We start from the raw sequence: 57,206 nt of genomic DNA, 5'->3' as shown, positions 1-57,206 counted from the left end.
GGCAAACCCCCGAGTCCGGAAATACCAGACCGCCGAGGTGAACCAGAGTGCGACGAAACCGGTGAACAGGACTCCGCCCATTACCGGAATCACCCAGCGGGGCAACCCTTTTCGAGTCAGGAGCAGCATCTTGGCGACGAAGATGCCGTAGACGGCGCAGCCGAGCAGCGAATGCGCTAGCACGCGCCGGTCGGTGGCCTCGAAACCGAAGGCGTACAGGCAGTGCACGGCGACCGGAATACTCACCAGCACCGCGAGCCGACCCGACCAGACATGCCACTGTGCGGCCCATCGGCCGGGCCTGACCTTGGGCAGGACGCCGTACATGGCCATCGCGCTGATGTCCTGGCCGACCGCGAGCAGCACCACGACGGTCGCCAGCCACGCTTTGACCGCACCCGGGCTGGAGAATCCGGCCAGGCTCACGGCGTAGCCGCGCGCGGGGTGGGTGGAGCCGTAGACGCCGAGCAGCACCGAGACCGCGGCGCCCGCGAGCACGATCAGCGCGATGGTCAGCGCGGTGCGCTGGGGCGAGCCGGAGGCGGGCTGGACCGCACCCCGGATGACCGTCGGCACGGAGCCCTGCGGGTCCGAGGCATTGCGGGGGTCAGAAGTCGGTGTCATCGCCGTGCACCTTTCGTGCGTCGGGTGCGAGATCCGGTGCGGGAACGGTGGTTCCGTTCGGTTGGCGGCGCACGCCGGTGACGCTGCCGTCCGGGCGGACGATCCAGCTGTCGCGCCCCTTGGCCGATTGCGCCACGTACACTCCCGCCGGGGCCTGGACCCGTGGTGCGGTGAAATCCAGGGCGCGCTCGCCGAGGGTCAGGGTGCCGGTGAGCGCATCGCCTTTCAGGGTGGCCTGTAGTTCGGAGTCCTTGCCGGACAAGGCCACTCGCCCGGCATCGGCCGCGCCGCGCAGCCAGGTTTCGACCGAGGCGCCGTCGCAGGCGTAGGCGACGGCCTGTCTTCCGGTGACGGTGACCGAGAGGGTGATATTGCGGGGTTGGGCGGGGATCACCGCGACGTAATCGGCCTGGGCGGGAAAGGTTGCCGAACCCGTGGGGTTCGGCGCGGTGGCGCCGGGAGTCGCGGCACCGGATGGCGACCCGCCGGCGCTGGACGGCTGTGCCGCAACGGAACTGCTGATCGCGGTGCTCGCCGCGGCGGGTTCGTCGGTGGGGTCGGTGGCGATATCGGTGATCAGCAGGCCGACGCCGAGTGCGGCGGCGGCACCGAGGGTGAGGAGGGGGCCCGCCCGTTTCATAGCTGTTCTCCGGTCTCAGGCGCTGACGGGCAGTCGCCGCAGCGAGCGCAGGGCGTAGTGCACGCGGGTCTTCACGGTGCCGACCGGAATGCCCAGGTCGGCGGCGACATCCTGATAGGCGCGATCACGCAGGATGACCTGGACGACGGCATCGCGCTGCGGTCCGGGCAGCTGTGCCAGGAGTTCGGCGACCAGTAGGCCGTCCGCGAGTCCATCGGTGAAATCCGGTCCGGCGCAATGCCCCTCGGCGACCTCGCCGATTTCGTCCCAGTGCGCGTCACCGGGGCGGGCGGCGCGCACCCGGGCGATATCGGTGAGGATATTGCGTTCGATGGTGAGCAGCCAGGTGCGCACACTCCCCCGGCTCGGGTCGTAGCTGGCGCAGGCTTTCCAGGCGCGCAGCAGCGTCTCCTGGACGGCGTGTTCGGCGAGGCCGGTATCGCCGAGCCGGCGCATGGCCCGCCAGTGCAGCAGCGCCTTGTCGGCGGTGAGAACGGCGGAGAGGCCGGAGTCGGTGCAGAGCCGGGCGCAGTGGGTGGCACAGGTGGAGGGACCGGGAGGACGTCCGTCCGGGAGGGGGTGAAGTCGTCTCATGTCTTGAATATCGCGGGCGGCACCAAGAAGAGAATCGGTGATTACTGCCTATTTCGGTGTTAACGGTTTTCGGCTGTGAGTTTCGAATCGAAACCGGTTTGTACGCAATCAATTACACGGAACGCCCAAATTGGACACTTGATCTCTGATAAACCGTGCTCCGGGAGATTCGGGGATCCCCATACCGCGCCGGTTGCGAGGCCGCGCGGCTCAGTGAGCATTCAAGGGAGGAAAACTGTGCGTGCAGGCGCGCTATTGATCGCGGGAGCCCTCACTTCCGCACTGCTGACCACCACCGCGGGCATCGCCACCGCCGATCCGGCGAGCGAAATCCCCGGCGACGGCCTCTACCTGGTGAACGTCGATATCAAACCGGGCACCTACGTCTCCGACGGCACCACCGACGAAGCCACGGGTTGCTTCTGGCGTCGCCTCTGGCACGTCCAAACCCCCACCGATTACAACGATCCCAACTACTACGTGATCGCGAGCGACTTCACCAAGGTGCACCCGGTCCGCATCGTCATCAAATCCACCGACGTAGCCTTCCGCGCCGACAACTGCGGCGCCTGGCGCATGGTCCCGGACATCCCCACGGGTTCCTTCGGCGGCTGAGGATCCGGCGTTCACCGTCGATCGCGGCGGGTGCGGCGCGGCTAGGGTGTCCGACTATGACGCGGCAGAGGATTCTCATCACCGGTGCGAGCTCCGGATTGGGCGCGGGTATGGCCCGCGAATTCGCCCGGAAGGGGCGCGATCTGGCGCTCTGCGCCCGGCGCATCGAGAACCTGGAGGCATTGCGCTCCGAACTGCTCGCCGCCCACCCGGGTATCACGGTGGCGGTGCGCGGATTGGATGTGGACGACCACACCACCGTACCCGAGGTCTTCGAGGAGCTGCGCGCGGAGCTGGGCGGCCTGGATCGGGTCATCGTCAATGCCGGTATCGGCAAGGGCGCGCGCATCGGCACCGGCCGCGCGGATGCCAATCTGGCCACCGCCACCACCAATTTCGTGAGTGCGCTGGCGCAGGCCGAGGCCGCGATGGGCATCTTCCGGCAGCAGCAGACCGGACATCTGGTGCTCATCTCGTCGATGAGCGCGGTGCGCGGGCTCCCCGGTAAGAAGGCGGCGTACGCGGCCAGCAAGGCCGGGGTCACGGCGCTGGGCGAGGGCCTGGCCATCGAATTGCGGGGTACGCCGATCAAGGTCACCACGGTGCAGCCGGGCTATATCGCCACCGATATGTCCGGCCGCGCCGGGGACACCAAACTTCTCGCGCCCCTGGACAAGGGCGTCGCGTCCATGGTCGCGGCCATCGAGCGCGAGGGTGTGCGCGCCTCGGTGCCGGAGTGGCCGTGGCGGGTGCTGGGCGCGGTCATGCCGCTGCTGCCGCGCGGCATCATGGCGCGCATGTCCTGAGATCGCCCGGCCGGTCTGCCCGGTATGAATCCCGCGCGGCCGGGCGGTGGTCGGCACTAGCATCGGCCGAATGGCGAAGTTCAGCAGCTGGGATGGCTTGGAGCTCAACTACCGGGTGTGGGAGGGCGAGGGTGTGCCCGTGGTGCTGCAGCACGGGATTGTCGCCGATACCAATGCGAATTGGATGAGTGTGGGGGTGGTCGCGGCGCTGCAACAGGCTGGGCACCAGGTGATTTCGCTGGACGCTCGGGGGCATGGACGGTCGGAGAAGCCGCATGACGCGGAGCGGTATTCCTGGCGGGCCATGGCCGATGATGTGCGAGCGCTGTACGACCATCTGGGGCTGGATGAGGTTGTCCAGGTGGGGTATTCGATGGGCGGGGTGATCTCGATCCTCGTCGCGCAGTCCGATGAGCGGGTACGCCGACTCGTGGTGGGCGGGATCGGATCCGGGGTGGTGGATTGCGGGGGAATCGACTGGCGGGTGATCGACGCCGAGGACATCGTCACCGCGATGCGCGGTGACGGATCGGGAACCGCGGAGCAGGCCAAGATGTTTCGGATACTCGCCGATGTGCTCGGCGCCGATCGCGAGGCCATTGCCTCGGTCGCGGCCGGGCTGAGCGAAGCGCCGATCAAGACGGTCGCCGATATCGAGGTGCCGACGCTGGTGCTGGCGGGCGATGCCGACCCGTTCGCGGCCGAGCCCGAGCGGCTGGCGGCGGCCTTCCCGAACGGGAGCCTGGCCGTGGTGCCGGGTGATCACCTGGTGGCCACCACGCACCCGAAGTTCGCCGCCGCGCTGGTGGACTTCCTGGCCTGAGCCGAACTCAGTTCTCGTGGCGGTGCGGTACGAACTCCAAGGTCAGCAGCGCGACGGCGGCGATGAGTACCTCGCGCCAGCGGATCAAGACGTATCGCCTATCGGAGAACGAGTTGAACTTGCGCAGGAATCGGTACAGCGATTCCAACCGGATGAGCGGATCACCCAGTCGCACGGCCACGTACGCCAGCTGCCCCAGTCGACTGCGTTCGTGCTCACCGAAGAGCTCGGGAAATGCCGCGAACGCCAGCGAGATTCGGGTGACGCCGTGCGCTCGCGCGTACTCGACCAGATCGACGATCATGCGCTCGTCCAGTCCATTGGGTGCGTCGCGGCGCCGCCACGGTACATCCAGACTCAGCTCGCGACCATTGCCGGAGACGCCGTAGCGCTGGAATCCGGCGACCTGTCCGCTCTCGTCGCGGGCCAGCACCACCAGCATGCCCGGATGCCGTCCGTCGAGCAGGTGGTCCAGGATCATGGAGAATCCGCGAGTCTGCCGTCCGTGGCCCCAGTCGTCGACAATGCCGAGCAGATCCTCGCGCTGTGGTTCGGTGAGCGCGACCTCGGGCAGCACCTCGGTGGTGACGCCGAAGTTGCGGGTGCGGCTGACCGCCTGCCGCAGATTGCGGAAGCGCCGTCCGACCAGGTCGAAGTCGTTCACCTCGACCACCACGTCACGCCCGATGGGAATCGGGTGCAGGCCACGATGCTCGAAGGCCCGCAACTGCCAGAGCTGGGTGAGCTCCGGGCTCGCGCCCAGTACCGCGATCCGCCAGCCGTGCGCACTGGTGAATTCGGAGAATTCCGAGACCAGTTCACCGAAGCGTTGCTTATCGCCGATGGGATCGCCCGCGACCACCGCGATGCCCAGTCGGGCCCGATAGGCGATGGCGGCCGAGGAGTCGGCATTGAAAAAGTAGCTCTTGGACGAGTGCAGTGCGAACGGCGCGACCGGATCCAGGTGTGTACGGCGCACCAGCTCGGCCACCCGGGCCAGCTGTTCGGGCTGTGGCTTACTGCCCTGCGGCGCCATCAGCACCAGTCCGCTGGCGGCGAGGAAGACGAAGCCCGCGGTGGTGTGCTCGGCGCGGTAACTGAAGTTCGCCACCACCAGCACGATGGTGGCCGCGGTGAGGTGGGGCAGCGTGATGGGGCGGCGCAGGTGCAGGCCGCGGGCGACGAAGAGCCCGGCGACCGAGACCGCGATGAACCAGCCGTGGTCGGTGCCCTCGCGGGAGGACCGTTCGGCCGCCCAGACGAGCACCAGACTGCCCAGTACGAGCGCTCCGATAAGTGGTACCCGGGTACTCGGTCCGGCGGTGAAAACGGTCTCCCGGTACGCGGTCAGTCCGGTGGTCCGTACCGCCATGTTCTCGTCACGCATGCTGCTCCTTCTGTCGCAGATGCGGCCCGCTCACCAAGCGTCTTTCCATGGTGATCCTCCCTCGGTCCCTGTAAACACACTATGCGGGACATACGACAGGAGGCACTCGGTTATTCCGGCCAGCCTTTCCAGGGGCCGCCCAGCACCGGGTCGGTGACGCCTCCGGGGCAGGCCAGAGCGGGTGCGTCCCAGCCAGCGAGACGCGAGCCCGCGGCGTAGGCGGAGTGCAGGAAATCCAGCGCCGCGCCCACCGGATCGCCGCTGCGGCGGGCGGCGTCGTACGAGTAGTAGGCCGAGTGCGCGGAACCCGATGGCACCCAGCGGGCTTCGGCCGGGAGCAGCGGAAGTTCGGTCAGCCCTTCGGGTTCGGGGGCGGTGTAGGAGTAGAAGGTGGGTTCGGGCACATTGTCGTCGCCGAACCAGAAGCCGGCGCTGATCTCCTCGCGCGAATACGATTCGCGGGTCACGGCATTGACGCTGGTATCCATATCGATCTTGCGGTCGGAGAAGCGCTGTACCGCGAGATCGAAGGTGTGCCAGAAGAGTTGGACCGGGCTGATCTTGCCGGAGTAACTGGCACTGAACTCCTCGAGCACCCGCCCCACCTGACTGGTGACGCGGAATGCGCGCAGGGCGGCGGCCGGATCGTAGTGGTGGTGTTCCTCGTCCTCGTCGAACGGCCGGCCGTTGTCCGGTAGGTCGTACGGGGTCGGGAAGGGCAGGGTGACCTCGACGCCGACATCGCGCAGTGCGCGCATGGTCTCGGTGTAGAAACTGGCCACCGATTGCCTGCCGAGCGGGATCTCCTCCTGAATGCCGCGGTCGGTGCTGATCCGCAGGACATGGTCGAAGAAGTCGAAGGCACAGGTGAAGACCGGGCCGTCGGTGGCGGTGCCGAGGGCCACGGTGGTCCAGCCCCGGGCATTGAGGCGGTAGGTCATATGCCACCAGTGGTTGCGGCGGATGCCCTTGGCGAGCGCGACCTTGCCGACGATCTGGATATAGCGGTGCAGGGTTTCCTTGGTGGGTCGCCAGGCGTCCAGCGGCAGCGCGGGGAGCACCTCACCGAAGTCGGCGGTGAGGCTGCCGGTAACCGAGGAATCGCCCATGCTCCTGCCCACTTTCGTTCGAGACGGTCGCGTTTCAGATCGGCGCTGCCCGGTTATCCTACACACCCGCAACCCACCTGCGAGTACTGCGAAACACGCAGTAGTGCAAGATCTTTCAAAGTATCCTGAACACTCCCCGCGCAACGCGCGAGAAGCGCCGCAACCATGAACAGGGGTGAATCCGCATGACGGACATCAATACGGCCTACGCCGTCGTCGTCACCGCGGTCAGCGACCCGACGCAGGTGGAGGGTCTCGAATGGGAACGGGCGGTGGAGTATCTGCCCAGCCTGGCCTCGCATGCCATGCGGACCTGGGTCCGCGCGCAGGAGTCGGAAACCGAGCCGAAGGGGGCCGCGGGCAGGCACGGGGTGGTGATTCCGGGGCCGCAGCGGCGGGTGGAGCCGCGCCAGCCATATCGGGAGGTATGCGTTCCGCCCTCGGAGTATTTGCTGTTCAGTGCGGCGGTACGACAAAGTCCCCAGCGAGGTGTGGCCTCGCCGGGGACTCGCCCGGTAGGGACGGGACAGGCGTCCGGCGCGATGGCGGGTCGGCATTCCGCCAACTAGGCGGAGACTTCTTCATCTGGAATGAAGCTGATTCCCGCCGTGCCCGGATCAGTTCCCGTGATACCTATTCAACTCCGCATTCCGTTGTGTCGCAATCTATTTGAATCAGGCCGCGAACAGGAGGCGTACACCGAACGGCTCGCCGACCAGCTGGCCGGTGCGGCCGCCGCCGGTGACGGCGTGCAACCGCAGGTCGAGGTAGCGCCAACCCGTTTCGCAGGGGGAGCGGCCACGGGCACGCTCACGGGGTGACGATGGCGAAATTCGGGTCGGGCTTGTCGATGACGCCCTTGATCTGGAGCAGGACACCGGCATTGCCGTCGATTTTGATGTCGCCCTTGGCGATGGCGTCCTTCATACCGCCGCCGCCGATCATGTTCTGGATGAACCCGCCGCGGGTGAGGGTGATGGTCGCGTCGGGCGCGGCGAGGCCGTCATTCGGCCAGCGGTCGTAGTGCACGAGTACGCCATTGCGCAGTTCGGCCCGGTGCACCTTGTCCTGCTGATCACTGAACTTCCAGTCGGTGACCACGTGGGTGTCCCATGCCTTGGGGCCGTTGATGTACAGCGAGATCGCGTCGAACGCCTGGTCCACGGTGAGCGCGGCCAGCAGGCCCTTGGAGTTCGCGGCGCCGGGGGTGCCGAAGGAACCGTTACGCAGTTCGTACGCGCCCGAAAGGTAGAAGTTGCGCCAGGTGGCGTTCTCCGCGCCGTAGCCGAGCTGCTCGAAGGCGCTGGCCTCCAGGTCTTTCGCCTTCTTGTTGTCCGGGTCGGCGAAGATCACGTAGTTGGTGAGCTGCACGGCCCAGCGATAGTCGGCGTCGTCGTACGCCTTCTTGGCCGTCTTCAGCACCGAGTTCGCGCCGCCCATGGCGTCGACGTGCCGCTTGGCGCTCTCGACCGGCGGGTGCTCCCACAGGTGTGCCGGGTTACCGTCGAACCAGCCCATATAGCGCTGATAGATGGCCTTCACATTGTGGCTCACCGAACCGTAGTAACCGTGTGTGTACCAAGCCTTTTCGATGGCAGGTGGCACCTGCATCCGCTCGGCGATCTCACTGCCGACGAAGCCCTGGTTCAGCATGCGCAGCGTCTGGTCGTTCAGGTAGCCGTACAGATCCCGTTGGGTGGAAAGGTATTCGACGATCTTATCGGTGCCCCAGATCGGCCAGTGATGCGAGGAGAAGACGATATCCGACTGGCGCGCATAGATATTGATGGATTCGGTGAGGTACTTGGACCACACGTGCGGGTCGCGCACCAGCGCACCGCGCAGGGTCAGAATATTGTGCAGGGTGTGCGTGGCGTTCTCGGCCATGCACAGGATGCGGCGGTCGGGGAAGTAGAAGTTCATCTCCGATGGGGCCTCGGTGCCCGGGGTCATCTGGAAGACCATGCGAACGCCGTCGATCACATGCTCCTCCCCCGTCGTCATCACATTGACGGTCGGGTCGATGAGGCTGACGGTGCCGAGCGAATTCGTCTGGCCCAAGCCCGCGCCGATCTGCCCCTTCTCACCTCGAGGCAGGGCCGCGCCGTACATGTAGGAGGCGCGCCGCGCCATGGCGGTGCCCGCGTAGATGTTCTCGGCGACCGCGTGCTCGAGGAAACCGGAGGGTGCGACGACGGGACACTTGCCCGCGGCGACGTCTTCGCGAGTGGTGACACCCAGCGAGCCGCCGAAGTGGTCGACGTGCGCGTGCGAGTAGATCAGGCCCGTGACCGGCTTGTTGCCGCGATGCGCGCGGTACAGCGCCAGCCCCGCGGCGGCGGTCTCATTGGAGATGAGCGGATCGATGACGATGACGCCGGTATCGCCCTCGATGAGGGTCATATTCGACAGGTCGAGACCGCGGATCTGATAGAAGCCGGGCGCGATCTCGTACAGCCCCTGCTTGACCGTGAGCTGCGACTGCCGCCACAGGCTCGGGTTGGCCGAGGACGGGCAGGTGCCCTGCAGGAAGCCGTAGGAATCGGTGTCCCAGACCACCTTTCCCTTTTCGTCCTTGATGACACCCGGCTTCAGCGCCTCGATGAAACCGCGATCGGCATCGGCGAAGTCGGTGGTGTCCGAGAACGGCATGGTCTCGGTGACCTTTTTGTTCGCCTCGGCGATGGCATCGCCGGCATCGGTCTGACCGGTGGGAACGTCCACGTCATCGGCGGTACCGCAGGCGCTCAGCGCACCGCCTACACCGACGGCCGCGAGTGCCGCCGCACCGACACCGAGCATGCCGCGCCGGGAAACCCTGGGACCCCTGTTCTCCACACCATCTGTCCGATTGCCTTCGACCACGACGCTCTCCTGCTCCTGTCGATCGAGCGCACCGCAAGCCAGCCAAACAGCCGTTAGCTACAGGTTCGCCAATTTCCGAGTAACGATTCGTTCACGGCGCTGAGAAAGCTATCTCCGATAGCTTCAGCGTTGCCGCCTGAAATCAGAGTAGCCACTATTGCAGCTACACTGCAATAGTGCCCGAGAAAATCTCAGGCACCCCACATCAACGGCCGGGAGGCGCTGTGATCGGATGCAGCCATGAGTGACGGCACCGCGGTACCCGCAGAGCGCCCGAGCGGGGAGCGCCGCCGTCGGCGCAATCCCGAGCAGACCCGCAAGGCGATCGTCGACGCGCTGCTCGCAGCTATCAAGGACGGCAGCTTCATTCCCACCACGAGGGACATCGCCGACCGCGCGGGCACCTCCGAACGCAGCATCTTCGTACACTTCCCGGGGCGCGAGGATCTGGAGATAGCCGCAGTGGAGGCACAATCCGAACTGGTCGAATCACTTGTCGCGGAACCAGATCCGAACCTGCCGCTCGAGCAACGCATCGCCGCGGTGGTGAAGCAGAGCGAGACGGTCTTCGCGCACCAGCGCAATCCACGACTGCTCGGATTACTGGAGTCCCAGTCGATTCCCGCCATCGATGCGCGAATGCGGCTGACAGACAGCAGGATTCGCGCCGGATTGGCGCGCGTCTTCGCCACCGAGCTGAACCGCGACGGCACCGGGGACCGCGAACTGCTGGATCTGATCGAGGCCACCGTCGGATGGCCCTACCGGCACCAACTGGTGGATCGGCGCGGACTGTCCCAACGGGCGGCCTCCCACGCCATTACCCGGGCACTGCGCACACTGCTGTCCGGCGACAGCTGATACACGGGGGGATCAATGTCTCAAATGGTCCCGTAGACTCGGTGGCCACGAAAGGGGACCCATGCCCGAGCTGGACCACACCCTCGGCGTCGGTGAGCTCATCGCGCACCGGCACCGCGCCGACAGCACGCCCGGCGCACGCACCGACGGACACCGGCTCGCGCTGGTCATCGAGGGCGGCTCCTCGCGCGGCGCGTACTCGCACGGTATGGCCATGGCCATCGAGGAGCTCGGCGTCCTGCACTGCTTCGATGCCGTCTACGGCGCCTCGGCGGGCGCTTTGAACGGCGCGTGGCTGCTCTGCGGGCGCGCCGTGCACTCCGAACGCGCCTGGCATCCCGAGGTGATCAATCGGGTCATCTCACCGGTGCGGGCGCTGCGCGGCGGGCGCGTGGTGGACACCGAGTACCTGGTGCACACCGTGTACGAGCGCATCGTCCCGATGGATTTCCCCGCGATCCTTGCCAATCCGGTCACCTTCCATCCCATCGCCACCGATGCCGATACGGGTGCGGCGGTCGATCTGCACGACGAGTTGTCCGACAGCGCCTCGGTTCAGGCCGCACTGCGCGCCTCCACCTGCCTGCCGATCCTGGCCGGGCGGCCGGTGCGCATCGGCGCACGCCGCTTCGTCGATGCCGGGCTCTCCGAATCCGTCCCGATCCGAACCGCTTTGACGCAGGGCGCGACCCGCGTCCTGGTGCTGCGCACCCGCCGCGAGGACGAAATCATGCGCCCGCCATCGACCGTGGAGAGTCGCGTGGTGGCCCGGTATCTGGCTCGACACGCACCCGGCACCGTCGATCCGTGGCTCACGCGGGTGCGACAGCACCACCGTGACGAGGAGGATTTCGCGACCGATCCGGCGGTGCTGCAGATCCGCCCGCCCGGAAGCGCACCCGCTATCGGGCGGACGAATCGGGATCCGGCGCTGCTGCGCGAGGCGCTCACCCTCGGCCGCGCCGTCACCGCCCGCACGCTCGCGACCTACCTGACTCCTATGCTCTCCGCGTGACACGCGCGGAGGGGACCAGGGCGCCGGGCAGACCGGCATCGGCCAGTCGAGACGATGTGCTCCGGGCCGCCATCGATATGTTCCTGGCGGGCAAACGACTGGATGTGAATGCCATTGCCGCCCAACTAGGTGTGGGCCGGGCGAGCATCTATCGCTGGTTCGGCTCCCGGGACGGATTGCTGGGCGCGGCCATCGCTCGGCAGTTGGAGCGCATGATCGACCACGCCGACAGGCGCAGTCGGGCCCGAGGCGGTAGGCGACTGAGCGAGATTCTGGATCGGACCGTGCACGGTCTGGTCGAGAACGCTTCGCTGCGCACCTATTTCGACAATGAATCCACCGCCGCGCTACGCCTGATCACTCGCAGTGACGGGCTCGTGCATCCGGCGGCGGTGGAGATCGTCGAGCACCTCATCGAGAGAGCGCAGACCCAGGGCTACGAACCCCCGATCGACCCGAATACGTTGGCGTACGCGCTGGTTCGGCTCTGGGAGGCATTCCTCTACAACGATGCCGTGGCCGGATTCCGCGGCGATGTGGAGCGCCTGCGCCAGGTGCAGACCGCGCTACTGCGCCTGTGAGACCCGCACCGCCGCGGGCGCGACAAGCACAGATTGCCACCTCTTCGAGAGAAGCCGTTGAACTGGCGTTGAAGCGGCACACTCGCTCGACGGGACTTGGCAAATTCCCGCACTCACGGTCACGAGCGACTGCGACTTGGCTGTCGGCCTCCGCTACTTCTGCGCGGGCAGCCGCAATCGCTTGAGCGACAGGGCGTTCACCGCGACGATCACACTGGAGCCGGACATGGCGAGCGCCGCGATCTCCGGGCGAAGGGCGAAGCCGAAGGCGGGTTCGAAGGCACCCGCGGCGATCGGAAGGGCGATGGTGTTGTAACCGACTGCCCAGGCGAGGTTTTGGTGCATCTTGCGGAGGGTGCCGCGACCGATGCGCAGAGCGGTCGGGACATCGAGGGGGTCCGAACGCATCAGGACCAGGTCCGCGGTTTCGATGGCCACATCGGTGCCCGCGCCGATGGCGATGCCGAGATCGGCGCGGGCCAGGGCTGGGGCGTCATTGACACCGTCGCCGACCATGGCGACTTTCTTTCCGGCGGACTGCAATTCGGCGATCTGCTCAGCCTTGTCACCGGGTAGGACCTCGGCGATGACGGTGTCGATACCCAGTTCGGTGGCGATGCGCTGCGCGGTTGCGTGGTTGTCACCGGTGAGCATGACGACCTCGATACCCATATCGTGCAGGTCTCGCACTGCGCGAGCGGAGGTTTCGCGAGGCGCGTCCGCGATGCCGATCACCGCCGCCGCTTTACCGTCGACCGCGGCCAGCACCGCGGTCTGGCCGGCACCGGCCACTCGATCGCGGGCGGCGGCCAGCTCACCCAGGTCGATGCCTTCGCGTTCCAGGAGGCGGCGGTTGCCGACCACCACGCGGCGGCCGTTCACCGTGGCAATGGCTCCGTGGCCCGGCACGTTCTCGAAGTCCTGTGCCCGTTCACCATTCGCGCCGCGGCCCTGCGCGTAGTGCACGACCGCCTCCGCGAGGGGATGCTCGGATTCGCGTTCGACGGCGGCCAGCAGCGGGATGAGTTCTTCGGCGGTGATCACGCCGTCGGTCACGATCTCGGTGACCTCCGGCTCGCCCTTGGTCAGGGTGCCGGTCTTGTCCATGACAACGGTCTGGATGCGTGCCGCGCTCTCCAGTGCCATGGCGTTCTTGAACAGCACACCGCGTTTCGCGCCGAGGCCGGTACCGACCATGATGGCGGTCGGGGTGGCCAGGCCGAGCGCATCGGGGCAGGTGATGACCACGACGGTAATGGCGAAGAGCATGGCCTTGGCGAAGGTCGCTCCCGCGAGCAGCCACACCACCAAAGTCAGTGCGCCGCCGATCAATGCGACCAGCACCAGCCAGAAGGCCGCGCGGTCGGCCAGCCGCTGGCCGGGGGCCTTCGAATTCTGGGCCTCCTGAACGAGATTCACGATCTGCGCGAGGGCGGTATCCGCGCCGACCTTGGTGGCCCGCACGCGCAGCACACCGTTCTTGTTCAAGGTCGCGCCGATGACGGTCGCGCCCGGTTCCTTGTGCACCGGCAGACTTTCGCCGGTGACCATGGATTCGTCGACCTCGCTCTCCCCCTCGTCGACCTCGCCGTCGACGGCGATCTTCGCGCCGGGTCGCACCAGCAGCACATCGCCGACAATCACTTCGGCAGTGGGGATTTCGACTTCTTGTCCATCGCGGATGACCACGGCTCGCGGCGGTGCGAGGTCCAGTAGCGCGCGAATGGCGTCATTGGCCCCGCCGCGCGCCCGCATCTCGAACCAGTGCCCCAGTAGGACGAAGGCGGCGAGCATGGTCGACGCCTCGTAGAACACCTCGCCGCCACCGGTGAGGGTGATGGCCAGTGAGTACAGCCAGCCCGCGCCGATGCCGACGGCGACCAGCACCATCATGTCCAGGGTGCGCGCCTTCAGCGCGGCGACCGCTCCGGTGAAGAAGATGGTCGAGGAGTAGAAGATCACCGGCAGGCTCAGGATGAGCGCCCAGATGTCCTGACGCAGTCCGAACGGGGTCGGCAGATCCAGGCCGAACATATCCGTGGCCATCGGCGACCAGAACATCACCAGCAGCGCGAAGACCAGCGCCACCAGGAAGCGATTGCGCATGTCACGGGCCATGTCGTCCATGGACATGCCCGCGTGCCCGGCGTGCCCGCCATGACCCATGGCGGCATGGTCCATACCCGCGTGTTCGGTGTGATCCATACCTTCATGACCGGCGGTCATGGCCTCGTGCTCGGCATGATCCATGTCCCCGTGCGCGGCATGTCCCTGATGCTCCATACCCCGACCCTATACCCACAGGGGGTATATTAACCAGCCCGATGTGACCGGCGAGTCATCCCATCCGGTCCCTATCGAATGCCGGGAGTCCCCGGATCGGTCCCGAAACAGCCGACGATGTAGCAGCCCGGCGGCCAATCCGAGACCGGCGGCGCGAGGGGCCGGTCCAGACAGGTCAGCAGCCCGCAACCCGGGTACGCCATCGGCCCCAGGCCCAGAGCGGCGAGGGTGGCCGCGGGATTGGAGATCATCGGATCGGCCAGACTGATATCCGGGTGATCTTCATACGGTCCCGGATCGGCCAGGACCGGATCGCGGAAGGCGAAGGTCAAGGCGCGCAACACATCATGCGGGAAGCTCACCGAACCGCCGGGCACGGTCACCCCGGTCCAGCTGACCAGCAGGCCCAGACTCGGCACAATCGTATTGTCCTGCCGCATCATTCCCGACATCTGCACGGCATCGGCGGGCATACCCGGAAAGATGGAGCCGCAGTCCGGACCGTTCACCACGAACAGGAAGCCGTAGCAGTCGTTGGCGGCGGTCGAGGTGGTGGCCTGGGTCAGGTAGTCGGCCGAGATCACCCGCGTGCCATGCCAATCACCGTGATCGGCGATCAGCAGGCCGAGTTTGGCGAAGTCATCCGGCGGCAGTACCAGGTGCGCGTACCCGTAGGTGTTCCGACTGCGATCACGCGCCCAGTGATAGTCGGTGCGCTCGATCCCCAAGGGCGTGAAGAGTTTCCGCTGCGCGAAAGCCTGGAAGTCCTCCCCCACCGCCTGCTGCACCACATAGACGAGCAGGTCGACCGCGCGCTGGCTGTACTGCCACTGCGTCCCCTGCGGGTGCACGATGGGCATGGCCAGGGCCTGTGCCACCACATTGGGGTCGAGTTGCACCAATCCGGTGACGCCCTCGGAGGCGACGGCCACCTGCATTCCGGAGGTCTCGGTGAGCAGACTGCGCACGGTGATGGCCCGATGCGCCGAATCACCAAGTCCGGCAGGCAGATAGGCGTCGATCGGTGAGTCGATGCGCAGCAGTCCGGCGTCCACGGCGGCACCGGCCACCAGTGACACCACACTCTTGGTGCTGCTCCACAGATTCCACGGCATACCGCCCGCGCGCTGGTTGTTGGGCCCACCCGCCACCAGGCAGTTGTTCTTGAAGATCTGCACGGTGAATCGCGAGGGGTCGGCGGCGAAGTCGACCGCGCGTTGCAGGGCGGCCGAATCCAGGCCCACCTCTTCCGGATTCGCGGACTGCGGGGTGCGGCCGCTGCTCACCTCGCATTGTTTCTGCGTGGATGCCGCCTGCGCGCCCGGTGCGCCGACCAGCAGCGAACTCGCCGTAATCACCGCCGCCACACCGGCTGTCACCATTCGAAACACGCCATCCACCTCTCCCGAAGTCCCCTCCGACACATCGGCCGGACGACCGGACCGTTATCGATTCGTGACCCCCGACTTCCTGGGGCGCAGCTTCTCGGGGCGGGTGTGATGTCCGCATTCGCCCCTGCTGTTGCGGAGCTCGCGCGTCATACGATAAGAACCTGACGACACGTGGTCCGGGGGCTCCGGTCGCGTACGTTCGTACTTCGCTGAGCTGCAAAGGAATCACTCGCGCCATGACCGCACCGGTCGTCTTCACCAGCTCCTACTCCGACAATTCCAATGACAATGGCTTCCAGTGGGAGTTCCATTGCGGCCGCTGTAGCACCGCGTACCGGTCGCCGTTCGAGCAGAACTATCTCTCGCGCGGGCGTGGGGTGCTGCGGGTGCTGCGCGATCTGTTCGGCGACTACTCCAAGACGATCCACAAGGTCTCCAATGCCGCCGACGATTTCTCCAATACCTGGAGTGGCGGTTCGGCTTCGGCGACCAAGGACAAGGCGTTCGCCAAGGCCGTGGATCTGGTCAAGGACGACTTCCGGCTCTGCGCGGGCTGCGGCTCCTGGGTCTGCGCCCGGATCTGCTGGAACGATCATGTCGGGCAGTGCACGCGCTGCTCCCCCATGGCCGCGCATCAGATGGCGCAGGCACAGGCCGAGGCGCGCGGATCGCAGTATCGTGATGCGGCCAACCAGCAGAACTGGACTCAGAATCAGGACATGTCGGTGCCCGCGCGGGTGACCTGCCCGACGTGCGCGGCCAATACCACCGGCGGGCGATTCTGCGGGTCCTGCGGTACCGCGCTGGATCTACGCACCAACTGCACCGGGTGTGGGCATCAGATTCAGGCGGGTACCGCCTTCTGCTCGAACTGCGGCCGCCCGCAGTAGTCACCTGGCAAGCGGCTGGGCGTCCCGGCCCGGCGCGAAGGCCGCGATGAGGACCGCCGACACCAGGGCCGCGCAGCCGAGCGCGATGCCCGCCTGCTGGAATCCATGCAGGAAGGCCCGTTCGGCGAAGTCTGCCAGGGGTTTCCCGGCGGGGCCAGCGCGCTCGGCGACTTGCAGGGCGGCGGCGAGGGAATCTCCGACCGGACCGCGCGCCGATTCAGGCAATTTCGGCAGGGCGGGGGCGATGCGATTGGCGTACCCGGCGGCGAGCACACTGCCCGCTACCGCAATGCCGAGGGCCGCGCCGATCTCGCGGGCGGCATCGTTCACCGCCGCCGCCACACCGTGTTTCGCCACCGGTGTGCCCGCGACAATGGCGGCGGTCGCGGGCGCGGTGCACAGACCCATGCCGGTGCTCATGATGAGCAGTGACCAGAGCACACCCCAGTAACCGCTGTCGAGATCCAGCCGGGCGGTGACGAGCAGGCCGATTCCGACCATGGTCAGACCCACCAGACTCACCCAGCGCAGCCCGAATCGTTCGGCCAGACGGGGCGCGATGAGCGAAATCAGAACCAGCGGAACGACCATCGGGCCCAGCGCCAGGGAGGAACCCAGCGGCGAATAGCCGAGGATGAGTTGCAAGTACTGCACGATCAGCATGAACAGGCCGAAAGACACCAGGAACTGCACGGTGAGTGAGAGTGTGCCGCTGGCGAATCCACGATCGGCGAAGAGCCGGACGTCGAGAAGCGGGTGCGGGACGCGCAATTCGACCAGGGCGAAGACGACGGTGGCGAGCAGGCCGCCCGCGAGCAGACCGAGGACGAGGGGATCCAGCCAGCCGCGGCTCGGAACCTCCATGGCGGCAACGACAATCGCGGCGACGGCGATGATCACGCTGAGCGAACCCCACGGGTCCAGGGGTGGGCGATCGGCATCGATCGACTCCGAGACGGTGAATCCGGCGATGAGCAGGACCGCGCCCACGACGGTCATGGCCACGAAGACCGACTGCCACGACAGCCACTGCAGCAGTATGCCGGAGCCGATGATCCCCAGTGCCCCACCGGATCCCGCCACCCCGGCCCAGATGCCGACCGCCCGGCCACGCTGCTCCTCCGGAAATCCCGCGGTGAGCAGCGACAGGGTCGAGGGCATGACGAAGGCCGCACCCGCTCCGGCCGCCGCGCGCGCACCGATCAGCCACAGTGGGCCCTCGAAGAGCAGCGGTAGCGCCGAAGCCACTGTGAATACGGCCATTCCGATGATCATCACCACGCGGCGGCCGAGCCGGTCCCCGAGCGCACCGGCGGGTAGCCAGGGCGAGGGTGTAGCCGTCGACCACCCAGGTCAGCTGCTGCTGGGTGACGCCGGTATCCGCGGCGATACCGGGCAGCGCCGAGTACAGCGCGGCCATGGCGGCGACCACGAGTGCGACACACAGACAGGAGACGGTGAGCATCCAGCGCTGGGCACGTGACAATCTGGTGCCGACGGCTGTGCCCTGATCGGTGGATACCATGGGAACTCCCGAGAAACGATACTGACGGTAGCGCTACGGTACTACCGGTAGCACAAGAAGGGAACAGCGGTGGTGCCAGCAGCGAATTCGGGCGAGGACGATACCGATCCCCGCAAACTGCGCTCCCGCGCCCGACTCCTGGACGCCGCCACCACCCTGCTGAAATCGGGTGGGGTGCAGGCGGTCACCATCGACGCGGTGACCAAACTGTCCAAGGTCGCCCGGACGACGCTGTACCGCCACTTCGACAGCTCCGCCGACCTGCTTGCGGCGACCTTCGAGCGACTCGTACCCCAGGTGTCACCACCACCGGAGACCGGCACGTTGCGGGACCGGCTGGTGGAGTTGCTGGTCCGTCAATCCGCGCTCATCGACGAAGCACCGGTACAGCTGACCACCCTGGCCTGGATAGCGATGGGCAATCCGGAGTCGAAAGACACGACCTCGCACACCTTCACCAGCCTTCAAGCCCGGGTGATCGAGCAGTACCGACAACCCTTCGACCGCCTCCTGGACACCCCCGAGGCACGAGCGGAATTGGGCGACTTCGACCTGACCTTCGCCCTGGCCCAACTGATCGGCCCCATCGTCTTCACCAAGCTCACCGGCCTGCGCACCTTCACCCGTGCCGACATCACCCGACTTGTGGACGACTTCATCCTGGCCCGAACCAGTCGACCTCGCGGCTGAACTCGGTCTGTTCCAGGCGGATTCCCGCGCGATCCCGACGAATCCCCTTCCGTCATCCCGGCGCGTTTTCGGCCGGGATCCACGGATAGTCATCGCATCCCACCCGGTGGATCCCGGCCGAGAACATGCCGGGATGACGGGAACGGTGCGCCGGATGACGGGGCGGGAATTCGCGCAGCGGTTGGTGCGGGCGGGCCTAGACCTGTGCGTCGACCGTGGCGAAGGCGGCCCAGACCAGCGGGGAGTGTTCGATGCTGCCGGTCTCTCGCCAGGTCGTCAGGCGGGCGCGCTGCCAATCATTCAGTGCGGCAACCGGATCGGGTTGTTCGTGGGCGGCGTCGATGGCGCAGACCGCCTCTTGGAGGGGACGGCTGGTCGGCGGCGCCCCGCCGAGGCGCTGGAAAGCGAGGTCGGTGGGGAGGGCCCAGCGGCCCGCGGTGACCAGTTCCGCTCCACCGGTGAGCATTGCGGCCACCAGGCCGAGGGCCTCGCCGAAGCGGAGGTCGCCGCCGCTCTCGCAGGCGATGAGGGCTACCCGGCTGGGGATGGGCCAGATTTGCGGGCCGGTGCGGGGGTCCTCGGCGAGGGTGTAGGTACCCAGGAGCAGGTCGCGGGCGGAGAGTGGGCGGTGGTCTCGCTGGGCCGGAGCGAAGCCCAGGGTCTCGGCGGTGCAGGCCAAATGCATTGTGGCCGACTCACTCTGGCCGGATTCGGGGGCGGCGGCCGTCACGTGGCCGATGTAGAGCAACCTGGCCGCACCCGCGCGCAGCACCTCGCCCAGCCAGGCTCGATCGATATCGGTGCGGCGAAAAGCCGTGAGCGGGTCGCTCACCCCGGGCACCAGGCGATCCCGCGCCGCGTACTCGGCGACCAGCATGGCCAGCGGGGCGTTCGCCTCCATGCGGCCGAGCACCGAGCCGAGTGCGGAGTCGGCCCGGAATCCCGGGACGCGCGGGTCCAATACCGCCACCACCGGCAAATCCCTTGTGTCCGTCCAGGATCGGCCGATGCGCGCGGGAGCGTGCACGATTCCCGGTGGCGCGAGCAGGCTCACCTCGGCGATATCCACCAGCCGCACACCGGTATCCGGGGCGATCAACTCCCAGGGGATCTGTGCCACCCGGGGCGAGGGCTGGATCCGTATGCGCGGGCGCACACCTTGGGTGTGGAGCTCGTACAGCCGGACGGCCAGCTGATAGGGCAGGAAGGTCGCCGACAGGTACTGCGCGAGCTTCTCTTCCGATTCGAGCGATGCCAATTCCCCGGTGGTGAGCGCTGATTCGAGCCCACCGACCGCACCGGCGGCCGGCAGCGCGGTCGCGAATCGACGCACCGCCGCCGTGACCCGCTCTTCCGGAATGGCACTGATTCCCGGCGGCCCGCCGTCGTTCTCCCACCGCCACGAGACATACAGATCTCCCGCATCGGCCATTCGCACGTATGCGGTGGGCTGTGCGCCGCTCACCATGACGCCTCCCGGTCATGCCCCGGACCTTGCGCGAGCGCGATCATGAGCGCACCACGCGGGTATCGCGGAGCGGGCGGCCGTAGCGCTGTTCGGCGGCGGCGATACCGGCGGCCAGGGCGATATGGCCATCCGGAGCGACGGCGACCCGGGGTGGCAGGGCGACCGGCAGACCCGCGCGGGCGGCTACCGCGGCCAATGCGTTGCCCAGTTGCAGGGCGTCGTTCAAGGGGCCGGGGTTCGAGGGCAACGGTTCGAGTGGGTCCAGGGTGTCCAGGGGCAGCCGGGTGGGATGCCCTGCCAACCGGTCGATATCGAGCGTGGTTCCGGCACAGGCGGTTTCGATGAGATCAGCCAGCAGACCGGCGGCACCCGCGAGGTAGGCGTATCGAAAGGCCAGGCGCATGGCCGGGTCCGCCATCCGGCGGTTCCAGGTTTCGCGTTGTGCGCCGTCGGGGAGTTCGTAGCGTACGGCGTCCAGGGCCAGTGCCGCCGGGACGGCCAGATCCACCGCCTGCGCGAGCAGGCCCGGGTTCGCCTCCAGCAGCGGCTCCACCAGACCGGCATGCCAGTAGTCGACCTGGGCGCAGAGCAGTCCCAGCCCGCGCTCGGCGTAAATGGTTCTGGCGGTGGCCAATTCGGCTTCGCCCTGATCGTATCGACCGGCATTGAACGCCACCGTGGCCAGGCGCGTGCGCACATCGGCGGCGTCCACGACGGCACCCGACTCCTCGAATCGCTGTAGGGCGCGGCGGTAATTCACCTCCGCGGTATCGGGTTGATCGCGGTGTTCGGCGATCAAACCCATGACCTTCCAGCCGATTCCGGCGCGGTGCGAGTGTCCGGAGGTCTCGAAATAGTCCTGGGAGGTGGTGAGCAGCGGCTCCGCCTCGTCGAACCGCCCCGAGCGGGTGAGCATTACGGCCAAGTTCTGCCGCGTTTCGGCAACACCGTCCCCATCTCCCGCCGCGGCGAACGCGGCCAGGGCCTGCCCCGCGAAGTCCTCCGCCAGTTCCCAGCGGCCGGTCTCGAAGTGCGCGGCAGCCAGATTCATGAGCGAGTGGCCGACCTGATCCGGCGCGAAATTCGTTGCGGCATCCAGTGATTCACTGGCAATCTCGATACTGCGCGCCCACTGCTGCCGGTGCAGCGCCACGGCGGTCAGCGAAACCAGGCAGGCATACCGCAGTTCCAGCGGCGCGGCCTCCCCGGACAGCAACTCGCGCGCCTGCTCCAGCGCCTCCTGCGCCCCATCCAGATCCCCCAGCAGCTGCAACGCCTGTGACAGATTGATCAGCGCGGTCGGCCGCATGCGCGGCGCCTCCGGCCCCATCTGCGCCAGCGCCGCCCGGAACCGCTCGGCCGCCCGCGCGTGGTCACCCAACTGATCGGTCACGCAGGCGGCATTCACCATGGCGCACACTCGAATATCGCCGGTCTCGCTGAGCGTCGCCGCCTCGAAGATCCGCAGCGCCTCACTCAGTTCTCCCCGCGCCATGGCCTCGGCCCCGGCCCGCAACACCGCCGATTCCCCCGGCGTCCCGCCTCCGGTGGTGGCAACCACGTCAGAAGTCCGAATCGTCTACGGCAGCGGCGATTTCGGCGAGCAGCGGAGCGGCGGTGGCGCTGTCGTCGAAGAGGGCCGAAGCGCTGCCACCGTCGGCTGTCGCAGAGTCGCCAGCGGAGGGCAGGTCGCCCGGCACGGCGGCACGCTGGAGCCGCATCCTGGCGAATTCCCTTATACTCCTACGTATTTCGCCCTGATAGGCGCCCGCCGTCGCACGCGGTGGCGAATCCGCCGCGGTCGGGGCTTGCGCCTGACCGGCGTCCGGGCCGAAGGGCGCGACCGTATCCGGATTCGGCGCGATACCGAAGCCGGGCAGATAGATATCCACCCGCACGGCCGAACCCGTTGCGGCGAAGACTGTTTCACCGATCCAGGCATCGCCGGTGGACCGCAATGGCGTATCCCGCACCTCACCTCCGGTGGCAATGCGCGCCCAGGGGCGCAGGTACGCGGGCAGCTCGGCGGGCAGACCCGGGGCCGTGACCGCGGAAACGGCGATAGTGGAATCCCCGTTATCGCGGATCACTCGCCAGGACACCGCCTGCTCGGAGGCATCGATCAGACCCGGCGGGCAGCAGCGCCAATCCCAGCCGCCGACCCCGCGACCGAGTACCAGTCCACCGGCGACCTCGTCACCCGCGGCGAGAGCGTAATCCGAAGCGCGCGGGCGACTTTCGATCATCGCATCAACCGCGGGTGCGACCGCGTCCACACCGTCCAGGAGCGATTCACATTCCTCGGTCAACACCGCGATGTCCTGATCCAGCAGTCGTTGATCGAGCGCCGCGATCCCGTCCACGGTCGAAGCGGGCCACCACCGAGAAGCCCAGTGCGCGTACGCCAGTCGCCACGCACTCACCGCCAGCCCGGGCAAGGCGGGTGCGGCCACTCCATACCCCTTCGCGTCGATATCGGGTGCGGCCGCGGCCTGCCATGCCGCGTCGATGTGGGGTGTGGCTGCGGCCTCGTTGCGCTCCCCGTCGACGCCAGGTGCGGTTGTGACATCCGCGCGGGACTTCCTATCGCCATCGGGCGCGGAGGTGAACTCCGCACGCCGACCGTCGGGGCCGGAAGGGGTTGGGGGCGCACCCGGTCGCACCGCGTCGAGGGCGAGGGCGATGTGTTCGCCGTAGATGGCCCACACCCACTCCTGGGCGAGCTCCACATCGTCGATGACGGCCGCCGGAATCGACGGTCCGGCCAGCACATTCCAGGTGAGGTGTCCGCCCGCGACCTCGAGCACCATGACATCGAGCCGGGGCGAGGCATCCAGCACGGTCGCCGCCCCGTGGGGCGTGATCCCGCGCAGCCCGTCCCCGAGCCGCCGAATGAGCAATCCCGTCTCGTTCATCCCGCCCTCGATTCCATCTCATCGAGTTCGGCCGCCAGCGCGGTCGCCGCCAATGCCTTCTTGACCCGCATCCGATGATCCAGCATGACCGAACGCGCCACACCGTCGAGTAGGTCCCAGAGCTCATCGAGTTCGTATACCGGCAGCTCACGCACATCCCGCCCGTGCACCCGCGCCCACAACCGCCGCAGGTACGGCCGCCACGGCACCCGCAGATCGGCGGCGATGAGCCCGAGCGGCCCGATCACTCCCGCCGGTTCGGGTGCGCCCGCGTCGGCGCTGCCGTCGAGCCCCAGGAGTCCCACGGGGCCGGACACCGCTGTCATTTCGAGTGGTTCGACCCGCTGGCCCAACCCTGCCGTCGGAAACCGCCTCGGCGGTTCGATCGCACCGGCGGCCTCGAATGAACTCATGGTCGAGAGCGAAACATGTGCCGGGAGTGACTCATCCCGCACCATCATGCGGCGGGCCTGCAGCACATATGCCTCACGCTGCCAGCGGTTGTTGATCACCCGCGCGGCCGCCGAGGAGGTCTCCGCGGCGCCGCGGGGCCGCTGCCCGCTGCCCGCTACCGCGTCACCAATACCATTGCGCACGTTGACTATCGGTTGTAGTTGCATTGCGAGTCGCGCGCCCGCCGCCGCCGCTACCCGCAGTGATTCGTCCAGCAGCGCCCAGGGCGCACAGGAGCGCGCTATCTCCGCGTCGACCAGCTCCGGAATCGGCGGCAGATCCGCACGCTCGCTGGCCGCCTGCAGGACGGTGAACACCCGCTCGTGAATAGTCCGGTCGAAGGGCAATCCCAGGCTCGCTTTGGAAGCCGACTCTCCCACGCGTGGCGGCAGCGGTAGCGGGTGCGCGGTCAAGCCGAGCTGTTGCGCGGTCGGGAGTGCGGGGTCGTTCTCGGCTGCCGCGCCGCCGGTCTCCATGAACCAGAGCTGAATCCCATGGTGGGTTCCGATGGAGGCGGCCGCCAGATCGTCGACATCGATCTCGGGGCCGACTTCGCCGAGTCGGCGGGCGGCGCAGGCGTCGAGGAGGTCGCCGAGCACCGGGGTGTGGTCGGGAGTGGTGGTGAGTGGGCGTCGCCGCCAGGCGGTTCCGATCAGTTCGGCGAGCTCGGCGACGCGGGCCGGATCGGCCAGGTAGTCCTTCAGTGCCTGGGTGGTGCGGCCCGCGGTCAGGTTGTGGATCTCCAGGAGTGCGTCTTCGGCGGCACCGCGGTCGCGGACGGCATCGGGCATGCCCGAGACGGTGGCGAGTTCGAAGCAGCGCTGGAAGTAGAGGTCCTGGGCATTGCCGTCGGTGATGCGCAGCGCTCGCCGCACCTGTTTGAGCAGTGTGAACCAGGCCGCGGTGGCGCGTAGGACATCGGCGGCGGCATTGATACGCGCGGTCAGCAGGACCGCGCCGTCGGCGCTCAGAATCGATCCCGCGCACTCCGGATGCTGAACAGGTCGAATGACCAGTGGGTCGAGAATCAGCTTCACGGTGCGGCGCAGTGGTCCGCCGTGCGGTCCGCTCAGGGCTTCGACGGCGTCGAGGCTGCGCCAGACCTCATCCAGCACCATGGCCCGCGGTCGTCGCATTCGCCCAGGTTAGCGGAGTTTGTCCGAAATTCGCGCGGTAAAAGTTGGGATCGGTAGGGCGGGCGCCGCTTCCTACGGTTCTCTCATCGGCCCCGAACGCGAGCCGAACCGAGAAGAACTGGGAAACACCATGAACACCAAGTCGATTCGCCTGACCGCCGCCTTCGCCGCCGCCGCGGCCGCCGCCCTGGTCGTCACCGGGTGCAGTGACGACAACTCCAGCTCCCCCGCCACCAACTCCGTCACCTCGGCGACCTCGGCCGCCCCCGGCACCGCCGCCCCCACCGGCGGTAAGTCCAGCGCCTCGGTCGACGGTAAGGCCCTGGACGCCAAGTTCGACACCACCTGCGCGAAGCAGGGTGGCACCCTGGCGCTGGCGCTCACCGATACCGGTAACGCCACCTACGGTCAGCTCAGTGTGAGCGCGACGGTGACCGGCGACGACACCGTGCAGGCGGTCGGCATCGCCGGCTCCAAGGGTGGCGACAACGGCATGCCCTATGCGGTCGGCTACGGCAACGGCGTCCCCGGCGGCTCGGCCGAGGTCGTCAAGAACGGCAACACCTACACCGTCACCGGCGAGGGCGTCGGCGCACCGGATATGTCCAACCCGATGGGCGGGGTCAAGAACTCGAAGTTCGAGATCGTGTTCGCCTGCGCGAGCATCGTCGGCTCCTGATCCGGTTCAGGCGGCGCCCGGATTCCCTTCCCCCGCTCATGCCGCGCCGGGCATGAGCGGGAAAAAGCCTCTCCCCCACTATATTTCCGATTAGAAGGATGTCATGAAGCACCAGATCCGCATCGCCGCAGTCGTTTTCTCCGTGCTGGGGATCGGCTACTACCTGTGGCACGGCCTCACCTCCGACGACTTCCTGCCCTGGGTGGGCTGGCAGATGAGTCTGCCGATCATCGCCCTGACCGTGCTCCCGATGGCCTTCGCCTTCACCGGTGACAGTGTCATGTCAGCGCTGACCGGCAATAACAGTTCCGAATTCCGCAATGGCCTGATGGGTCTGGGCACCGTGGAGTCGGTGCGCAACACCGGGGTCTCGCTCAATGATCAGCCGCAGGTGCGGATCGATTTCCGGGTGGAGGGCGCGGACGGCAAGGTTTTCCCCGCCTACGCCAAGATGATCGTGCCGCTCACCGAACTGGCGCTGCTGCGCCCCGGTGTGGTGCTGCCGGTCCGCTACCTGCCCGAACACCCCGACCGCGTCGAGGTGGATCTGTCCGGCGATACCTCGGCGGCGCAGAATGCCATGAACCAGGCGATGATTCGCAAGGGCATCACCACCCAGGCCAAGCTCGATATCGCCCGCAACGGCATTCCGGCCCAGGCCGTGGTGAGTGCGCTGTCGGTACCCGGCGAGATCCGCGACGGCCACCCACGACTGGATCTGACGCTCATCGTCACCCGCCCCGACGGCAGTACCTTCGAGGCACGCACGGAGAAGTTCCTCCCTCCTACCCAGGTCGCGCAGGTGCAGATCGGACGGGTGGTCCGCGTGCACTATCTGCCCGGCCAAGAGCAGGATCTGGTCATCTCCCTGCCCGTCAATACCGGTCCTTGAACCCCGAGACACCGAGACCCTCGAGAGCGAATGACGAGCGCCGCAGGCCGATGAGCCCGCGGCGCTTCCGCTTGTGCCGACACAGTCCGATGATGCGCCCGGAGCTAGTCGGGCATTTCCAGTGGCAGACCGAAGTGCGGGAAGAATGCGGCGTCCAGGAAGGTGTGCAGCTCGGCGATGCGCCCGTCACGCACGTCGAGTACCTGGATGGCGGTGGCCACTTACCTGCCATCGGACTCCCGATAGATCGCCACCGCCGGGCAGCCATTCGCCTCGGTGCGCAGCATGCGCTTGTCGAACGCGAAAATCGTCGCGGCCGGGGGAGATTGCCCGGATCAGAAGCCGAGTTGCCCCTGCAAGCCCCAGTACGCGCGGGTCAGCGCACCGTCGACGCCGAATTCGATACGCAGCTCATAGAGCCCGAAGTGGCCCATGAGCAGCTGCGGTTCGCCCATGTACAGGGTGGGTACGCGGAAGTGCTCGAAGTAGCCGACGATCATCTCCCGCATGGTGCGATAGCGGTTCTCCACATCGGTGAGCGGATTGAGCAGGTTCGCGGTGGCCTCGAAGATGGTCGCGGCGAAGTCCGGATCGGTACCGGGCGGGGTGATGCGCGGATCGATGACGGCCAGGCAGCGGAAACCGTCGTCGGTGGGGACGTGCACCCACCCGACCCCGCCGCCCAGGTGCACGGCCGCGGCGGTGAGCAGGTCGACCACATTCTCCGGCTTGAACGCGGGTGTCAGCGATACCCGTTCGGCGGCAAGATGATTCGCACCGGCCTCGAAGGCGAGTCGCCGCACCGCCGCACTACCCGCCCAACCGTTGTCGGCCCAGATCCAGGTCTCGGCGGGGCGCTCGTAGCAGCCGAGTTCCACTGCGGCCAAGGCTAATTCGGGCAGCTCCGCAATGCCGTAGCAGCCGTTGTCCGGATTCCAGGTGGGTGTCGTCCGCTCCAATTCGCGCAGCCCGTCGGCGAAGTCGAGCAGTCCGCGTTTGAGCCCCATGGTGATCGCCGCCGCGGACGCGAGCCGCGCCAGCAGGTCATCCGGTACGAACGGCTGTCGTGGCGGGCGCGGGCGCTGCACCGGCGCGGCCCGATAGGTCGCGCCCGTCGCATCGACCACGGTCGCGTCGACGATATTGTCCCGCTCGTCGATGCGCGCGCGCAGTGCGTACCCGCGGGGTAGCGCCAGTTCATTGCCGCCCGGGATCTCCCGCACCGTGAGCCCGTGGCGCCGTGCGTATCCCGCGATCACGGCCCGCGCCCCGCCACCGAGCAGCAGATCCGCGGCAACCCGTAGCCAGGTCGCCACCGTCCCCGGATCGGGCTCGGCCAGCGCCACCGTCTCATCGTCGATGGCGAGGTAGGTGTATGCCCGCCCGCCGTGATTGAACTTGGTCATCCCGCGCGCACCGAGTACGCCCTGGGCGATCAATCCGAGGTGATCGGCGGCCAGCTTCGGATCATGGAAGCCGCCCAGATCCAGCAGCTCCGTGGTGAACTCCGGAATCCCCTGTGCCGCACCGATTTCCCGTAGCCGCACGGCATGTTCGGTACCGGGCAGGCCGGTCAGATCAGGTTTGGCCCATGCCCACATGAAGGTCTGATCCTCGGCGAAGGTGCCGAGCTGGCCGGAGCGCGCCAGTCTGCGCTCACCGATCCAGGCCAGTCCGGTATCGAGATCGCAGCCGGTGCGACCCGGCTGGATCTGGGTCATGAAACTGTTGTACTGCTCGATTCCCCCGCCGAGATACCCCCGCGCAAAGGACAACAACTCGCTACTGAAAGTGTCCACGGCACGGCAGGCTACCAGGACCTCAATCCTGCACCCGGCGATCGAAAACCTGCGGGCGGGCAATCCGCAGCGCGGTTGCGATAGCGCCGAGAAGTACTGCGTCATCACCCAATTCGCTCGACGCCACCTGCGGTCGCAAGGGCGTGGAGCGTTGCAGCGCGGCCCGCACCTCATCGAGGTAGAGATCGGCGCTGTGCCCCAGACCACCGCCGAGGGCGATGACATCGGGATCCAGCACGGCGGTGACCGCGGCGACCACGAGGGCGACCCGTTCCCCTTCCTGCCGAACGACATTCGCGGCGATCGGATGGCCCGCGCGCGCCTGTTCGAAGACCCGCTTGGCCGTGAGTCGTCCGGTCATACCCTGTGCCCGTGCGGCTTTGACGACGGCCTCGGCGGAGACGGCCTCTTCGAGCGCGCCGCGACGCGGCGACTCGGTCTCCGGCGCGCCGAATGTCGTGGGCAGGAAGCCGACTTCACCCGCCGCACCGTGCGCACCGGTGAAAAGCTCACCCTGGGAGACGATTCCGACGCCGAGCCCGGTACCGATCAGCACATAGACGAACAGCCGGCTGCCCCGGCCCGCACCGAAGACGTACTCGCCCAGCGCCGCGAGGTTGGCGTCATTGTGCACCGAGAGCTCCGGCCCGCCCAGCCGCTCGCGAATGGTGTCGAGCAGTCCGGCCCGCCCCCAGCCGGGCAGGTTCACCGCGAAATGCATACGCCCGTCCTGCGGGTCGAAGACCCCGGGACTGCCCAGCGCCGCGTGGATCACCTGATCGGCGGTGACCCCGGCGGTCTCGCACACCCGCTCGGCGGCGCGCACCGCGATATCGGCGACGGCGGTCGCGGTGCGCGCCTTGTTCGCGATATCGATGCGGGCCAGCACTTTTCCGGAGAGATCGGCCAGGGCCGCGCGCAGGTTGGCCCGGCCGATATCGATACCGAGCACATATCCGGCGGTGGGGTCGGGTTCGTACAGCACCGCGGTGCGCCCGCGTTCGGGTGCCACCGTTCCCATCGCCCGAACCAGGCCGTTGTGCAGCAGCGTGGCAAGGGCACTGGACACGGTCGGCTTGGAAAGCCCGGTGTCCCTGGCGAGTTGGGCGCGGCTCGCCGGGCCCGCATTGCGCAGCTGTTCGAGCAGTAACCACTCGTTATTGCTGCGCAGGCGTTGCCGATTCCAGGGGACTTCTTCCATCGCCTTCCGTTTCCTGCTCGTGTCGTCCGATCAACTCTAGGCAAACGAATCCTGACGAACTCTTGACGGCAATAGTAAAGGAATTTAACTTTACTAAACCACTCGCCCGCTCTGCTCCCACCGGAGGAAGCCCCATGTCCGGTCCCGTCCGACTCCCTCGAAGAATCGGCCTCTTCCAGGCCACCGCCATCAATATGAGCCAGATGGTCGGCATCGGCCCGTTCGTGACCATTCCGCTCATGGTCGCCGCGTTCGGCGGCCCGCACGCCGTCATCGGCTTCCTCGCGGGCGCGATCCTCGCCCTCGTCGACGGCCTGGTCTGGGCCGAACTCGGCGCGGCCATGCCCGGCGCCGGTGGCACCTACGTCTATCTCAAGCAGGCGTTCCAATACCGATCCGGACGGCTCATGCCGTTCCTGTTCGTCTGGACCGCAATGCTTTTCATTCCATTGATCATGTCCACGGGCGTACAGGGGCTGGTGCAGTACCTGACCTACCTGTGGCCCTCCATGAGCGATACCCAGGGCGATATCGTCGGCGTCGCGGTGGTGGCGCTGGTGATCGTGCTGCTGTGGCGGCGGGTGGACAGCATCGGCAGGATCACCGTCGTCATGTGGTCGGTCATGATCATCTCGGTGGCCGCGGTCATCCTGGCCTCGTTCACGCACTTCCACGCGAGCATGGCCTTCGACTGGCCCGACAACGCCATCGATCCGGGCAGCAATACCTTCTGGCTGGGCTTCGCCTCCGGTCTGACCATCGGCATCTACGACTACCTCGGCTACAACACCTCCGCGTACCTCGGCGGTGAGTTGAAGGAGCCGGGCCGGGTGCTGCCGCGCTCGATCATCTTCGCCATCATCGGCGTCATGAGCATCTACCTGCTCATGCAGATCGGTGTACTGGGCGTGACCAATTGGAAGGACATGCTCGATCCGGACAATGTGGCATCGCGGTCGGTGGCCTCCGCGGTGCTGGAGACGACCATGGGCAAGGGTGCGGCGCAGGTCGTCACCGGGCTCATCCTGATCACCGCCTTCGCCTCGGTCTTCACCGGACTGCTCGGCGGCTCGCGGGTACCGTTCGACGCCGCGCATGATCGGGTGTTCTTCAAAGCCTTCGGCCGTCTGCACCCCAAGCATCAATTCCCGGTCTTGGGATTGATCGCCATGGGCGTGGTCACCGCGGGTGGTTTCCTGCTCGCCCGGCATATCGGAACCTCGGCCGCGCATCCGCCGCTGACGGTGCTGATCTCACTGCTCACCACCGTCATGGTGATCGTGCAGGCGCTCGCCCAGATCGCCGCGGTCGTCGTATTGCGCAGGCGGCAACCGGATCTCGTGCGCCCCTACAAGATGTTCCTGTACCCGCTGCCCGCCATCGCGGCCGCCATCGGCTGGCTGGTCATCTACGGCTACGCCGATAAGTCGAATCCGGGCGTACATCCCATCGAATGGTCCATCGCCTGGGTCGGATTGGGTGTCATCGCCTTCCTGATCTGGGCCCGCGCCGAGGGCGTCTGGCCGTTCGGCCCCAAGGAGATTCGGGAGGAGTACCTGCACCCCGAGCCCGCCGGCATCGTCGCCGACTGACTCACTCCGCCGGGCCGTCACCTTCGCGGCGGCCCGGCCCGACCGTACCGAGGATCGTCAATGCCGCACGCAGCCAGCGAATTCGCCGTAGTGGGCGTCGATTTCGGCGGGACCAAGACCGATATCGCACTCGCCGACGCGCACGGCACGATCTTGCTCCGGGAACGCCTGGATACCCGGACCGACCTCGGCCCCGACCACATCCTGGGCCGCACCGCCGAGACCGTGCGACGACTCGAACAGGCCGCGCGTGCGGGGCATGGTCTGCCCGTCATCGGATGGGCGGCGGTCGCTCCCGGGGTTATCCGGGCCGACGGCATCCAGTTGACGCCCAACCTGCCGGGTTGGGAGCGGCTGGCGCTGTCGGCCCGGCTCGCGACCGAATTCGGTGTCCCCGCGGTGCGGGTCGCCAATGATGTGAAGGCAGCCGCACTGGCCGAACTGCGATTCGGCGCTTTGCGCGGGATCGATACCGGGATCTATGTCAGCCTCGGGACCGGAATCGCGGCGGCGCTGATTGTCGGCGGGCGGGTGATCTCCGGAGCGCACCAGGCCGCCGGGGAGATCGGGTATATGAATCCCGGGAGTTCTCCGGTCGGCGCGGTCGCCGCCGGACGCGCGCCGCTCGAGGAGCTGGTGGCCGGGCGCGGGCTCGGACAGCGCGCCTCGGCCCGACTCGGTGAATCCGTCACCAGCGCCGAACTCTTCCGCCGTACCGATCCGGCCGCGCGCGAGTTCGTACGGCAGAGTCTTCAGATCCTGGCCACGGCGCTGGGCAATCTCGCGGTATTCGTCGACCCGGCGCGCATTGTGATCGGCGGCGGGATGATGGCCGCCGCCGAGGTGATTCTCCCGGCGCTCACCGACATGGTCGCCTCGGCCACCGCCTTCGCACCCGAGCTCCGGGCCGCGCACTTTCTCGAGGACGCCTCGCTGCACGGTGCGGTGACCCTCGCCCTCGATGCCGAGAACAGCACTTCCCCAACCCGATTGACCAGCGCTGGAGGACCTCGATGAACCCGACCCGGCTCGGCCGCCTGATGGAAGCCGAGATGCGCGATCAGCCGCGGGTGCTCGCCGCGCTCGCCGACCGCTTCACCTCGATCGGCGCGGCCGTCGCGGCGCTCTTCGCCGCGGATACGCCGCGCGATGCCGGGCCGATGGCCGAACGGCTCGGCGGCGGTGGCGTCGCGAGCGGATCGGCGCCCCTGCCGAATGGACCTGTCGGCGTTGCGTTCCTGGCGCGCGGCTCCTCCGATAATGCCGCGCTGCTCGGGCGCTACGCGGTCGAGTTGCAGACCGGGCTCCCCACCTGTCTCGTCGCGCCGAGCGTGGCCACGATCTACGGTCGGGAGCCGGTCGGGTTCCGCGGCTGGCTGTTGATCGCGCTGTCGCAGTCCGGGCGGACACCGGAGATCGTGGACCTCACCCGGCGCTATGCGGCGGCGGGCGCGAAAGTCGTGGCGGTGACCAATGATCCGGACTCCGCACTGGCCCGGGCCGCGCATTACACGGTCGCGCTGGAGGCCGGACCCGAGCGCGCGGTGCCCGCGACCAAGACGGTCAGCGGTCAGATGCTGGCTGTCCTCGCCATCGCGTCCGGCCTCGGCCCCGGCGGGATGACCCGGCGGGAGGCCGCCGAATTGCCCGCGGCCGCAGCCGATCTGCTCGCCGATACCGCGGCCGTCGCACCCGCCGCGGAGCTCATAGCCACCGTCGATCGGGTGGCCGTGGTCGGCCGCGGCGCCTGCTATCCGGCCGCTTTGGAGACCGCGCTCAAACTTCAGGAGACCACCGGCATCATGGCGCACGGCTTCTCCAGCGCCGACTTCCGGCACGGGCCGATCGCGGTCACCGGTCCGGGCGCGCCCGCCGTCCTGCTCGCGGGCTCCGGCCCGGCCGATACCGACACCCTTGCGCTACGCGAACCACTCGCGGCCCGCTACGCCCCGACCGTGCTGGCGGGGACCGCGACCGAGGCCCCGATCACCTGGCCCGCACGCGGCCATCTCGGCGAATGCGTACTGGCCACCATTCGCGGTCAGCAGCTCGCCCTGGCCGTCGCACGCGAATTGGGGATCGATGCCGATCACCCGTCCGGACTGGCGAAAGTCACCCTCACGCACTGAGCTCCGAGGCCGGTGCCGCTGATCGTCAGTGCGCTGTCAGTGCGCTGTCACCATTGCCGCGGCGGAGCAGACGCGCGGTGGGCGGCCGCATCCGACAACCGCGGAACTGGTCCGCAAGATCAACTCCGGACTGCGGGACTGAGCCGGGAGCGCTGGTTGCCCGTAGGTAACAGACCGATCTGTTCTCGCGATTTCGCGGATACGAGGGCAAGCTGGAAGCAACGGGCAGGCAGGGCGATGACGTTCATCAATGGGGTCTCCAACGCGGTATATCAGTACCTGATCGGCGCACCGCCGGATGTGGTTGTCGGATGGTTGCTATCCGCGATCGGGATGTAGCCGGGTCGGTTGCAACGGACATCACAGGCGGGTAGTGACCGGGAAGCTTGCCGACTGGGCTATGGTTGTAGCCGTTGAGTAGCGCGATCTTGCATACTCTTCTCCGTCGTGGATGTCTTTTCTTCGCGTCGGCCACGCAGCGAGGTCAGCAAGTGCGGACAAACCGTCCGGCACGCCCCTGCGATTCACCCCGATGCTCGAAAGGCACCAGGAACCTTTATGACTTCTTCCTCAGCGAGCCCCACCGCGTCCTTCGCCGATTTCGGCGTGCGTAGCGCACTGGTCGACGCCCTCGCGGCGAACGGCATCACCGCGCCCATGCCCATTCAGGCCGCCACCCTCACCGATGTGATCGCCGGGCGCGATGTGCTCGCTCGCGGACGGACCGGTAGCGGTAAGACGCTCGCCTTCTCCGTTCCCATGGTCGAGCGACTGGCAGCCGGTGGCGGCACCCGGCGTCCGGGACAGCCGATCGGTTTGATTCTCGCGCCGACGCGTGAGCTCGCCACCCAGATCGCCACCGCGCTCGAGCCCATGGTCCGGGCATGCGGGCTGCGGGTGACCACCGTTTTCGGTGGGGTGCCGCAGAATCGGCAGGCCAAGGCACTCAAAGCGGGCGTGGATATCGTGGTCGCCTGCCCGGGGCGCCTCGAGGATTTGATGAAACAGCGTCTGGTGGCGCTGGATTCGGTACGGATCACCGTGCTGGACGAGGCCGACCATATGGCGGATCTGGGCTTCCTGCCCGGCGTGACGCGGATTCTCGCGGCCACCCCCGCCGATGGGCAGCGGCTGCTGTTCTCCGCGACCCTGGACAACGGTGTGGACAAGCTGGTGAAGCGGTTCATGCGGAATCCGCTGTCGCACAGCGTGGACGAGGCGCATTCCCCGGTGCCGGATATGACCCACCATGTGTTCGAGGTCAAGGGCGCGGACGCCAAGCGCGATCTGGTGTACACCCTGGCCTCGGGTGAGGGTCGTCGAATCCTGTTCATGCGCACCAAGCATCACGCGCGCCGCCTCGCCAAGCAGTTGACCGCCGCGGGCATTCCCTCCACCGACCTGCACGGCAATCTCTCGCAGGCGGCCCGCGACCGCAACCTGGCCGCCTTCGCCGCGGGCACCGCCCGCGTCCTGGTCGCCACCGATGTCGCCGCGCGCGGTGTGCACGTCGACGATGTCGAGCTGGTCGTACACGTCGACCCGCCCGCCGAGCACAAGGCGTACCTGCACCGTTCGGGCCGTACCGCCCGCGCCGGCAGCTCCGGTGATGTGGTCACGGTCGTCCTGCCCGAGCAGCGCAAGGATGTGGCCTTCCTGCTCCGCAAGGCCGGTATCGACACCAAACCCCAACAGGTGACGGCCAATTCGTCCCAGGTCACCGTCCTGGTGGGCGCGGTCGCACCCCTTGTCATGCCCCGCCCCGATGCCCCCCGCGTCGACGACCGCGACGATCAGCCCGCCCGCCGTGGTGGCGCGCGCCGTGGCAGCCAGTCCCGTATGGCCAAGGCCCGCGCCGGCGGCAATGCCCGTGGTGCGGGCGAATACGCCTCGCGCGGCGACGGTGAATACGGCGCACGCGGCAATGGCGACTCTCGCGACGGCGGTGCCCGCCGCAATGGCAACTCGCGCAACGCGACCGCCGACACCCGCACCTCGGACAACCGTGGCGCATCCGGCACCCGAACCCGCGGCGCCGGTGCCCCCTCCACCCGCGGCGCGCACGCCGACCGTCGCGCCACCGCGGGCCCCGCGCCCCGGACCGGCAGCACCGCTCGGCGCGCGGCCGCCCCCGACCGGGCTCCCGCCACCGGCAACGGCCGCCCCGCCCGCACCGAGGATCGCGCGACCGCCGCGAACGGAGCCCCGGCCCGCCGCCGCGCCTCCCGCCCCCAGGCGTCGGCCACCCGCGACCAGTCCTCGCACTCCGGCCGCCGCTGACCCTCGGCGACAATCCACTACGAGCCCGGCCCGCCTCACATCAGAGGCGGGCCGGGCTCGTTCTCGTGACCGAGGAACAGGGGAACACGCCCGCATACGGACCGGCCAGTTCGACCTGGTGCGGTCCCTCATCTCACTGCCAATCATTTGAGGTAGCGCCCCAGCGGGGTGTCCGCTCCCACGAAATCGCCGCGCACGTGGGGAATTGTGGTCGTACAGTGGCGATGGTCGTCCAGGGAAGGCGGGAATCGTGCAGCCGAATCAACCGTTGGAGCCGACCGCGAGTGAGCGGCTTTCGCATGCGGGGCGGATTTTCACCTCCGACCTGTCGGTCAATGAGTTCGCGTTGTTGCATGGGGCGGGGTTCGAGCCGGTTGATCTGGTGATGGGGGTGTCGGTCTATCACGTGGGGTTTCAGTTCACGGGGATTCGGCAGCAGATGGAGCTCACCGTTTTGACCGAGGCCACGTATCGGGCTCGGTGGAATGCGATGAGCCGGATGCAGGCCGAGGCGGATGCGCTGCATGCCGATGGGGTTGTCGGGGTGCGGTTGGAGTGGCGGCATTTGGGGGCGGAGGCCAGTCATCTGGAGTTCATCGCGGTGGGGACCGCGGTGCGGTTCACACAGGAGCCGGGGCGGTTTCGGCGGCCCAATGGGCAGGCGTTCACCAGTCATCTGTCGGGGCAGGACATGGTGACGTTGCTGCGGTCGGGGTTCGCGCCGGTGGCGTTCGTGATGGGGAATTGCGTATTCCATGTTGCGGTGCAGGGGTTCATGCAGTCGCTGCGCCAGATCGGCAACAATGTCGAGATGCCGCAGTGGACGCAGGGCAACTATCAGGCGCGGGAGTTGGCCATGTCGCGGATGCAGGCCGAGGCCGAGCGGGATGGGGGTATCGGGGTGACGGGGGTGGAGTTCCAGATTCAGAACTATGCCTGGGGGCATCACACCGTCGAGTTCTACGCGGCCGGAACGGCGCTGCGCCGCACCGGAAGTGCCGAGACCATAACCCCGCAGTTCGTACTGCCGATGGGCGACTGAGCGATGACCTTCGATCCGGACCGTGCGGCCCAGGTGATCGCCGCCGCGCTGCACGGCCCCGGCGGGGTTGGCCTGGTCTTCAATGTCTTCGGCGGGGTTCCCGGCGCGGTGCGCACCCCGGCCAAACGCGGGCTGTTCCGCTCCGAACCCGAACGGCTGCAATTGGGTTCGTGGCGCTACGAGGTCACCGGTGATCAGCGGATTCGCGCCGCGCACGTGGTGAACGGCATTGTGCTGGCCGAGGATGTGCTGCCCGCCGCCGCGGTGGGTCCGCATGTGGCGCGGGCACTCTCGGATCTGGTGGAGGGTTTCGGCGTGCCCGCGCTGCCGCAGATCACCGCTGCGCTGGAGGTGTTGGAAACCGTGGGCTGAGCGGCGTCGACCTGCGAGTATTGAGGGGTGAAGCGCGACGTCTCCGCCTACCTCGACGTCCAGGTCCATGCCGATTCCGAGCTCGAGTTCCAGATCGCCGTGGCCCGGCAACCCGGTCTGGAGTTGACCGAAACACTCACCTTCGAACTCGACGGCCGCGCGCATCAGGCCCGGGAGGTGGTCGGTCCGCACGGCACCCGAATTCACGTATTGCGCTGTGGTGCGGGCAATCTCCGCGCCGGCTACACCGCCACGGTGATCGGCGAGGCGATCGCCGAACCACCGTCGGATTACGATCTCTCGATCTACACTCGCCCGAGCAGGTTCGCCGAATCCGATCGGCTGCTCGCCTTCGCCGCCGCCGAATTCGGCTGCGGCATAGACAATCCCGAGACCCCCGCGCAGGTGACGGCCTGGGTGAACCGTCGGCTGCGCTACGCCCCCGGCACCAGCACCCCCAGCGACGGCGCGGTGGAGACGCTGCTGTCGGGCACCGGCGTTTGCCGGGACTTCTCCCACCTGACCGTGGCCCTGCTGCGCGCGGTCGGCGTTCCCGCCCGCGTCGCCTCGGTCTATCCGCCGGGCAGCTTCCCGATGGACTTCCACTCCGTCCCAGAGGCTTACGTACAGGGCGCGTGGCGCGTCTTCGACCCCACCCGCCTGGCTCCGCGCTCCGCACTGCTGCGCATCGCCACCGGCCGGGACGCCTCCGATATCGCCTTCCTCGGCAACCACGGCGGCGATATCACCGTCAACGGCCTGTGGGTCAAAGCCTTCGTCGCGGGCCCGCTCCCCTACGACGATTTCGAGCGGCCACTCACGCTGGCGTAACCGCGCGCTGCCGCGCCGTCCGAGGGCCCCGCACCAGATCCTGCCCCCTTCGCAGGATCTGGTGCGGCGAGTCGAGAATGACCCAGGGCGGGGCCGAGTTCATCTCGATCCGGCGAGGTTGGATGGTGAATGCGCAGGTGTACAAGGGTTTTCGGACGCCGGAAAAGCTTTCCGGACCGGAAAATTCCGGGGTGGTTCGGGGCCGCTGGGCGGCGTCGATTGGGCGCGGTACCCTTTCCGCCATGGTGTCGGGTTCGGCGAATGACGAAGGGGGTTCGCCGCGAACGATGTTCGGGGCCCGACTGACGGAATTGTGGGCGCTGGCGGGTAATCCGACACTGCGGCGAGTGGTGACGGCGTCCGAGGCCCGGATGCGCCCGGCGACGGGGCACGGCTCCGGGACACGAATCACGGTGCAGCGCATCAGTGATTGGCGGGCCGGACGCAATCTGCCGGTGCGGTTCGAGGCGTTCGCCCCGGTACTGCTCACGCTGCTGACCTTGGCGGGTAATCAGGTTCCGGCGGAGCTGGCGGATCGCCGGGCCTGGCGACGACTGTGGAACGCGGCCAGGGAAACCACTCCCGACACCGGCGCGGGTAAGTCCGCACGGACCGGGGATCGCACGGACGGTGGCGATTCCGAACAGCGCCCGCGCATCACCAACGCCCTGCGGCGCGATATCGAGACCTTCACCGGCCGCGAGGCCGAACTGCAGCGCCTGGTCGATTCGGCCCAACCGGGCCGGGTGCTGGCCGTGCACACGGTGGACGGTATGCCGGGCATCGGCAAGACCACCCTGGTCACCCACGCCGCGCATCTGCTGGCCGAGAAGTTCCCCGACGGAAGATATTTCGTCGAGTTGAACACCCATACCGCGGGCCAATCCCCCGCCGAACCCGCCGATGTGCTGGCCCGGCTGCTCACCGATCTGGGCATCGACGCCCGGCATCTGCCGGACACGCTGGTCGGCCGCCGGGATCTGTGGCGGGATCGACTGGCGGACAAGCGCGTTCTACTCATCCTCGACGATGCCGGGACCCATGATCAGATCGAACCGCTATTGCCCAGTGCGCCAGGCTGTCTGACCCTGATCACCAGTCGCCGCAGACTCATCGCATTGGACGGCGCGGTGCCGCTGTCGCTGGATGTGCTGGACCCGAGCACCGCCGTCGATCTGTTCTGCCGTTCGGCGCATCGCGCCACGACGACCGAATCCGATTACGCCGCAATAGCGGAGATCGTACGGCTCTGCGGCTATCTGCCGTTGGCGATCGTACTGCTGGCCGGTCGTCTGGCGCACCATCCGACCTGGTCGGTCACCGATCTGGCCCGCGAGTTCAATACCGCCCACGATCGGCTCGACGAGCTCGATACCGGTCACCATGCGGTCCGCGCCGCATTCACCACCTCGTATTCCGCACTGCCCCCGGACCGGCAGCGGCTCTTCCGGCGCCTGGGCCTGCACCCCGGAACCGATTTCGACGCGTACGCGGCCGCCGCGCTGGCGGATATTCCGCGGCTCGCGGCCCGCCGAGGTCTCGAAGCGCTGTACACCGATCATCTGATCGACGAAATCGCCCCGGGCCGCTACAGATTTCACGATCTGGTGCGCGAATACGCCGTTGGGGTGGCGGCGGACGAGACCGCCGAGGATCGCGCCCGAGCCGTCGATCGCCTACTCGACTACTACCGGGACACCGCCAACGCCGCGGCCGTCCCCAGCGCACCGGCCGCATCCCCGGATGAGGCGAGCAGCCCTGTCGTGCAGACTTTTCCGGACTTCACCACCGCCCTGGCCTGGATTCGCCGGGAGCGCTCGAATCTGCTCGCCGGTCTGGAGTACGCCGGAGCGGCCAATCATCTCGCCCGGGTGGTCGCGCTGACCGATGCCCTCACCAGTGAGATGCGCCTGATCGGGGCGGCGGCTCCGGCCGTGGCCATCGTGCAGCGCGCCCTCGTCGCCCCGGACACCATCGCCGATCGGCATGCGAGCGCCTTCGCCTTCAAAGACCTGGGCGCGACCTGGTATTTCCACGAGGACTATGTCCGTGCGGCGGCGGTGGTACAGCGCGTATTGGAGGTCTCCGCGGATAGCGTCGACGCCGAAACCCGCGCTGCCGCATGGCGAACCCTCGGCCGGGTCCGCTATCTGTCCGGGTCCTACGCCCTCTCCGGTGCGGCGCTCGAACAGGCGCGGCAGCTCTATCGCGCCGCCGGGCGATCGCGGGAAGAGGTGAGCGTGCTGTCCACTCTGGGCTGGGTCACCCACCTCACGGGCGAGTACCTGACCGCCGCCGAGATGCTGCGCGAGTGCCTGACACGCTACGAAGAACTCGGTTCGCCCTTCGGCAGCGCCGGAACCCTCGTCAAGCTCGGCTGGGTCAACTTCCTGCTCGACGATGCGGCGACCGCGGTCGAACAGTTGCTCATGGGACAGCAGATCTTCCTGGCCGGCAATCAGCCGGCGGGTGCCGCCTCCGCCATGGAGACGCTGGCGTGGATTCGCGTCATCTCCGGTGATACGCGTGGTTCGATGGACCTGCTCGAACAGGCCCTGCACTGCCACCGTCAGATCGGCAGTCTCTCCGGGCAGGCCTTCGTGCTCAACAATCTCGGTTTCGGAATGTATGACCTGGAGGATCACGACGCCGCCGACGCCTATCTGGAACAGGCGCTCGAGCTCTACCGGACCATCGGCAATCGAGCGGGTGAAGCCTCGGTCTTCAGTAACCTCGGGCTCGTCCGGCAGGCCATGGGCGAGCTCGAGGCGGCGGAAGAGGTATTGCGGCGGGCACTCACGATCAATAGCGAGATCGGCAATGTGCACGGCGTTACCGAAGCCCAGGAGCGACTGTGGGCGCTGGGCTCACACACCGAAACCTCCGCCTGACACCGGCACCCAATTACCGATGCCCTGTTTGCCGAGAATGACCGATCCGATGAGCAGATCGCGGCCGATGGCGCCCGATACCGGCCCTTCTTCGTCAGTCCACCCACCGAATCCTTCGAACCGTGGGACATTTTCGTCGTAGCGGACGAGTCGAGCGCCAGACTGCAGTGGGGTCCAGCCGGTCGCCATGAGCTGCGCGAACGCGTGCTCGCGCCCGGCGAGTTCGCGGATGTGCCACGGCGGTTCCTGGACGCATTGGAATGGGAGGGCCGGTAATGCCTGGATCGAAACCCGTATCGACCTCGCGGCTGGCCCGCGGCTCCAAACTGGGCGCGGTGGTGGCCGTACAGGCGGTCCGCAAACGGCGCACCAAACTCTCCATGATCGGCAGATCCGCCGAGGTGCGCGCTCGGCTGGCCGATGATTCGGTCGTACGGCTGGCCGAACAGCTGGTATTGGTGCTGGGCGAAATGAAGGGCCTGGCAATGAAACTCGGGCAGCTGATGTCGCTGCTCGATCTGGAGTTGGTGCCGCCCAGGCATCGCGAGACCTTCCAGCGCCGCCTGGCGGTGCTCTTCGATCACGCCCCGTCCGTCGAGTTCGCGGCCATGCGCCAGGTGATCGAGGAGGATCTGGGCAAACCGCTCGAGGAGCTGTTCGCCGAATTCGATCCGGAGCCGATCGCCGCCGCCTCCATCGGACAGGTCTATCGCGCAAGGCTTTTCGACGGCACCGAGGTCGCGGTGAAGGTGCAGTACCCGGGTATCGATCTGGCGGTCCGCGCCGATCTGCGCAATCTCGGCATGCTGCGGGTGATGATGCAGCAGGTGGCGCTGCCCGGATTCACCGTCGGCGTGCTGGACGAACTCCGCGCGAACTTCGAGAAGGAGCTCGACTACCAGGTCGAGGCGTGCACCCAGCAGCATGTGGCGACCATATACGCCGATCACCCGTTCATCACTGTGCCGCAGGCGTTTCCGGAGCACAGCAGTCGCCGCGTGCTGGTGACCGAGTACTCACCGGGCATCGATTTCGAGGCCATGCGCGCACTGCCGGAGGCCGAGCGAGATCGCATCGGCGAAATCGTCTACCGGTTCTATGTGGGCTCACTCTTCGAACTCGCCGAGTTCTGCGGTGATCCGCATCCGGGCAATCTGCTGCTGCGCCCGGATGGCCGGGTGGTGTTCCTGGATTTCGGGCTGTACAAGCGAATGGAGCGCGAGCACATAGCCTTCGAGGCCGTCTGCCTGCGCGCCACCGCCGAGGATCGGTTCGACGAGCTGTACCGGTTGATGGTCGAGCGCGGTGTCATCGACGAGTCGTCGCAGGTCACACCGGAGGAGTGCTACAACTATGTGCTCTCCGCCGCGGAGTGGTCGCTGGTGGACGAGGAGTTGCCGCTCACCCCGGAGTTGGCCTCGGCGGCGTTCCTGCACGCGGTGGATCCGCGCATCGCCGAATTCGACGGTATGCGCGGGCAGAATCTGCCGCCGGAGCATCTGTTCTCGCGCCGGGTCGACTTCTGGACCTGCGCCACACTGGGCCAGTTGCGCGCGACGGCGAATTGGCATCGCATTGCCCGGGAGTGGCTCTACGGTGAAGAGCCGACGACGGATCTGGGCCGGCTGCACCAGGATTGGCGGCTGGGTCATCAGCTCGACAATGCGGCGCGAACCTCCAGGATATGACGACAATCACCGCGTTAACAATGTGCGCCACGTTGAGGATTTCACTGTGAATCACTCGTCCGGAATTTCCGGGCATCGCGCACTGAGATGGCAAATCTTCTGGGAGGCAGAGCGTGCGATCGATAAAGCGAACTTCGGGTAAAGCGGTGCGGAAGAACCGCATATTCACGACCGTGGGGGCGGTGGTGCTCATCAGCACGTCGGCGTTGCTCATGACGGCGTGCAATGACAAGGACACCGCGGCCGGGCCGACGAGTTCCCAACTCGCCCAGCCCATGGGGACGGGGCAGCCCGACGGGACATCACCCGGTGGCAGCAGCACCAACGGTCAGGCCACCGTGCGCAGTATCGGCAAGACCGGCTGGTACGAGGGCTTCGACATCACCGTGGACAAGGCCACCGTGATCCCGGACGAATTCGGTGGCGCGAAGGTGCGCATCGATATCACCTACAAGAACACCACCACCGACAACAAGACCCTGAGCACTGTGCCGACGCTGCTGGTGGGCGGGCAGATCGACGGCGGCGCGGGCTTCGACAATCCGGAGGTACCCGGAAAGGGTTCGGCCGCGGGCAATGTCACCACCTCGGTGCAGAAACTCTCCGATGCCCAGCATCTGCTGGATACCCTGACCGTGGTCTACGGCACGGCCGCGGAGAACCAGACGATCATTCCGCTGAAGGCCGACGGCAAGGTGGAGAGCGTCGCGCCCAAGGCGCTGACCATCTCGGGCACGCTGGTGCAGGATCAGACCACCATTCAAATCACCGGCGGCACACTGACTCCCAGTTACACCAAGGGTGAGCACGGCAAGATGGATCTCGCCCTGCACGTCAAGATCATCGGCGGATCGGGTATCCCCGATGGCGGCGCCAATATCTTCTACGAATACTTCAGCGTGAAAACACCTGACGGCCAGAGTCTTCCGGCCGACGATCGTGGACCCATCAACGAGTTGCTGGAACGCAATCAAACCATCGACAACGCCAAGGATTTCGCCATCTTCGTGGTGCCGTCACCGGGTAGCGGCACCTATGTGCTGACCTACGACGCCACCAAGGGCGCGAGCACCGCGCCGACGTTCTCCTTCACGGTGAACTGACACCGGTTCGAAAACGGCGTCGCCTGACAATCACAGGCGGCGCTGTTTTTCGGTACTGTGTGCGCAGATTCCGGGGAGGAATATGAGGATCGTCTCGATCTGCGCGGGCGCCGTCGTCACGAGCATATTGCTCGGCTCGACCACCGGGGTCGCGAATGCCGAACAGGCGGAGGACCATCCGGACTCCTGCCTGGTGGTGGCGAACCGGACGGGGGCGGCGCTGACCATCACGCTGAACTATCCGGTGGTCTCGGGGACCTGGAATTACGCGGTGGACGAGACGCCGACGGTGCTGGCGGATGAGGCTGACGCGGTTGTCACCTCACCCACTGGGGTGTGGGACGTGCATCTGGACCACGGTGTCGGGACCGACTGGGTATATGACGGGGAGCAGAACACCGGTCAGGGGTGCAATGGGTCCTGGCTGCTCACGGTCAACGCCTGACTCGACGGGCGGCGAGCGGCCGGGGATCGGTAGCCTCTTGATCGGCAAGGGTTAGACCAGCAGGGACGCCGGCGGTTGTGCGCCGGTGGATGGGGGACGATTCCGATTACGGCACAGGGAATTTCGCGATGGGGGGCGTTCGCGCGCCCGGACAGCGCTCGACTACGCAGGATTCGGCTGATCGCGCTGATCGCCGGGGTGGTGGGCATACTGCTGGCGGTGCTGACACCGCTGCTACCGGTTCGGCAGGACCACGCGAGTCTGGATTGGCCGCAGGCGCAGTCGATTCAGTTGACCGTGCCACTGGTGGACTATGCACCGCTCGCGCTGGATGTGAGCATCCCGTGCACGGCGCTGCGCGACCTGGCCACCGGCACGGTGCTCGCCACCGTCCCGGTGAAATCCCAGGGCGCGACCGGCAAGGGTCTACTGGCCCGCATCGAGGACAAGAACGGCTCGGGCCGTACCCTCTCGGTCCTGCTCCGCGATATCCCCCTGCTCAGCGTGCCGATGAGCGAGATCTCGACAGCCGCACCCACATTCGCGCCGAACGCGACCAGCGTGGGCAATGGCATGCCGCCGGGTGGCACGCAGACGGGAGGCGGTGCACGGCCCGCGGGCACCAACCCGCCACCGGGCAGCATGCCACCTCCCGGCGCGACACCGCCCCCGGGCAGCACTCCTCCGCCCGGCGCGACCCCTCCGCCCGGCAGCACGCCACCTCCCGGCGCGACACCGCCCCCGGGCAGTACTCCTCCGCTCGGCGCGACCCCTCCGCCCGGCAGCACACCGCCACCCGGCGCGACACCGCCCCCGGGTAGCACTCCGCCCGCTGGCGCGACTCCCCCGGCGGGCAGTACTCCTCCCGGCGGTGCCACAGCTCCCGGCGGCGCGACTTCCCCCGGCGGTGTCACTCCTCCAGGAGGCGGCGCTCCGACGACCGGCGGCAATCCGCCGCCGGGTGCCAGCGGTGATCCCGGCGCCAACTCGGCACTCGGGAATGACGCCGGACCGGCCGCCGACCCGGGACCGGCCGCCGCGCCGAATTGCGGTGCGCTGGTGGTGCATTCGACTTCGGCCTCGACCACGGCCGAATTGACCGGGCTGAATCGCAAGGACGGAACGCCCTACAAGACGACGGTCGAGCGGGATGTGCGACCGCAGATCGTCGGCGTGTACACCGATTTGGATCGCGCGCGGGTGACCGATGCGCGATTGCACGCGGATATCGATGCGCGGTTCTCGTCGACGCCGAGCGCGTTCAAGCTCGCGGCGATTGCCGGGGCCGTGTTGTGCACGCTCATCGCGCTGCTCTGCCTGCACCTGATCGATACCGCCGACGGTCGCCGGGCACGCCGATTCCTGCCCGCGCGCTGGTGGCGGTTCGGGCCGGTCGACGGGGTCGTGCTCGGCACCTTGGCACTGTGGCATGTGATCGGAGCCAACACATCCGACGACGGCTACATCCTCACCATGGCGCGGGTGTCCAAGCACGCCGGGTACACGGCCAACTACTACCGCTGGTTCCAGGTTGCCGAGGCGCCGTTCGGCTGGCCGTACGAGATCCTCGCGCAGATGACGCGGGTGAGCGAAGCCAGTCTGTGGATGCGCCTGCCCGCCCTGTCGGCAGGCATGCTGTGCTGGCTGGTGATCAGCCGGGAAGTGCTGCCGCGCCTGGGTTCCCGGGTGCGTGCGAACTCCGCCGCCCGCTGGACCGCCGGACTGGTCTTCCTGGCGATCTGGTTGCCGTTCAACAACGGCCTGCGCCCGGAACCCCTCATCGCACTCGGGGCACTGCTCACCTGGTGTTCGATGGAGCGCGCCATTGCCACCCGCCGCCTGCTGCCCGCGGCCGCGGCGGCTTTGATCGCGGCTTTCTCCCTGGCAGCAGGCCCGAGCGGACTCATCTGCCTGGCCGCTCTGATCGCCGGTTCCCGCTCGGTCATTCGAACCGTAATCGCCCGAGCCCGAAAGGATTCCGACCGCAACCTCGTTCCGCGTGCCGAATCCGGCTCCGGCGGTGGCTCGGTCGGCGTCTCATACACCGATTCCTTCGGCCGACTGCTGCGATACGGCGCGCTGATCGCACCGATTGTGGCGGCCGGGGTGCTGGTGCTGGTGCTGGTGTTCGCGGATCAGACGGTGGCTTCGGTCCTGGAGGCCGTTCGGGTACGGACGGCCGTCGGGCCGAATCTGACCTGGGTGGATGAGCCGACGCGCTGGGAATCACTGCTGTCGCTGACGCCGGATGGTTCGCTGGCGCGGCGATTCGGGATCCTGGCAATGCTGCTCTGCCTCGGCATCTGTGTACTGGTGGCGCGCGGGCGCGGTGGGCGGATCGCGGATACGGCGCGCGGGCCGGTGGCCCGGGTGCTGGGCATTGTGGTCATGTCGCTGCTGTTGATGATGTTCACGCCGACCAAGTGGACGCACCACTTCGGCGTGTACGCGGGGCTGGCCGCCGCCCTGGCCGCGATCACCACGGTTGCGCTGAGCGGCAACAGAATCCGCGCGCCCTACCAGCGGTCGCTCTTCGGCGCGGCCGTACTGTTCCTGCTGGCGGTGACCTTCACCGGATCGAATGGCTGGTGGTATGTCTCCGGATACGGCGTCTCCTGGCCGGACCGCGCGCCGTCGTTCGGCGGGTTGAGCATTGCCACCGTCTTCCTGATGCTGACGACACTGGGCCTGGCACTGGCTGGCTGGCAGTACTACCGCGAGCCAGCCGGAACCGCCACTCCCACCGGCCGTTTCGACCGATTCCGCCCGCTGACCATCGCGGCCGCCGCCCTGGTGCTGTTCGAGGTGGGGTCCATGGCGCAGGCCGCGTACGAACAGTACCCGGCGTATTCGGTGGCGCTGTCCAACCTGCGCACGCTCGCGGGCAAGGACTGCGCCATGGCGGATGACGTGCTGGTGGAGACGGATACACCGAGTTCACTGCTCCAGCCGTACACCGGAAAGACCGCAGATGGTCTCGCCGCCGACAATGCCGGATTCACCGCCAATGGCGTCGGCGATCTCATGCCCGATCCCGGGCCGGGAGGAAAGTCGGGCCCACCGTCGGGCAGCGGACCGCCCCCGGGTGGCGGACCCGGCGGCGGCCCGGGCGGACCCGCGGGTGGCCCCGGCGGTACCACGACCGAGACCGGAATCAATGGCAGCACAGTCGCTTTGCCATTCGGCCTGGACTCGGCACGCACCCCCGTCCTGGGCAGCTACGCCACCGGCGACAAACAGCCCGCCCACCTGACCACCCAGTGGTATCGCATGGATTCGGCTGCCGCGCGGCGGGATTCCGCCTACCGAGTGCTGGTGTTGACCGTCGCCGGACGGATCGAAGGCCGGCAGCTACGAGTGGAGTTCGCGCACCGCGCCGATGACGGCACCGTGCAGCCCCTCGGCGATCTACTGCCGCCGAGTGTCGGCGGCGCGCCCATGTGGCGCAATCTGCCCATTGCCCTGGATCGAATTCCCGCACAGACCAATGCGATTCGCCTGGTCGCCACGGTCGACGCGCTCACCGACAAGCAGTGGATCGCGGTCACCCCGCCCAGGCTCCCCCGCCTGGCCACCTTGGATTCGGTGGTCGGCCACTCCGAGCCGGTCCTGACGGATTTCCATGTGGGACTTGCCTTCCCCTGCCAGCATCCGCTGGATCACAAGGACGGTGTGGCGGAGCTCCCCGGTTGGCGCATCACGCCCGACAAACTCAACTCACAGGTCTCCAGCTCCTGGGAGGACGATTCCGGCGGCGGCCCACTGGGCTGGATCAACCTGGTATTGCAGCCTCGCATCGTCCCGGCCTATCTCGAGAACGATTGGACACGGGACTGGGGCGAACTCCAGCGCTTCCAGTTCGCCGCCAATGCCCGTGCACCACAGGCGGATATCGGCGTCACGGTCGAAAATCGTTGGGGCTGGACCGATGACGACCCCATCAAGGTCAAGTAGCCAGCCCGGGTAGACAAGAAAAGATCCGCCGCGGTCCGAATTCCGGTCCGCGGCGGATCTTTTCGTCAAACCCTACTTCTGCGGCGGCTGCCCACCGCCGGGCGGACCGTCACCCGGAGGCTGCTGTCCACCGGGAGGCTGCGCGCCCGGGGGCAGCGGCTTGCCGATGTGCTGCGCGATATCGGGCATCAGGCGGTTGGCCACCTGCTCCCATTGACCCCAGTTGTGCACCCCGATACTCGGGAAGTCGTAGGTGACATTGTCATAACCCAGCGCCTGCAACCGCGATTGGAACGCCTTGGTATTGGCCAGCGCGATCCCCTCCAGCGGCATGCCCTGGATGATGGCGTCCGGCGAGGACAGATCCTGTTGCGCCGGAACAGCACTGCCCGCGGCGATGTACAGCCGCGTGTTGTTGGCGATCAGCGTCGGCGCGAAGGCGACGGCATCGAGCCGCTCCCACTCCGGGCTGCCCGCCGCGGCCATGGCGTCGATGTTGTAGCCGCCGGCGGCGAGCATGGCCAGGCGCAGAGCCTCTCGCATACCCGGCGCGGACGAGTGCAGGTAGCCAGAGAGCGATCCCGCGTACACGAACTGGTCCGGATGGTAGGCCGCCAGTACCACCGCGGCGCTACCGCCGCTGGAGAGTCCGAACACACCGTTGCGACTGTCGCTGAATCCCAGTCGATCTCGCAGTGCGTTGCGCAGATTCTGCGTGATGAAGGTTTCCCACTTGTACGTATTGGTCTTGCCCGCGGTCTCGTCCCAGCCCGCGATGGCCGATCCCGAATCGCGCCCCGGCAGCAGGGAGGCGTCGGGATTGACGCCGAAGAAGTTGCTCGGCTCATTCCAGTCCGCGTAGAAGCTGGATTCGCCGCCGACCGGGGTGACCACATTGATATTGAATTTGGCGAGCGCGGCCGGAATACCGGTGTGCAGCTCCCAGCCGTTCATATCGTTCTGTGCCCGTTCACCATCGAGCAGATAGACCACCCGATCGGTATTGCCGTCGGCGGCCCGGAAGATCCGCGATTTGATCGCTCCCATGGGGGAATCGACCATGAAATCGAAGCCCGACGGATCGTATTCGGCCCCCGCCGGACCGGCCGCCACCACCGACGCCCCGAAGGGAACAAGTGCCACCGCGACGGCGCCGACCACCGTCCGTCTGGCCCATCCACCCCGGGATCTGTGTCGGCGCTCCTGCGCCCCTCGCACAGCCACGCCACGCATATCCTGTTATGCCCTTCCGTTGTGCGGCCCGACTCGGCCACTCCCCACACCGACCCGCGCCGCCCCATAAGGGCCGCAGCCGATCTCGCCGAGCAGCATAACGCGCCTTTCCCGCCCCGTCCCCACCGAATGAGAACCTGGACAATCGATCACTCGTCCAGATCGGTGCGGGCTATTCCCTCCCGGAGGCGGCGGACGCGGTCACGGTGAAGGACGCACTGCGCCCGCGCGCATCCAAGCGCCCGTCACCCCAACTGGCGCCGCCGTACCCGTCGACCTCGATGGCGTACTCCCCCGCCGCGAGCGCCTCGGGCAACCGCACCGACGCCCACGGATGCCCGTCGACCAACTCCACATACGTCCGCTCCGCCTCGGCCCGCAACGCCACCAGGAAGATTCGCGCGTATTCCAGCTTCATATGCGCCGCCGTCGCACTCTCCGGTGACCAGTTGACCCCGAGTTCCCCTGGGGCCTCCCCGAATTCGACGGTGACCCGCAGCCTCGCCTCCCCTTCGAGCCCTGCCTGGTAGCTCACGACATCCTCCTCGACCACCCGGCCGTCGCGCACCCAACCGGCGACGCCCCGACCAGGCATTCCTGCCATCCAGGCTGGCACGATGACCCGGGCGAGGCAACGCGAGCCCCGCCGCGCACCGGCTACCTGTCATAGGGTCGCGCTAATCTCGGGCGCATGGGGCTGGCAGTGGCGACGCATGTATTCGCCGACGCATTGAACGATGATCAGGAATACGCCGATGAGCTGGCCGAACAGCTGCGGGCAATCAATGAGTTGCTCGCCGCGGAGGGACTGCCGCCGCATGAGGAGCCCGCAGCGCGCGGTGCGGAGACGGCCCGGGGTCGACTGGGCGGGGTGCCGTACAGCTTCATTCACTATCTGCGACGGGCCTATGCCCATGCCCGGGAGCATCCGGACGCACCGCTGACACCCGTTGCGGCGGGTGAGAATCCGACCGACGATCCGGTGGTGGATCGGCTCACCTACCTGTTCGATTCCCATCTGCTGTGCCATTCGGACTGCGAAGGCTATTACCTGCCGATCGATTTCGACGAGGTGCTGTATCCGGACGAGGCGCTCGGCATTCCCGGCGGGATGGTCGGGTCCAGTGCCCAGCTGCTGCGCGAACTCGTCTCTGTCGCAGCACATCTCGGCATTACGCTGATCGACGGCGAACTATCCGATGCCGAGATCGCCGCGATTCACGAGGGCGATGACGAGCATCCGTTCTACCGCGAGCGTGAGACCTGGCTGGTGCTGTTCGAGGAGGCCCGCGTCTCGATGGCCAACAACACCCTCATCACCTTCTGCTGAGCGGCTGTTAGGCTCCGGTCATGTCCATCAGCGTCCGCCTCGCTCCCGGTTGCCGCCCGCGCGGCTGCCGTGCGCCCGCGCGACGGGTGCTGGGGCGTCGGGTCCGGTATGTGATCGGATCCGAACCCGGACAGGTCAATGGCATGCGATGGCTCGGCGCGTCGCGCGCCGGACAGGGCGTTTGAGGGAGCCCGCGCTCCCTGCCCTGCCGTCTCCTCATCGAGCGTGTTCCCGACTCCGCTGTGAGTCGTGATTCGGCGCGCGGATACGCGTCTTCGTGACCCGATCCGAGCCAGACGACCCGGGGCCGCATACCCCAGGAGCAGACCATGACCAGTGAATTCTTCATACCCGACCCCGATGGCCGAATCCCCGGTGCCGAAGGGTATTTCGGCGACTTCGGCGGCAAGTTCATTCCGGAGGCGCTCGTCGCCGCCGTGGAGGAGGTGGCCGCCGAGTACGACAAGGCCAAGCTGGACCCGGCGTTCATCGCCGAGTTCGACGAACTGCTGGCCGACTATGCGGGCCGCCCGACCACCCTCACCGAGGTGCCGCGATTCGCGGCGCACGCGGGTGGTGCGCGGATCTTCCTCAAACGCGAGGATCTCAACCACACGGGTTCGCACAAAATCAACAATGTGCTGGGCCAGGCCCTGCTCACCCGGCGCATGGGCAAGCGCCGGGTGATCGCCGAGACCGGCGCGGGATCACACGGGGTGGCGACCGCGACCGCCTGCGCGCTGTTCGGCCTCGAATGCACCGTCTACATGGGCGAAGTCGATATCGCACGCCAGGCGCTCAATGTGGCCCGGATGGAAATGCTCGGGGCACAGGTCATTCCGGTCGCCTCCGGGTCGCGCACCCTCAAGGACGCCATCAACGAGACATTCCGCGACTAGGTCGCCAATGCCGACACCACGCACTACATCTTCGGCACGGTGGCGGGCCCACACCCCTTCCCCGCCATGATCCGCGATTTCCAGCGTGTGATCGGTGTCGAGGCCCGGCGTCAAATCCTCAGGCGCGCAGGGCGTTTACCCGATGCCGCGATCGCCTGCGTCGGCGGTGGATCGAATGCCATCGGCCTGTTCCACCCTTTCCTCGATGACGAGCGGGTACGCCTGATCGGCTGTGAGGCCGCCGGGCACGGCATCGAAACCGGTGCGCACGCCGCGACGCTGAGCGCGGGTGAGCCCGGCATTCTGCACGGTTCCCGCTCCTTCGTACTCCAGGACGATGAGGGGCAGATCACCGAACCCTGTTCCATCTCAGCGGGTCTCGACTATCCGGGCATCGGCCCGGAACACGCGTACCTGCACGATATCGGCCGCGGCGAATACCGCCCGATCACCGATGACGCCGCCATGCGAGCCTTTCGCCTGCTGTCGGCGACCAAGGGCATCATTCCGGCGATCGAGAGCGCGCACGCACTCGCCGGAGCCCTCGAGGTGGGCCGCGAACTCGGTTCGAACGGACTGTTGCTGGTCAATCTCTCAGGCCGTGGCGATAAGGATATGGACACCGCCACCGAGTACTTCGCGCGGCGGGAGGATTCCAAGTGAGCGGGAACGAACAACTGCTGACCGATACCCTCGCAAAGGCCGCGAGCGAGGATCGAGCCGCACTCATCGCGTATCTGCCCGCCGGTTTCCCCACCGTCGACGGCGGTATCACCGCGATCACGGCCATTCTGGAGAGCGGCGCCGACATCTTCGAAGTCGGTCTGCCACACAGTGATCCGGTCCTGGACGGCCCGATCATCCAGACCGCCGACGATATCGCCCTGCGCGGTGGTTGCCGCATCAGGGATGTGATGCGCACCGTGCGCGAGGTGTACCGGGCGACCGGCAAACCGATCTTGGTGATGAGCTACTGGAATCCCATCCAGCGCTACGGAATCGAGCGTTTCACCACCGAACTGGCCGAGGCGGGCGGCGCGGGGTGCATCCTGTCCGATCTCCCGGTCCAGGAATCGGCGCAATGGCGCGAGCATGCCGAGAGAATGGCTCTGGCAACGGTTTTCGTGGTGGCGCCGAGCAGCACCAATGACCGGTTGGCTGAAATAACCACGGCCGGTTCAGGATTCGTCTACGCCTCGGCACTGATGGGCGTCACCGGCAGCAAACAGTCCGTCGGCGCCGCGGCAAGCACCCTGGTGCGACGCGTCAAGGCGACCACCGGCCTACCGGTCTGCGTGGGGATCGGCATCTCCACCCCCGCCCAGGCCACCGAGGTCGCGGCCTTCGCGGACGGAGTCATCGTCGGTACCGCGCTGGTCAAGGCCCTACTCGACGCCCCCGACGCGGAGACCGGGCTGACCGCGGTCCGCGAGTTGACGGCCGCCCTCGCCGAAGCCGTCCACGAACGCCGGTAGAGCTCCGGGAAGCCCTGCGGCGAAAGTCCTCTCGTCATCCCGGCGCGCTCCTTGGCCGGGATGACGGGGGGAGGCATGGCCGGGATGACGTGACCGGATAGCCGTCAGCGAATGCAGGTGGTGCCCGCGGATAGTGTCCCGAGCACGCACTCCGGTTGTACCGAGCCGAGACCGGCGCCGACGTGCGGGTAGATGGCGGTCAGAAACCCGTACACGGTGTCCACGACCAGTCCCACTCCCAAGCCAGTGAGTACCGACAAGATATTGGGGTCCATATTCGCCCACAGTAGTCCCGACTTCGGGGGGCGAGGTCCGGCGACTTCTGGTTGTATCCCGGCTATGGCATTGCATATGAGCGCGGACGGGGATTGGCACATCGGTGACGACCCACTCGATCTGGATCCGTACCTGCGTGAACTGGGCGCGGAGGGCTATGCGATCCACGAGGTCAGACACTCGATCTGCGAGAACTGCGGTACCGACGTTTTCGGCGTCTCGGGCAACCCGGCCGAGGGCACCATCCGCCGGGAATGCCGCGGCTGCGGCACAGCCCATTTCGTAGCCGATTGTGGCGACGACTGGAACGACGGCAGTACCCAGCCCATGGTCTGCGACTGCGACCAGCGGGACTTCAATATCGCCGTCGGCTACTCGCTCTACGCCGCTGGCTCGGGCATTCGCGCTCTCGCCACGGCCGAACGCTGTCTGTCCTGCGGCCGCATCGAATCCTTCACCGGCTGGATGGTCCGCGGTCGCGATCTGCGCCTGCTCGACCTGGCATAGGACCGATCGGTTCCGCCCTCGTCCGCCAGCTCATAAATGGGTGGACGGGGGCGGAGCCGGTTGCTATTGTCCTTTTCGCCGTGAAATCGTCAGAGGAGGTGAGACCCATGAACGCTGTATCCATGTGGGTGCTCCCGCTCTGTTCACGGTTGCGCGATTGACGTAGGTGTCGCGGGGAGTGCCTGACACGCAAGGCATTCGAGAGGCACCATCATGCAATTCAATTCTGAGACGGTTGTGAACGGCGTCATCGAGCGCGGGTTCACCCTGGGCGAGATCACCGGGGCGCTCTGGTCCCCCGAACAAGGCACCGACGGCGCACCGCTCCTGCTGAGTGGCCACTCCGGCGGTATGCACAAGCACGCGCCGGGATTGGTCGCCAATGCGCGCTATCTGGTGACCGAATGCGGGTACACCGTGGCCGCCATCGACGCACCCGGACATGGCGATCGACCGCAGGACGCCGAAGACATAGCGGCCCGAGCCGCATTCCAGCGGGCCCATCAGACGGGCGAGCCGATGGGCCCGCTCATCGTCGAGTACAACACCTCGCTGGCCGAGCGCGCGGTACCCGACTGGCAGGCCACCATCGACGCCCTCCAGGAGCTGCCCGAGATCGGCCCCGACGCGCCGATCGGATACGGCGGCATGACGCTCGGCGTCGCGATCGGATTGATGTTGACGGCGGTGGAACCCCGCATCGCCGCAGCGTCATTCGGACCGGTCTTCGTCTATGACGCGCTGATCGAGGCGGCACGCAAGACCAGCATTCCGGTCGAGTTCCTGATCGCCTGGGACGATCCGCAGATCGAACCGCAGCCGACCATCACGCTGTTCGATAGCTGTGCGTCCCAGGACAAGTCGATGCACGCCTATCCGGGCGATCATCGCGGTATGCGCGGACTCGAATCGAGCCACCGAGCCCGCTTCTTCGCCCGGTATCTCGGCTAGAAAACATCACCGGTGATTCCCATCGCGACTCGCCGTCCTAGGCTGTGCGAGAGATCGATTCGTACGGGCGGAGGATTCACATGGTGATCGTCGCAGGCCACATCATTGTGGACCCGCAACAGCGGGAGTCCTACCTCGCGGAGTGCGTGCCCGTCGTGGAGCACGCGCGCAATGCCTCGGGTTGTCTGGACTTCTCGCTCGCCGCGGATCTGGTCGATCCCGGCCGGATCAATATCTTCGAGCGGTGGAAGTCGCGGGCGGCGGTCGAGGCCTTTCGGGGCAGCGGGCCGTCGGAGTCGCAGAACGCGCAAATCCGATCGGCCTCGGTCGCCGAGTACGACATCTCGGATGTGCGCGGCCTGAGCTGAATTCGGGCGATTCCGGCAGTGAAAGTTGCTGGACGTCTGCCTGATTCGCCATACCGGCCATCGTACGCAATGCGTACGGTGGCCGGTGTGCGTTCGAGCGATTTGCCAGCGTTTCGCGGGCCGCGCCGCAGCCATCCGCACTACGCCGACTTCGCAACTCATGAGCCCTTACTTTGCGGGGATTGCATCCGAAAGTGTCGCTGAGATAACGGAATAGGTATGTTGTGGGCTACGGTCTGGCGTGTTGCGCGAGTGCGCCCGACCCCGGTGTAGCCGACAGGATTGACGAAACCCCATATGGCCGTGATGTTTCTCTGGATACTTGTTCCTCTACTTGTGGTCGCGGTGGCGACAGCGGGTTATGCGGCGGTGCGCGTCCGCACCGAGCGCAAGCGCGCCGATCAACTGGCCGCACAGGTGCGAGGCTGGGAGCAATTGCTCGAACAGCTTGTGCGCAAGACGCTTCCGTCGGTCACCGAATCGATTCGGCGTCCGGGTATGCCGATCACCGGGACCGAGAGTCCGCCCGGACTCGAGCAGTCCAATATCGCTCCGCTGGTCTGGCAGACCGTCGAGTACTTTGCCGAAGATTTGCGCCTGCTCTGGGCCGAGGCTTCGGAGCAGGGCAAGCGCGAGGTCGAGGCACAGGCCCGGCAGGCGATCGCCAAGGCCGAGCAGGCCGTGCGCGATGAGGCGCAGGCGGTACGCGATCAGGCGCAGGGCGCGTCCCGCGATGTGACCGGCGCGGCCGTGCGCTCCTTCGGCACCTCGGTGGTGAGCCTGGGCGCGGACGTCGGCAAGGTGGTCAGCTCGGCGCTGCGCGAGCATCGCGATGACGCGGTCTACGAGACGCTCATCCGCATCGATCACAGTGTGCAGCAGATGATCCGGCAGGCGCAGTCCTATGTGATCGTCAGCGGTGGACTTCCCGGTCGGCGCTGGCCGCAGCAGTCGGTGACCGATGTGGTCGGCGGCGCCGTCGGGCGTGTGCGTGACTATCTGCGCGTGCGCACCACCCAGGCCGACCGCGTGGTGGTCAGTCGCGTGGTGGAGCCGCTGGTGCACACCGTGGCGACGCTGCTGGACAACGCGCTGCGGTATTCGCCGCCGACCTCGTTCGTGGACATCAGCTTTCAGGAGGGCCACCACGGCGTGACCATCCTCATCGATGACGCCGGCGTGCGAATGAATCCCGAGCAGCTCGAGGATGCCCGCCAGGTGCTCGCCGGGGAACGCTCGGTCGATATTCTCGAACTCGGCCCCGCGCCGAAGATCGGCTTCCCGTCCATCGCGGCGCTGGTGCGCCGCTACGGATTCAGCGTCTACGTCGACGGTCCGAACGCCTACGGCGGTGTGCGCGCCATGGTCTTCATTCCCGAATCACTCTTGGTCGCACCGCAGGACGTGCCGGAGCAGCCCGCATTGGCAGCGCCCATGGTCGTCGCCCCGGCGCAGGAGCCAACCACTGTGGAAGAGGAAGAAATCGCCGCGGCCCTCACCGCCAGCGGTCTCACCAAGCGGCGGCGGCGCACGGTGGTGCAGCCCAGCGGCCCCACCTCCGCTCCGATGCCCGCCCTCCAGGCGGCGCCCAGTCTGCCGCAGGCGCTCGAACCCGCGCCTACGCCGACGCTCCAACTAGCTCGACCGGAAATCGCCGTGGCGTGGTACAGCGGTTCGGTCAGTGGCCGTGTCGCCGCAGCCGAAACCGACCAGACCGAAGGGAAGAACTCGTGAACTCACCGATAGCGGCCGATCCGCAGACCGCGGTCCCCAACCCCGATAACAGCAACCGGCTGGGTTGGATGCTCTCGGATCTCGATATCCCCGGCGTCCGGTTCGCGGTGCTGCTGTCGGAGGACGGTCTGCGCATCGCGCACTCGGGCAATATCTCCAAGGACAATGCCGAACGCTTCGCCGCCGCGGCCTCGGGCCTGCGCTCCCTCGGCAAGGCGCTCGGTGAGTTCTGCGGCGGGCCGCAGGATCGCGTACGCCAGAACGTCACCGAGTACGACGGCGGAATGATCTTCATCACCGCCGCCGGCGAGGGTGCGGTCATCGGCGTCTCCACCACCCCGGAGGTCGATGTGGCGCTGGTCGCGCATCGGCTCAACGAGCTGGCCGCGCGGGTCGGGCACGAGCTCGGCGCCATACCGCGCGGCGGCGCCCGGCCGTGACCGGGCCGCGGCGGGATCCCGATCTGGTCCGGGCCTATGTGCGCACGGGTGGGCGTTCGCGCCCCACCCGGCAGCTGGACCTGGTCACCGTGATCGTCGCCGCCGACCTCGCGCTACAGGGTGGCTCGCCCGATGCGCGCAGAATCTGCGCGCTGTGCCGAGATGCCCTGTCACTGGCCGAGATCGCCGCACATCTCGACCTGCCACCCTCGGTGGTGAAGATCGTCGTCGCGGACCTGCTCGACAGCGGTCACCTGATAACCCGGACGCCCGTACACACCCTGCCGGACGTCAGCTTGCTGGAAGAGGTACTGAATGGGCTCCGTGCCCTTGCGGTCTGAGTCGGCGCCTCCCGGCGTCGACTATCTGGCCCCCACCGTCGTCAAGTCGGTAAAGCTGTTGGTGGCAGGCAATTTCGGCGTCG

At 67.3% G+C, this 57,206-nt stretch carries 50 protein-coding genes and 2 pseudogenes (2 of these 52 cut by a window edge); 34 read left to right on the top strand and 18 right to left on the bottom strand.

What is annotated here, in order from left to right:
* The 3 genes in view from OHB26_RS20385 to OHB26_RS20375 are tightly spaced (at most 15 nt apart) and all read right to left on the bottom strand, a layout consistent with a single transcriptional unit that may run on beyond the window.
* Positions 1-624: the 5' portion of a DUF6529 family protein gene (locus OHB26_RS20385; RefSeq protein WP_330178872.1), read on the bottom strand. 6 nt of this gene lie to the left of the window's left edge; 624 of the gene's 630 nt are visible here — the first part of the coding sequence; the start codon lies at positions 622-624; its stop codon lies off the left edge, out of view.
* Positions 608-1,264: a hypothetical protein gene (locus tag OHB26_RS20380; RefSeq protein ID WP_330178871.1), complete on the bottom strand. Its 657-nt coding sequence runs from the start codon at positions 1,262-1,264 to the stop codon at positions 608-610. Before OHB26_RS20380 ends, OHB26_RS20385 begins: the two co-directional genes overlap by 17 nt.
* Positions 1,265-1,279: 15 nt before the next feature.
* Positions 1,280-1,858 (bottom strand): sigma-70 family RNA polymerase sigma factor, encoded by a 579-nt coding sequence (locus OHB26_RS20375; RefSeq protein WP_330178870.1) that lies wholly within the window; start codon positions 1,856-1,858, stop codon positions 1,280-1,282.
* Positions 1,859-2,095: 237 nt separating this feature from the next.
* Here OHB26_RS20375 and OHB26_RS20370 point away from each other — a divergent pair, with 237 nt between their 5' ends.
* The 3 genes from OHB26_RS20370 to OHB26_RS20360 all read left to right on the top strand — a co-directional run bounded on the left by OHB26_RS20370 (position 2,096) and on the right by OHB26_RS20360 (position 4,102).
* Positions 2,096-2,473, top strand: coding sequence for a hypothetical protein (locus tag OHB26_RS20370; RefSeq protein ID WP_330178869.1), 378 nt, complete (start codon positions 2,096-2,098; stop codon positions 2,471-2,473).
* A gap of 56 nt (positions 2,474-2,529) precedes the next feature.
* Positions 2,530-3,279, top strand: a complete 750-nt coding sequence (locus OHB26_RS20365) for an SDR family oxidoreductase (RefSeq protein WP_330178868.1) — start codon at positions 2,530-2,532, stop codon at positions 3,277-3,279.
* A gap of 70 nt (positions 3,280-3,349) precedes the next feature.
* A complete protein-coding gene (locus OHB26_RS20360; RefSeq protein WP_330178867.1) occupies positions 3,350-4,102 on the top strand; it encodes an alpha/beta fold hydrolase in 753 nt (250 codons plus the stop codon).
* 7 nt (positions 4,103-4,109) lie between these two features.
* Here OHB26_RS20360 and OHB26_RS20355 read toward each other — a convergent pair whose 3' ends face one another.
* Together OHB26_RS20355 and OHB26_RS20350 are read right to left on the bottom strand one after the other, a co-directional pair.
* Positions 4,110-5,489, bottom strand: coding sequence for a bifunctional lysylphosphatidylglycerol flippase/synthetase MprF (locus tag OHB26_RS20355; protein WP_330178866.1), 1,380 nt, complete (start codon positions 5,487-5,489; stop codon positions 4,110-4,112).
* A gap of 110 nt (positions 5,490-5,599) precedes the next feature.
* Positions 5,600-6,598, bottom strand: a complete 999-nt coding sequence (locus OHB26_RS20350; RefSeq protein WP_330178865.1) for a DUF5996 family protein — start codon at positions 6,596-6,598, stop codon at positions 5,600-5,602.
* Between the two features lie 185 nt (positions 6,599-6,783).
* Between OHB26_RS20350 and OHB26_RS20345 the strand changes: the two genes are divergently transcribed.
* Positions 6,784-7,167 (top strand): hypothetical protein, encoded by a 384-nt coding sequence (locus OHB26_RS20345; protein ID WP_330178864.1) that lies wholly within the window; start codon positions 6,784-6,786, stop codon positions 7,165-7,167.
* Positions 7,168-7,408: 241 nt separating this feature from the next.
* Here OHB26_RS20345 and OHB26_RS20340 read toward each other — a convergent pair whose 3' ends face one another.
* The gene (locus tag OHB26_RS20340; RefSeq protein ID WP_330185717.1) at positions 7,409-9,250 is read right to left on the bottom strand and encodes an alkyl/aryl-sulfatase; all 1,842 of its coding nucleotides are present in this window, start codon (positions 9,248-9,250) and stop codon (positions 7,409-7,411) included.
* Positions 9,251-9,703: 453 nt separating this feature from the next.
* Here OHB26_RS20340 and OHB26_RS20335 point away from each other — a divergent pair, with 453 nt between their 5' ends.
* The 3 genes from OHB26_RS20335 (at position 9,704) to OHB26_RS20325 (ending at position 11,920) form a co-directional block, all read left to right on the top strand.
* A complete protein-coding gene (locus OHB26_RS20335; protein ID WP_330178863.1) occupies positions 9,704-10,324 on the top strand; it encodes a TetR/AcrR family transcriptional regulator in 621 nt (206 codons plus the stop codon).
* Positions 10,325-10,385: 61 nt separating this feature from the next.
* Positions 10,386-11,339, top strand: a complete 954-nt coding sequence (locus OHB26_RS20330) for a patatin-like phospholipase family protein (protein WP_330178862.1) — start codon at positions 10,386-10,388, stop codon at positions 11,337-11,339.
* The gene (locus OHB26_RS20325; RefSeq protein WP_330178861.1) at positions 11,336-11,920 is read left to right on the top strand and encodes a QsdR family transcriptional regulator; all 585 of its coding nucleotides are present in this window, start codon (positions 11,336-11,338) and stop codon (positions 11,918-11,920) included. Before OHB26_RS20330 ends, OHB26_RS20325 begins: the two co-directional genes overlap by 4 nt.
* Positions 11,921-12,073: 153 nt before the next feature.
* On the opposite strand, the gene OHB26_RS20320 is transcribed toward OHB26_RS20325, so the two are convergent.
* Complete coding sequence (locus tag OHB26_RS20320; protein ID WP_442942683.1) at positions 12,074-14,203, bottom strand: heavy metal translocating P-type ATPase; 2,130 nt, start codon at positions 14,201-14,203, stop codon at positions 12,074-12,076.
* A gap of 71 nt (positions 14,204-14,274) precedes the next feature.
* Positions 14,275-15,585: a serine hydrolase domain-containing protein gene (locus OHB26_RS20315; RefSeq protein ID WP_330185715.1), complete on the bottom strand. Its 1,311-nt coding sequence runs from the start codon at positions 15,583-15,585 to the stop codon at positions 14,275-14,277.
* A gap of 245 nt (positions 15,586-15,830) precedes the next feature.
* Here OHB26_RS20315 and OHB26_RS20310 point away from each other — a divergent pair, with 245 nt between their 5' ends.
* Entirely contained in the window at positions 15,831-16,484 is a 654-nt protein-coding gene (locus tag OHB26_RS20310; RefSeq protein WP_330178860.1) for a zinc ribbon domain-containing protein, read from the top strand.
* Here OHB26_RS20310 and OHB26_RS20305 read toward each other — a convergent pair.
* Positions 16,485-18,009, bottom strand: a pseudogene (locus OHB26_RS20305) (MFS transporter).
* Positions 18,010-18,081: 72 nt separating this feature from the next.
* Here OHB26_RS20305 and OHB26_RS20300 point away from each other — a divergent pair.
* Entirely contained in the window at positions 18,082-18,699 is a 618-nt protein-coding gene (locus OHB26_RS20300; protein ID WP_330178859.1) for a TetR/AcrR family transcriptional regulator, read from the top strand.
* Positions 18,700-18,895: 196 nt separating this feature from the next.
* Here OHB26_RS20300 and OHB26_RS20295 read toward each other — a convergent pair whose 3' ends face one another.
* The 4 genes from OHB26_RS20295 to OHB26_RS20280 all read right to left on the bottom strand — a co-directional run bounded on the left by OHB26_RS20295 (position 18,896) and on the right by OHB26_RS20280 (position 24,653).
* On the bottom strand, positions 18,896-20,167 hold the full coding sequence (locus OHB26_RS20295) for a CHAT domain-containing protein (RefSeq protein WP_330178858.1): 1,272 nt from the start codon (positions 20,165-20,167) through the stop codon (positions 18,896-18,898).
* Between the two features lie 40 nt (positions 20,168-20,207).
* Positions 20,208-21,662: a tetratricopeptide repeat protein gene (locus tag OHB26_RS20290; RefSeq protein WP_442943029.1), complete on the bottom strand. Its 1,455-nt coding sequence runs from the start codon at positions 21,660-21,662 to the stop codon at positions 20,208-20,210.
* Positions 21,663-21,729: 67 nt separating this feature from the next.
* Positions 21,730-23,082: a hypothetical protein gene (locus tag OHB26_RS20285; RefSeq protein WP_330178856.1), complete on the bottom strand. Its 1,353-nt coding sequence runs from the start codon at positions 23,080-23,082 to the stop codon at positions 21,730-21,732.
* Positions 23,079-24,653, bottom strand: coding sequence for a hypothetical protein (locus OHB26_RS20280; protein WP_330185714.1), 1,575 nt, complete (start codon positions 24,651-24,653; stop codon positions 23,079-23,081). The genes OHB26_RS20285 and OHB26_RS20280 overlap by 4 nt, the downstream gene beginning before the upstream one ends.
* Positions 24,654-24,801: 148 nt before the next feature.
* On the opposite strand from OHB26_RS20280, the gene OHB26_RS20275 reads away from it, so the two are divergent.
* Positions 24,802-25,350, top strand: a complete 549-nt coding sequence (locus OHB26_RS20275; protein ID WP_330178855.1) for a lipoprotein LpqH — start codon at positions 24,802-24,804, stop codon at positions 25,348-25,350.
* A gap of 103 nt (positions 25,351-25,453) precedes the next feature.
* Positions 25,454-26,242, top strand: coding sequence for a hypothetical protein (locus OHB26_RS20270; protein WP_330178854.1), 789 nt, complete (start codon positions 25,454-25,456; stop codon positions 26,240-26,242).
* 335 nt (positions 26,243-26,577) lie between these two features.
* Here the strand turns inward: OHB26_RS20270 and OHB26_RS20265 are convergent, their stop codons facing one another.
* Together OHB26_RS20265 and OHB26_RS20260 are read right to left on the bottom strand one after the other, a co-directional pair.
* Positions 26,578-28,041 carry a DUF6882 domain-containing protein gene (locus OHB26_RS20265; RefSeq protein ID WP_330178853.1) on the bottom strand — a complete coding sequence of 488 codons (1,464 nt, stop codon included), beginning with the start codon at positions 28,039-28,041 and terminating at the stop codon, positions 26,578-26,580.
* A 22-nt stretch (positions 28,042-28,063) separates the two neighbouring features.
* The gene (locus OHB26_RS20260; protein ID WP_330178852.1) at positions 28,064-29,242 is read right to left on the bottom strand and encodes an ROK family transcriptional regulator; all 1,179 of its coding nucleotides are present in this window, start codon (positions 29,240-29,242) and stop codon (positions 28,064-28,066) included.
* Positions 29,243-29,376: 134 nt separating this feature from the next.
* Here OHB26_RS20260 and OHB26_RS20255 point away from each other — a divergent pair, with 134 nt between their 5' ends.
* From OHB26_RS20255 to OHB26_RS20200, 12 genes are all read left to right on the top strand, one after another.
* A complete protein-coding gene (locus tag OHB26_RS20255; protein ID WP_330178851.1) occupies positions 29,377-30,834 on the top strand; it encodes an APC family permease in 1,458 nt (485 codons plus the stop codon).
* Between the two features lie 60 nt (positions 30,835-30,894).
* Complete coding sequence (locus OHB26_RS20250; RefSeq protein WP_330178850.1) at positions 30,895-31,851, top strand: ROK family protein; 957 nt, start codon at positions 30,895-30,897, stop codon at positions 31,849-31,851.
* Entirely contained in the window at positions 31,848-32,963 is a 1,116-nt protein-coding gene (locus tag OHB26_RS20245; protein WP_330178849.1) for an SIS domain-containing protein, read from the top strand. The genes OHB26_RS20250 and OHB26_RS20245 overlap by 4 nt, the downstream gene beginning before the upstream one ends.
* A gap of 558 nt (positions 32,964-33,521) precedes the next feature.
* Positions 33,522-35,243 (top strand): DEAD/DEAH box helicase, encoded by a 1,722-nt coding sequence (locus OHB26_RS20240; protein ID WP_330178848.1) that lies wholly within the window; start codon positions 33,522-33,524, stop codon positions 35,241-35,243.
* 250 nt (positions 35,244-35,493) lie between these two features.
* Positions 35,494-36,285 carry a heavy metal-binding domain-containing protein gene (locus tag OHB26_RS20235; RefSeq protein WP_330178847.1) on the top strand — a complete coding sequence of 264 codons (792 nt, stop codon included), beginning with the start codon at positions 35,494-35,496 and terminating at the stop codon, positions 36,283-36,285.
* A 3-nt stretch (positions 36,286-36,288) separates the two neighbouring features.
* A complete protein-coding gene (locus OHB26_RS20230) occupies positions 36,289-36,657 on the top strand; it encodes a DUF5073 family protein (protein ID WP_330178846.1) in 369 nt (122 codons plus the stop codon).
* A 27-nt stretch (positions 36,658-36,684) separates the two neighbouring features.
* Positions 36,685-37,488, top strand: a complete 804-nt coding sequence (locus OHB26_RS20225) for a transglutaminase-like domain-containing protein (protein WP_330178845.1) — start codon at positions 36,685-36,687, stop codon at positions 37,486-37,488.
* A gap of 242 nt (positions 37,489-37,730) precedes the next feature.
* Positions 37,731-40,379 carry an ATP-binding protein gene (locus OHB26_RS20220; protein WP_330178844.1) on the top strand — a complete coding sequence of 883 codons (2,649 nt, stop codon included), beginning with the start codon at positions 37,731-37,733 and terminating at the stop codon, positions 40,377-40,379.
* A gap of 275 nt (positions 40,380-40,654) precedes the next feature.
* Positions 40,655-42,067, top strand: coding sequence for an ABC1 kinase family protein (locus tag OHB26_RS20215; RefSeq protein ID WP_330178843.1), 1,413 nt, complete (start codon positions 40,655-40,657; stop codon positions 42,065-42,067).
* A gap of 146 nt (positions 42,068-42,213) precedes the next feature.
* Complete coding sequence (locus OHB26_RS20210) at positions 42,214-43,170, top strand: hypothetical protein (RefSeq protein ID WP_330178842.1); 957 nt, start codon at positions 42,214-42,216, stop codon at positions 43,168-43,170.
* Positions 43,171-43,252: 82 nt separating this feature from the next.
* A complete protein-coding gene (locus OHB26_RS20205; protein ID WP_330178841.1) occupies positions 43,253-43,615 on the top strand; it encodes a hypothetical protein in 363 nt (120 codons plus the stop codon).
* 198 nt (positions 43,616-43,813) lie between these two features.
* On the top strand, positions 43,814-47,569 hold the full coding sequence (locus tag OHB26_RS20200) for an arabinosyltransferase domain-containing protein (protein ID WP_330178840.1): 3,756 nt from the start codon (positions 43,814-43,816) through the stop codon (positions 47,567-47,569).
* Between the two features lie 72 nt (positions 47,570-47,641).
* Here the strand turns inward: OHB26_RS20200 and OHB26_RS20195 are convergent, their stop codons facing one another.
* Positions 47,642-48,802: an alpha/beta hydrolase gene (locus OHB26_RS20195; protein WP_330178839.1), complete on the bottom strand. Its 1,161-nt coding sequence runs from the start codon at positions 48,800-48,802 to the stop codon at positions 47,642-47,644.
* Between the two features lie 172 nt (positions 48,803-48,974).
* The gene (locus OHB26_RS20190; RefSeq protein WP_330178838.1) at positions 48,975-49,397 is read right to left on the bottom strand and encodes a hypothetical protein; all 423 of its coding nucleotides are present in this window, start codon (positions 49,395-49,397) and stop codon (positions 48,975-48,977) included.
* 96 nt (positions 49,398-49,493) lie between these two features.
* Between OHB26_RS20190 and OHB26_RS20185 the strand changes: the two genes are divergently transcribed.
* From OHB26_RS20185 to trpA, 4 genes and pseudogenes are all read left to right on the top strand, one after another.
* Complete coding sequence (locus OHB26_RS20185; protein WP_330178837.1) at positions 49,494-50,132, top strand: hypothetical protein; 639 nt, start codon at positions 49,494-49,496, stop codon at positions 50,130-50,132.
* A gap of 20 nt (positions 50,133-50,152) precedes the next feature.
* Entirely contained in the window at positions 50,153-50,317 is a 165-nt protein-coding gene (trpM, locus tag OHB26_RS20180; protein WP_330178836.1) for a tryptophan biosynthesis modulator TrpM, read from the top strand.
* Positions 50,318-50,461: 144 nt separating this feature from the next.
* Positions 50,462-51,694, top strand: a pseudogene (gene trpB, locus OHB26_RS20175) (tryptophan synthase subunit beta).
* Positions 51,691-52,506: a tryptophan synthase subunit alpha gene (gene trpA / locus OHB26_RS20170; RefSeq protein ID WP_330178835.1), complete on the top strand. Its 816-nt coding sequence runs from the start codon at positions 51,691-51,693 to the stop codon at positions 52,504-52,506. Before trpB ends, trpA begins: the two are co-directional and overlap by 4 nt.
* 104 nt (positions 52,507-52,610) lie before the next feature.
* Here the strand turns inward: trpA and OHB26_RS20165 are convergent, their stop codons facing one another.
* A complete protein-coding gene (locus tag OHB26_RS20165; protein ID WP_330178834.1) occupies positions 52,611-52,781 on the bottom strand; it encodes a hypothetical protein in 171 nt (56 codons plus the stop codon).
* Positions 52,782-52,845: 64 nt separating this feature from the next.
* Here OHB26_RS20165 and OHB26_RS20160 point away from each other — a divergent pair, with 64 nt between their 5' ends.
* The 7 genes from OHB26_RS20160 to OHB26_RS20130 form a co-directional block, all read left to right on the top strand.
* Positions 52,846-53,289 carry a hypothetical protein gene (locus OHB26_RS20160; RefSeq protein WP_330178833.1) on the top strand — a complete coding sequence of 148 codons (444 nt, stop codon included), beginning with the start codon at positions 52,846-52,848 and terminating at the stop codon, positions 53,287-53,289.
* A 213-nt stretch (positions 53,290-53,502) separates the two neighbouring features.
* A complete protein-coding gene (locus OHB26_RS20155; RefSeq protein ID WP_330178832.1) occupies positions 53,503-54,240 on the top strand; it encodes a dienelactone hydrolase family protein in 738 nt (245 codons plus the stop codon).
* An 80-nt stretch (positions 54,241-54,320) separates the two neighbouring features.
* Positions 54,321-54,608, top strand: a complete 288-nt coding sequence (locus OHB26_RS20150; RefSeq protein ID WP_330178831.1) for a putative quinol monooxygenase — start codon at positions 54,321-54,323, stop codon at positions 54,606-54,608.
* A gap of 297 nt (positions 54,609-54,905) precedes the next feature.
* Positions 54,906-56,342, top strand: a complete 1,437-nt coding sequence (locus tag OHB26_RS20145; RefSeq protein ID WP_330178830.1) for a sensor histidine kinase — start codon at positions 54,906-54,908, stop codon at positions 56,340-56,342.
* Positions 56,343-56,410: 68 nt separating this feature from the next.
* The gene (locus OHB26_RS20140; protein WP_330185713.1) at positions 56,411-56,782 is read left to right on the top strand and encodes a roadblock/LC7 domain-containing protein; all 372 of its coding nucleotides are present in this window, start codon (positions 56,411-56,413) and stop codon (positions 56,780-56,782) included.
* Entirely contained in the window at positions 56,779-57,123 is a 345-nt protein-coding gene (locus tag OHB26_RS20135; RefSeq protein ID WP_330178829.1) for a DUF742 domain-containing protein, read from the top strand. The genes OHB26_RS20140 and OHB26_RS20135 overlap by 4 nt, the downstream gene beginning before the upstream one ends.
* A protein-coding gene (locus tag OHB26_RS20130) for a GTP-binding protein (RefSeq protein WP_330178828.1) crosses the window boundary here: on the top strand, positions 57,098-57,206 show its start. It continues 509 nt past the right edge of the window; 109 of the gene's 618 nt are visible here — the first part of the coding sequence; its start codon is at positions 57,098-57,100; its stop codon lies beyond the right edge, outside the window. Before OHB26_RS20135 ends, OHB26_RS20130 begins: the two co-directional genes overlap by 26 nt.

Source organism: Nocardia sp. NBC_01503 (assembly GCF_036327755.1).
In the GTDB taxonomy this organism is placed as follows: Bacteria; Actinomycetota; Actinomycetes; order Mycobacteriales; family Mycobacteriaceae; genus Nocardia.
Note: the sequence above shows the minus strand (reverse complement) of the source record. Positions and strands in the feature narration are given on the sequence as shown.

Excerpts from the sequence above, each read along its gene's own strand:
- OHB26_RS20380 (WP_330178871.1), bottom strand. The coding sequence starts at position 1,264 with ATGAAACGGGCGGGCCCCCTCCTCACCCTCGGTGCCGCCGCCGCACTC.
- OHB26_RS20375 (WP_330178870.1), bottom strand. The coding sequence starts at position 1,858 with ATGAGACGACTTCACCCCCTCCCGGACGGACGTCCTCCCGGTCCCTCC.
- OHB26_RS20365 (WP_330178868.1), top strand. The coding sequence starts at position 2,530 with ATGACGCGGCAGAGGATTCTCATCACCGGTGCGAGCTCCGGATTGGGC.
- OHB26_RS20360 (WP_330178867.1), top strand. The coding sequence starts at position 3,350 with ATGGCGAAGTTCAGCAGCTGGGATGGCTTGGAGCTCAACTACCGGGTG.
- OHB26_RS20355 (WP_330178866.1), bottom strand. The coding sequence starts at position 5,489 with ATGCGTGACGAGAACATGGCGGTACGGACCACCGGACTGACCGCGTAC.
- OHB26_RS20350 (WP_330178865.1), bottom strand. The coding sequence starts at position 6,598 with ATGGGCGATTCCTCGGTTACCGGCAGCCTCACCGCCGACTTCGGTGAG.
- OHB26_RS20345 (WP_330178864.1), top strand. The coding sequence starts at position 6,784 with ATGACGGACATCAATACGGCCTACGCCGTCGTCGTCACCGCGGTCAGC.
- OHB26_RS20340 (WP_330185717.1), bottom strand. The coding sequence starts at position 9,250 with ATGCCGTTCTCGGACACCACCGACTTCGCCGATGCCGATCGCGGTTTC.
- OHB26_RS20335 (WP_330178863.1), top strand. The coding sequence starts at position 9,704 with ATGAGTGACGGCACCGCGGTACCCGCAGAGCGCCCGAGCGGGGAGCGC.
- OHB26_RS20330 (WP_330178862.1), top strand. The coding sequence starts at position 10,386 with ATGCCCGAGCTGGACCACACCCTCGGCGTCGGTGAGCTCATCGCGCAC.
- OHB26_RS20320 (WP_442942683.1), bottom strand. The coding sequence starts at position 14,203 with ATGGAGCATCAGGGACATGCCGCGCACGGGGACATGGATCATGCCGAG.
- OHB26_RS20315 (WP_330185715.1), bottom strand. The coding sequence starts at position 15,585 with ATGGTGACAGCCGGTGTGGCGGCGGTGATTACGGCGAGTTCGCTGCTG.
- OHB26_RS20310 (WP_330178860.1), top strand. The coding sequence starts at position 15,831 with ATGACCGCACCGGTCGTCTTCACCAGCTCCTACTCCGACAATTCCAAT.
- OHB26_RS20295 (WP_330178858.1), bottom strand. The coding sequence starts at position 20,167 with ATGGTGAGCGGCGCACAGCCCACCGCATACGTGCGAATGGCCGATGCG.
- OHB26_RS20290 (WP_442943029.1), bottom strand. The coding sequence starts at position 21,662 with ATGGCGCGGGGAGAACTGAGTGAGGCGCTGCGGATCTTCGAGGCGGCG.
- OHB26_RS20285 (WP_330178856.1), bottom strand. The coding sequence starts at position 23,082 with ATGAACGAGACGGGATTGCTCATTCGGCGGCTCGGGGACGGGCTGCGC.
- OHB26_RS20280 (WP_330185714.1), bottom strand. The coding sequence starts at position 24,653 with ATGGTGCTGGATGAGGTCTGGCGCAGCCTCGACGCCGTCGAAGCCCTG.
- OHB26_RS20275 (WP_330178855.1), top strand. The coding sequence starts at position 24,802 with ATGAACACCAAGTCGATTCGCCTGACCGCCGCCTTCGCCGCCGCCGCG.
- OHB26_RS20270 (WP_330178854.1), top strand. The coding sequence starts at position 25,454 with ATGAAGCACCAGATCCGCATCGCCGCAGTCGTTTTCTCCGTGCTGGGG.
- OHB26_RS20260 (WP_330178852.1), bottom strand. The coding sequence starts at position 29,242 with ATGGAAGAAGTCCCCTGGAATCGGCAACGCCTGCGCAGCAATAACGAG.
- OHB26_RS20255 (WP_330178851.1), top strand. The coding sequence starts at position 29,377 with ATGTCCGGTCCCGTCCGACTCCCTCGAAGAATCGGCCTCTTCCAGGCC.
- OHB26_RS20250 (WP_330178850.1), top strand. The coding sequence starts at position 30,895 with ATGCCGCACGCAGCCAGCGAATTCGCCGTAGTGGGCGTCGATTTCGGC.
- OHB26_RS20245 (WP_330178849.1), top strand. The coding sequence starts at position 31,848 with ATGAACCCGACCCGGCTCGGCCGCCTGATGGAAGCCGAGATGCGCGAT.
- OHB26_RS20240 (WP_330178848.1), top strand. The coding sequence starts at position 33,522 with ATGACTTCTTCCTCAGCGAGCCCCACCGCGTCCTTCGCCGATTTCGGC.
- OHB26_RS20230 (WP_330178846.1), top strand. The coding sequence starts at position 36,289 with ATGACCTTCGATCCGGACCGTGCGGCCCAGGTGATCGCCGCCGCGCTG.
- OHB26_RS20220 (WP_330178844.1), top strand. The coding sequence starts at position 37,731 with ATGGTGTCGGGTTCGGCGAATGACGAAGGGGGTTCGCCGCGAACGATG.
- OHB26_RS20215 (WP_330178843.1), top strand. The coding sequence starts at position 40,655 with ATGCCTGGATCGAAACCCGTATCGACCTCGCGGCTGGCCCGCGGCTCC.
- OHB26_RS20205 (WP_330178841.1), top strand. The coding sequence starts at position 43,253 with ATGAGGATCGTCTCGATCTGCGCGGGCGCCGTCGTCACGAGCATATTG.
- OHB26_RS20195 (WP_330178839.1), bottom strand. The coding sequence starts at position 48,802 with ATGCGTGGCGTGGCTGTGCGAGGGGCGCAGGAGCGCCGACACAGATCC.
- OHB26_RS20190 (WP_330178838.1), bottom strand. The coding sequence starts at position 49,397 with ATGCCTGGTCGGGGCGTCGCCGGTTGGGTGCGCGACGGCCGGGTGGTC.
- OHB26_RS20185 (WP_330178837.1), top strand. The coding sequence starts at position 49,494 with ATGGGGCTGGCAGTGGCGACGCATGTATTCGCCGACGCATTGAACGAT.
- trpM (WP_330178836.1), top strand. The coding sequence starts at position 50,153 with ATGTCCATCAGCGTCCGCCTCGCTCCCGGTTGCCGCCCGCGCGGCTGC.
- OHB26_RS20165 (WP_330178834.1), bottom strand. The coding sequence starts at position 52,781 with ATGGACCCCAATATCTTGTCGGTACTCACTGGCTTGGGAGTGGGACTG.
- OHB26_RS20160 (WP_330178833.1), top strand. The coding sequence starts at position 52,846 with ATGGCATTGCATATGAGCGCGGACGGGGATTGGCACATCGGTGACGAC.
- OHB26_RS20155 (WP_330178832.1), top strand. The coding sequence starts at position 53,503 with ATGCAATTCAATTCTGAGACGGTTGTGAACGGCGTCATCGAGCGCGGG.
- OHB26_RS20150 (WP_330178831.1), top strand. The coding sequence starts at position 54,321 with ATGGTGATCGTCGCAGGCCACATCATTGTGGACCCGCAACAGCGGGAG.
- OHB26_RS20145 (WP_330178830.1), top strand. The coding sequence starts at position 54,906 with ATGGCCGTGATGTTTCTCTGGATACTTGTTCCTCTACTTGTGGTCGCG.
- OHB26_RS20140 (WP_330185713.1), top strand. The coding sequence starts at position 56,411 with ATGCTCTCGGATCTCGATATCCCCGGCGTCCGGTTCGCGGTGCTGCTG.